This window comes from Actinomyces marseillensis (assembly GCF_900155605.1).
Taxonomy (GTDB): Bacteria; Actinomycetota; Actinomycetes; order Actinomycetales; family Actinomycetaceae; genus Pauljensenia; species Pauljensenia marseillensis.
The window spans coordinates 962,012-1,019,682 of the sequence record NZ_LT707420.1 but is presented as its reverse complement, the minus strand read 5'-3'; the positions used below and the strand labels follow the sequence as shown (position 1 = coordinate 1,019,682).

49 protein-coding genes and 1 pseudogene (2 of these 50 running past the window's edge) are annotated in these 57,671 nt (G+C 58.5%); 22 read left to right on the top strand and 28 right to left on the bottom strand.

Annotation, left to right across the window (positions count from 1 at the left end):
- Window positions 1-356 carry the 3' end of an InlB B-repeat-containing protein gene (locus tag BQ8011_RS09235; RefSeq protein WP_072455192.1) on the top strand. Its footprint begins 1,270 nt before the window's first position, so the window shows 356 of its 1,626 coding nt (coding positions 1,271-1,626); its start codon lies off the left edge, out of view; it ends in the stop codon at window positions 354-356.
- A gap of 147 nt (window positions 357-503) precedes the next feature.
- Here the strand turns inward: BQ8011_RS09235 and BQ8011_RS04425 are convergent, their stop codons facing one another.
- The gene (locus tag BQ8011_RS04425) at window positions 504-983 is read right to left on the bottom strand and encodes a PspC-like choline-binding domain-containing protein (protein ID WP_077209671.1); all 480 of its coding nucleotides are present in this window, start codon (window positions 981-983) and stop codon (window positions 504-506) included.
- 387 nt (window positions 984-1,370) lie between these two features.
- Between BQ8011_RS04425 and BQ8011_RS09230 the strand changes: the two genes are divergently transcribed.
- On the top strand, window positions 1,371-2,435 hold the full coding sequence (locus BQ8011_RS09230) for an InlB B-repeat-containing protein (protein ID WP_106406401.1): 1,065 nt from the start codon (window positions 1,371-1,373) through the stop codon (window positions 2,433-2,435).
- A gap of 147 nt (window positions 2,436-2,582) precedes the next feature.
- On the opposite strand, the gene BQ8011_RS04415 is transcribed toward BQ8011_RS09230, so the two are convergent.
- The 4 genes from BQ8011_RS04415 to BQ8011_RS04400 all read right to left on the bottom strand — a co-directional run bounded on the left by BQ8011_RS04415 (window position 2,583) and on the right by BQ8011_RS04400 (window position 8,810).
- Window positions 2,583-4,934: an exo-alpha-sialidase gene (locus tag BQ8011_RS04415; RefSeq protein ID WP_072455190.1), complete on the bottom strand. Its 2,352-nt coding sequence runs from the start codon at window positions 4,932-4,934 to the stop codon at window positions 2,583-2,585.
- Window positions 4,935-5,515: 581 nt separating this feature from the next.
- Window positions 5,516-6,541, bottom strand: coding sequence for a ketol-acid reductoisomerase (gene ilvC, locus BQ8011_RS04410; RefSeq protein ID WP_072455188.1), 1,026 nt, complete (start codon window positions 6,539-6,541; stop codon window positions 5,516-5,518).
- Between the two features lie 2 nt (window positions 6,542-6,543).
- Window positions 6,544-7,050, bottom strand: a complete 507-nt coding sequence (ilvN, locus tag BQ8011_RS04405) for an acetolactate synthase small subunit (RefSeq protein ID WP_034502551.1) — start codon at window positions 7,048-7,050, stop codon at window positions 6,544-6,546.
- Window positions 7,050-8,810, bottom strand: coding sequence for an acetolactate synthase large subunit (locus BQ8011_RS04400; protein ID WP_173656058.1), 1,761 nt, complete (start codon window positions 8,808-8,810; stop codon window positions 7,050-7,052). Before BQ8011_RS04400 ends, ilvN begins: the two co-directional genes overlap by 1 nt.
- Window positions 8,811-9,284: 474 nt before the next feature.
- Here BQ8011_RS04400 and BQ8011_RS04395 point away from each other — a divergent pair, with 474 nt between their 5' ends.
- Together BQ8011_RS04395 and BQ8011_RS04390 are read left to right on the top strand one after the other, a co-directional pair.
- Window positions 9,285-10,877, top strand: a complete 1,593-nt coding sequence (locus BQ8011_RS04395; RefSeq protein WP_072455186.1) for an aspartate:alanine exchanger family transporter — start codon at window positions 9,285-9,287, stop codon at window positions 10,875-10,877.
- Window positions 10,878-11,104: 227 nt separating this feature from the next.
- The gene (locus tag BQ8011_RS04390; RefSeq protein ID WP_157884986.1) at window positions 11,105-13,852 is read left to right on the top strand and encodes a SpaA isopeptide-forming pilin-related protein; all 2,748 of its coding nucleotides are present in this window, start codon (window positions 11,105-11,107) and stop codon (window positions 13,850-13,852) included.
- 154 nt (window positions 13,853-14,006) lie between these two features.
- On the opposite strand, the gene infB (BQ8011_RS04385) is transcribed toward BQ8011_RS04390, so the two are convergent.
- The 5 genes and pseudogenes from infB (BQ8011_RS04385) to BQ8011_RS04365 form a co-directional block, all read right to left on the bottom strand.
- Window positions 14,007-15,827 (bottom strand): translation initiation factor IF-2, encoded by a 1,821-nt coding sequence (gene infB / locus BQ8011_RS04385; protein WP_231945262.1) that lies wholly within the window; start codon window positions 15,825-15,827, stop codon window positions 14,007-14,009.
- Window positions 15,828-16,095: 268 nt separating this feature from the next.
- A pseudogene (gene infB, locus BQ8011_RS04380) lies at window positions 16,096-18,771 on the bottom strand (translation initiation factor IF-2); the annotation flags it as partial.
- A gap of 109 nt (window positions 18,772-18,880) precedes the next feature.
- A complete protein-coding gene (locus BQ8011_RS04375) occupies window positions 18,881-19,207 on the bottom strand; it encodes a YlxR family protein (RefSeq protein WP_083429990.1) in 327 nt (108 codons plus the stop codon).
- Complete coding sequence (gene nusA / locus BQ8011_RS04370) at window positions 19,197-20,249, bottom strand: transcription termination factor NusA (RefSeq protein ID WP_034502543.1); 1,053 nt, start codon at window positions 20,247-20,249, stop codon at window positions 19,197-19,199. The genes BQ8011_RS04375 and nusA overlap by 11 nt, the downstream gene beginning before the upstream one ends.
- Before the next feature lie 8 nt (window positions 20,250-20,257).
- Window positions 20,258-20,728: a ribosome maturation factor RimP gene (locus tag BQ8011_RS04365; RefSeq protein WP_072457632.1), complete on the bottom strand. Its 471-nt coding sequence runs from the start codon at window positions 20,726-20,728 to the stop codon at window positions 20,258-20,260.
- Between the two features lie 70 nt (window positions 20,729-20,798).
- Here BQ8011_RS04365 and BQ8011_RS04360 point away from each other — a divergent pair, with 70 nt between their 5' ends.
- Together BQ8011_RS04360 and BQ8011_RS04355 are read left to right on the top strand one after the other, a co-directional pair.
- Window positions 20,799-21,806: a hypothetical protein gene (locus BQ8011_RS04360; protein WP_072457630.1), complete on the top strand. Its 1,008-nt coding sequence runs from the start codon at window positions 20,799-20,801 to the stop codon at window positions 21,804-21,806.
- On the top strand, window positions 21,803-22,285 hold the full coding sequence (locus BQ8011_RS04355) for a hypothetical protein (protein WP_072457628.1): 483 nt from the start codon (window positions 21,803-21,805) through the stop codon (window positions 22,283-22,285). The genes BQ8011_RS04360 and BQ8011_RS04355 overlap by 4 nt, the downstream gene beginning before the upstream one ends.
- An 8-nt stretch (window positions 22,286-22,293) precedes the next feature.
- Here the strand turns inward: BQ8011_RS04355 and dnaG are convergent, their stop codons facing one another.
- Together dnaG and BQ8011_RS04345 are read right to left on the bottom strand one after the other, a co-directional pair.
- The gene (dnaG, locus tag BQ8011_RS04350) at window positions 22,294-24,255 is read right to left on the bottom strand and encodes a DNA primase (protein ID WP_072457626.1); all 1,962 of its coding nucleotides are present in this window, start codon (window positions 24,253-24,255) and stop codon (window positions 22,294-22,296) included.
- Between the two features lie 73 nt (window positions 24,256-24,328).
- The gene (locus tag BQ8011_RS04345) at window positions 24,329-25,591 is read right to left on the bottom strand and encodes a deoxyguanosinetriphosphate triphosphohydrolase (protein WP_072457624.1); all 1,263 of its coding nucleotides are present in this window, start codon (window positions 25,589-25,591) and stop codon (window positions 24,329-24,331) included.
- A 77-nt stretch (window positions 25,592-25,668) separates the two neighbouring features.
- Between BQ8011_RS04345 and BQ8011_RS04340 the strand changes: the two genes are divergently transcribed.
- The 5 genes from BQ8011_RS04340 (at window position 25,669) to BQ8011_RS04320 (ending at window position 30,368) form a co-directional block, all read left to right on the top strand.
- Entirely contained in the window at window positions 25,669-26,754 is a 1,086-nt protein-coding gene (locus BQ8011_RS04340; RefSeq protein WP_231945375.1) for a hypothetical protein, read from the top strand.
- Between the two features lie 53 nt (window positions 26,755-26,807).
- The gene (locus tag BQ8011_RS04335) at window positions 26,808-27,383 is read left to right on the top strand and encodes a type II toxin-antitoxin system PemK/MazF family toxin (RefSeq protein ID WP_072457620.1); all 576 of its coding nucleotides are present in this window, start codon (window positions 26,808-26,810) and stop codon (window positions 27,381-27,383) included.
- A 32-nt stretch (window positions 27,384-27,415) separates the two neighbouring features.
- Window positions 27,416-29,332: a helicase HerA-like domain-containing protein gene (locus tag BQ8011_RS04330; protein WP_072457618.1), complete on the top strand. Its 1,917-nt coding sequence runs from the start codon at window positions 27,416-27,418 to the stop codon at window positions 29,330-29,332.
- A 176-nt stretch (window positions 29,333-29,508) separates the two neighbouring features.
- On the top strand, window positions 29,509-29,964 hold the full coding sequence (locus BQ8011_RS04325; protein WP_034502528.1) for a Dps family protein: 456 nt from the start codon (window positions 29,509-29,511) through the stop codon (window positions 29,962-29,964).
- 140 nt (window positions 29,965-30,104) lie between these two features.
- Window positions 30,105-30,368: a hypothetical protein gene (locus tag BQ8011_RS04320; RefSeq protein ID WP_072457616.1), complete on the top strand. Its 264-nt coding sequence runs from the start codon at window positions 30,105-30,107 to the stop codon at window positions 30,366-30,368.
- A gap of 12 nt (window positions 30,369-30,380) precedes the next feature.
- Here BQ8011_RS04320 and aroD read toward each other — a convergent pair whose 3' ends face one another.
- Genes aroD through BQ8011_RS04305 form a run of 3 tightly spaced genes read right to left on the bottom strand, consistent with a single transcriptional unit; the run spans window position 30,381 to window position 33,980 of the window.
- Window positions 30,381-31,238 (bottom strand): type I 3-dehydroquinate dehydratase, encoded by an 858-nt coding sequence (gene aroD, locus BQ8011_RS04315; protein ID WP_072457614.1) that lies wholly within the window; start codon window positions 31,236-31,238, stop codon window positions 30,381-30,383.
- Window positions 31,239-31,262: 24 nt separating this feature from the next.
- Complete coding sequence (dusB, locus tag BQ8011_RS04310) at window positions 31,263-32,585, bottom strand: tRNA dihydrouridine synthase DusB (protein WP_407639760.1); 1,323 nt, start codon at window positions 32,583-32,585, stop codon at window positions 31,263-31,265.
- Window positions 32,586-33,980 carry a glycine--tRNA ligase gene (locus tag BQ8011_RS04305; protein WP_072457610.1) on the bottom strand — a complete coding sequence of 465 codons (1,395 nt, stop codon included), beginning with the start codon at window positions 33,978-33,980 and terminating at the stop codon, window positions 32,586-32,588.
- A 168-nt stretch (window positions 33,981-34,148) separates the two neighbouring features.
- On the opposite strand from BQ8011_RS04305, the gene BQ8011_RS04300 reads away from it, so the two are divergent.
- From BQ8011_RS04300 to BQ8011_RS04290, 3 genes are read left to right on the top strand one after another with little or no spacing between them, the layout of a single operon-like run.
- Window positions 34,149-35,069 carry a hypothetical protein gene (locus tag BQ8011_RS04300; RefSeq protein WP_072457609.1) on the top strand — a complete coding sequence of 307 codons (921 nt, stop codon included), beginning with the start codon at window positions 34,149-34,151 and terminating at the stop codon, window positions 35,067-35,069.
- A complete protein-coding gene (locus BQ8011_RS04295; protein ID WP_072457607.1) occupies window positions 35,066-35,854 on the top strand; it encodes a hypothetical protein in 789 nt (262 codons plus the stop codon). The genes BQ8011_RS04300 and BQ8011_RS04295 overlap by 4 nt, the downstream gene beginning before the upstream one ends.
- A gap of 19 nt (window positions 35,855-35,873) precedes the next feature.
- On the top strand, window positions 35,874-36,833 hold the full coding sequence (locus BQ8011_RS04290) for a hypothetical protein (protein ID WP_157885009.1): 960 nt from the start codon (window positions 35,874-35,876) through the stop codon (window positions 36,831-36,833).
- Between the two features lie 95 nt (window positions 36,834-36,928).
- Here the strand turns inward: BQ8011_RS04290 and BQ8011_RS04285 are convergent, their stop codons facing one another.
- The 6 genes from BQ8011_RS04285 to BQ8011_RS04260 form a co-directional block, all read right to left on the bottom strand.
- On the bottom strand, window positions 36,929-37,645 hold the full coding sequence (locus tag BQ8011_RS04285) for a hypothetical protein (RefSeq protein WP_072457603.1): 717 nt from the start codon (window positions 37,643-37,645) through the stop codon (window positions 36,929-36,931).
- Window positions 37,642-38,535 (bottom strand): ATP-binding cassette domain-containing protein, encoded by an 894-nt coding sequence (locus tag BQ8011_RS04280; RefSeq protein ID WP_072457601.1) that lies wholly within the window; start codon window positions 38,533-38,535, stop codon window positions 37,642-37,644. Before BQ8011_RS04280 ends, BQ8011_RS04285 begins: the two co-directional genes overlap by 4 nt.
- Window positions 38,532-38,921: a GntR family transcriptional regulator gene (locus tag BQ8011_RS04275; RefSeq protein WP_072457599.1), complete on the bottom strand. Its 390-nt coding sequence runs from the start codon at window positions 38,919-38,921 to the stop codon at window positions 38,532-38,534. The genes BQ8011_RS04280 and BQ8011_RS04275 overlap by 4 nt, the downstream gene beginning before the upstream one ends.
- Before the next feature lie 190 nt (window positions 38,922-39,111).
- Window positions 39,112-40,008 (bottom strand): sugar ABC transporter permease, encoded by an 897-nt coding sequence (locus BQ8011_RS04270; protein WP_072457597.1) that lies wholly within the window; start codon window positions 40,006-40,008, stop codon window positions 39,112-39,114.
- Entirely contained in the window at window positions 40,008-41,594 is a 1,587-nt protein-coding gene (locus tag BQ8011_RS04265; RefSeq protein ID WP_034502509.1) for an ABC transporter permease subunit, read from the bottom strand. The genes BQ8011_RS04270 and BQ8011_RS04265 overlap by 1 nt, the downstream gene beginning before the upstream one ends.
- Window positions 41,595-41,703: 109 nt before the next feature.
- Complete coding sequence (locus BQ8011_RS04260) at window positions 41,704-42,930, bottom strand: sugar ABC transporter substrate-binding protein (RefSeq protein ID WP_072457595.1); 1,227 nt, start codon at window positions 42,928-42,930, stop codon at window positions 41,704-41,706.
- 169 nt (window positions 42,931-43,099) lie between these two features.
- Between BQ8011_RS04260 and BQ8011_RS04255 the strand changes: the two genes are divergently transcribed.
- The 6 genes from BQ8011_RS04255 (at window position 43,100) to BQ8011_RS04230 (ending at window position 47,939) form a co-directional block, all read left to right on the top strand.
- Window positions 43,100-44,116, top strand: coding sequence for a LacI family DNA-binding transcriptional regulator (locus BQ8011_RS04255; RefSeq protein WP_072457868.1), 1,017 nt, complete (start codon window positions 43,100-43,102; stop codon window positions 44,114-44,116).
- A 33-nt stretch (window positions 44,117-44,149) separates the two neighbouring features.
- Window positions 44,150-45,136, top strand: a complete 987-nt coding sequence (locus tag BQ8011_RS04250; protein WP_106406419.1) for a metal ABC transporter substrate-binding protein — start codon at window positions 44,150-44,152, stop codon at window positions 45,134-45,136.
- Window positions 45,137-45,227: 91 nt separating this feature from the next.
- Window positions 45,228-45,995, top strand: a complete 768-nt coding sequence (locus tag BQ8011_RS04245) for a metal ABC transporter ATP-binding protein (protein WP_072457591.1) — start codon at window positions 45,228-45,230, stop codon at window positions 45,993-45,995.
- Window positions 45,992-46,924 carry a metal ABC transporter permease gene (locus BQ8011_RS04240; RefSeq protein ID WP_072457589.1) on the top strand — a complete coding sequence of 311 codons (933 nt, stop codon included), beginning with the start codon at window positions 45,992-45,994 and terminating at the stop codon, window positions 46,922-46,924. Before BQ8011_RS04245 ends, BQ8011_RS04240 begins: the two co-directional genes overlap by 4 nt.
- 44 nt (window positions 46,925-46,968) lie before the next feature.
- Window positions 46,969-47,364, top strand: coding sequence for a Fur family transcriptional regulator (locus BQ8011_RS04235; RefSeq protein ID WP_072457587.1), 396 nt, complete (start codon window positions 46,969-46,971; stop codon window positions 47,362-47,364).
- Window positions 47,361-47,939 carry a DedA family protein gene (locus BQ8011_RS04230; RefSeq protein ID WP_231945373.1) on the top strand — a complete coding sequence of 193 codons (579 nt, stop codon included), beginning with the start codon at window positions 47,361-47,363 and terminating at the stop codon, window positions 47,937-47,939. The genes BQ8011_RS04235 and BQ8011_RS04230 overlap by 4 nt, the downstream gene beginning before the upstream one ends.
- 179 nt (window positions 47,940-48,118) lie before the next feature.
- Here the strand turns inward: BQ8011_RS04230 and BQ8011_RS04225 are convergent, their stop codons facing one another.
- The 3 genes from BQ8011_RS04225 to BQ8011_RS04215 form a co-directional block, all read right to left on the bottom strand.
- Window positions 48,119-48,958, bottom strand: coding sequence for an isoprenyl transferase (locus BQ8011_RS04225; protein ID WP_072457585.1), 840 nt, complete (start codon window positions 48,956-48,958; stop codon window positions 48,119-48,121).
- Window positions 48,955-49,695: a DNA repair protein RecO gene (gene recO / locus BQ8011_RS04220; RefSeq protein WP_072457867.1), complete on the bottom strand. Its 741-nt coding sequence runs from the start codon at window positions 49,693-49,695 to the stop codon at window positions 48,955-48,957. Before recO ends, BQ8011_RS04225 begins: the two co-directional genes overlap by 4 nt.
- A gap of 159 nt (window positions 49,696-49,854) precedes the next feature.
- Complete coding sequence (locus tag BQ8011_RS04215) at window positions 49,855-50,778, bottom strand: DUF5692 family protein (protein WP_072457583.1); 924 nt, start codon at window positions 50,776-50,778, stop codon at window positions 49,855-49,857.
- A gap of 162 nt (window positions 50,779-50,940) precedes the next feature.
- Between BQ8011_RS04215 and BQ8011_RS04210 the strand changes: the two genes are divergently transcribed.
- The gene (locus tag BQ8011_RS04210) at window positions 50,941-51,543 is read left to right on the top strand and encodes a TetR-like C-terminal domain-containing protein (RefSeq protein ID WP_072457581.1); all 603 of its coding nucleotides are present in this window, start codon (window positions 50,941-50,943) and stop codon (window positions 51,541-51,543) included.
- A gap of 47 nt (window positions 51,544-51,590) precedes the next feature.
- Window positions 51,591-52,559, top strand: coding sequence for a Dyp-type peroxidase (locus BQ8011_RS04205; RefSeq protein ID WP_072457866.1), 969 nt, complete (start codon window positions 51,591-51,593; stop codon window positions 52,557-52,559).
- 92 nt (window positions 52,560-52,651) lie between these two features.
- Here the strand turns inward: BQ8011_RS04205 and leuA are convergent, their stop codons facing one another.
- From leuA to BQ8011_RS04185, 4 genes are all read right to left on the bottom strand, one after another.
- On the bottom strand, window positions 52,652-54,412 hold the full coding sequence (leuA, locus tag BQ8011_RS04200; protein WP_072457579.1) for a 2-isopropylmalate synthase: 1,761 nt from the start codon (window positions 54,410-54,412) through the stop codon (window positions 52,652-52,654).
- 63 nt (window positions 54,413-54,475) lie between these two features.
- Window positions 54,476-55,768 (bottom strand): threonine/serine exporter family protein, encoded by a 1,293-nt coding sequence (locus BQ8011_RS04195; RefSeq protein ID WP_072457865.1) that lies wholly within the window; start codon window positions 55,766-55,768, stop codon window positions 54,476-54,478.
- A gap of 179 nt (window positions 55,769-55,947) precedes the next feature.
- The gene (gene era / locus BQ8011_RS04190) at window positions 55,948-57,126 is read right to left on the bottom strand and encodes a GTPase Era (protein ID WP_072457577.1); all 1,179 of its coding nucleotides are present in this window, start codon (window positions 57,124-57,126) and stop codon (window positions 55,948-55,950) included.
- Between the two features lie 2 nt (window positions 57,127-57,128).
- Window positions 57,129-57,671 carry the 3' portion of a hemolysin family protein gene (locus BQ8011_RS04185; RefSeq protein WP_072457575.1) on the bottom strand. 768 nt of this gene lie beyond the right edge of the window, so 543 of the gene's 1,311 nt are visible here — the last part of the coding sequence; the start codon falls outside the window, past its right edge; its stop codon occupies window positions 57,129-57,131.

Sequence of the window (57,671 nt, the reverse complement as noted above, 5' to 3'; positions counted from 1 at the left end):
TGCCTTCGGCAACCACTCCGGCCCCCGTGCCTTCAACCTCTACTCCCCCGGTTGCACCGACTGCTCCGGCAACGCCTGCAACTCCGGCAACGCCTTCTACGCCTCAGTCTCCGGCTCCGATCGGTCCCAACCAGCCTTCTGACCCCGGTCAGCCCGGCGGCAACCCAGCACAGCCTGGAACAGATGATCCGGCACAGCCTGGTCAGCCTGCATCTGAGCAAGGCACCCAGGGTGGAAACGCTCCGCGAGCACTGGCACACACCGGTTGGTCACCCGTCGCTCTTGCTGCCTCGGCAGCCTTCTTGAGCATGGGAATCACGATCCTCATGGCAGCGCGTCGCCGCGGCGAAAACTGAAGCGCTGCGGTGAAAGCACCAAGGGCCCGCTCAGCGGAATAAGCCTAAAGCTGCCAACACATTTCAATACAAATGGCCGGGGCCGGGGAGCATAATTGCGCTACCCGGCCCCAGCCTCGTAAATCAGCGGATAATCAGACGATCAGGTCAGATCCACGCTCCCGAACGAGCGAAGTAGTACCAAGTGCCGTCGATCTTCTGCCAGCCGGTACGCATTTGGCCATCGGTGCCGAAGTAGTACCAGGACAGGCCGATACGCTGCCATCCGGTCACCATATGGCCGTCAGTTCCAAAGCGATACCAGTGCCCATCGAGGTTCTTCCATCCGGTCACCATGCGGCCGTCAAGGCCAAAGTTGTACCAGTGGCCATCAATCTGGGCCCACCAGATCTTCATGACGCCCGTGCTCGGATCAAAGTAGTACCAGCTGCCGTTCTCTTGGAGCCAGCCGTTTGTGCGGGCGCCGTACGAGCTGTAGTGGCTCCACTTCCCGTCCTGCTGTTCCCAACCGGTGACCATGATGCCATCAGCGTTGAAGCGGTACGTTGCATCGCCAATGATGACGCTTTGCGAGGCCGCGAAGCTGCCGTCCTCGAGCTGCCACTTCCAGCCGGCACCGGTGTTCACCCAGTGCGCGNCTTCTCCCCCGACGGCGACGTTGACAACTCGCTCACCATCAACCACAACCCGACCGCGACAACCGCAACCGACGAAGCGGACCGCTTCGGTGAAATTGAGATCGCACAAGGCTCGACACTGACGGTTTCTGGCGAGTTTTCCAAGTACACGACCTCGCGCCCTCTGGGTGGCACCTTCAATGTCAACACAACGATCATCGCTGCATCGCCCTCGGGGATTGGCGGCGACTTTGATCCCGACCTGATCGGCGTCATCAACACCTCAACCGACCCGATCTCGCAGGCAAACAACGGCGGCAAGCTCTCCTACATTTTCAAGGCAACGAATCGCGCCGAGGTCGGTAAGACCTACATCGCGTACTTCCACCACACACTGATGGGAAACTCAGACTCCCCCATCAACACCGGCGGGAACACGAATCACCTGTTCTACACGGGTTTCCGTGTAAAGGTTGTTGCGCCGAAGAATTGCGCTCCCATCGTCTATGACGCAAACGGCGGCACCATTAAGGGCCAGGCAACCTACACTGACGCGGTGGCCTCGACCGGTACTTCAATTACGACGCGCACAAGCCTCCTGGCTGAAGAGCCCGTTCGCGATGGCTACACCTTCGTGAACTGGACGAATAGCACGACGCTGCTCGGCACAACCTACACCTATACCTACAAGGCGGGGGCAAATGTCTCCGTATGGACGACCGCTGCCACCACGAAGACCTGGGAGCAACTGCTCGAAACGAACACCTTCAAGGCAGTGTGGGCGCCGAAGTACTCTCTGCGCTACGACGCGAACGGCGGCTCGACGACGCCACCAAGTGTTGAGGGCAACTTCGAGGTTGATCGCAAGACCGGTGACGTTACACAGCCTTCGGTCACAAAGACCGCTGCTGACGCAATCACTCGCGACGGCTACACCTTCAAGGGCTGGAAAGACCAAGCAAGTGGCGAGGAATTCACTCCCGGTGACGCGGTCGAGCTGACCACCGCGAACCCGAACCGCGTGCTGGTTGCACAGTGGGAGCAAAACGTTGTTCCTACCCCCACCCCCACGACCCCGGCGCCTTCAGTAACCACACCGGCGCCAGTGCCTTCGGCAACCACTCCGGCCCCCGTGCCTTCAACCTCTACTCCCCCGGTTGCACCGACTGCTCCGGCAACGCCTGCAACTCCGGCAACGCCTTCTACGCCTCAGTCTCCGGCTCCGATCGGTCCCAACCAGCCTTCTGACCCCGGTCAGCCCGGCGGCAACCCAGCACAGCCTGGAACAGATGATCCGGCACAGCCTGGTCAGCCTGCATCTGAGCAAGGCACCCAGGGTGGAAACGCTCCGCGAGCACTGGCACACACCGGTTGGTCACCCGTCGCTCTTGCTGCCTCGGCAGCCTTCTTGAGCATGGGAATCACGATCCTCATGGCAGCGCGTCGCCGCGGCGAAAACTGAAGCGCTGCGGTGAAAGCACCAAGGGCCCGCTCAGCGGAATAAGCCTAAAGCTGCCAACACATTTCAATACAAATGGCCGGGGCCGGGGAGCATAATTGCGCTACCCGGCCCCAGCCTCGTAAATCAGCGGATAATCAGACGATCAGGTCAGATCCACGCTCCCGAACGAGCGAAGTAGTACCAAGTGCCGTCGATCTTCTGCCAGCCGGTACGCATTTGGCCATCGGTGCCGAAGTAGTACCAGGACAGGCCGATACGCTGCCATCCGGTCACCATATGGCCGTCAGTTCCAAAGCGATACCAGTGCCCATCGAGGTTCTTCCATCCGGTCACCATGCGGCCGTCAAGGCCAAAGTTGTACCAGTGGCCATCAATCTGGGCCCACCAGATCTTCATGACGCCCGTGCTCGGATCAAAGTAGTACCAGCTGCCGTTCTCTTGGAGCCAGCCGTTTGTGCGGGCGCCGTACGAGCTGTAGTGGCTCCACTTCCCGTCCTGCTGTTCCCAACCGGTGACCATGATGCCATCAGCGTTGAAGCGGTACGTTGCATCGCCAATGATGACGCTTTGCGAGGCCGCGAAGCTGCCGTCCTCGAGCTGCCACTTCCAGCCGGCACCGGTGTTCACCCAGTGCGCGGGTGTCGCAGAAGGCGTGGGATCCGGGGCCGGGGTCGGCTCGGGATCAGGGGTGGGCTGCGGAGCGGGCGTTGGATCGGCTGAAGGCGTGGGCGCCGGAGTCGGGTCCACCGAAGGGGAGGGCGCCGGGCTCGGATCCACCGTCGGAGCCGGCGTGGGCTGCGGATCGACCGAAGGCGTCGGCTGCGGAGTAGGCGCGACGTCCTCGCCCGGGTCCGTCAAACCCAGGTACGCAGCGTCAACGCGCATGAAATCAATGTTCTTGTACCCACCGGTCTCATACAGCAGGCCCCAGGTTCCATCATTCAGCGCGTGCAGGGTCGAGTAGGCCATGTCGCCGCTCTCGAAGACCTTGCCCTCGTTCCAAGTGAAGCCATCGTCGTAGGACACACGAATCGTTCCATTCGCGCGGGCACTCGACGAATCCGCATTCGAGAAGAGCAGGACGCGTGCGCGCGCCGAACCCTGAGGCGCATTCGGGTATGCGCGAATGATCGAGGCATTGTTGCGAGGATCCGTCAGGTCCCAGTTGTGACGGAAAGGACCCCAAGTCTGGCCGCCATCGTAGGAAATCGCCTCGAGGCGCTGGCCCGCGGTGCCCTGCGTCCGAGAGTTGAGCAGCAGGCGCCCGTCAGAGAGCTCAACGACCTTGTTCTCATCCGCACTACCTTCACTGGGAGCGCCCGGCTTCCACGTTACGCCGTGGTCGTCGGAGTAGACAGAAACCGCCATGAGCGAGGTGCTACCCGCATTTGCGACCGCATACTGCTGAATTAAGCGACCAGCGTGTGCGCCGTAGCGAAGCTGAATGCCCTCACCGGAAGACGCGAAACGCGTAAACCACTGACCTTCATAACCAGCCGTCACTTGATCGGTGATGGTGCGAGGGTTCACCCACGTCTGACCGTTGTCGTGCGACTCCACAACATGTGCGTGGAGGATGTTTCGCGCGTTGGGATCAGTACCCAACTGCGACTGGAAGAGGCCCGCGTCAAAAGACTTCACCGAGAAGAGGAAGATCGTCCCGGTGGTGCGATCAACAACGAAAGAAGGATCCGAGAATCCGACCTTATTCGCGCCGGGGGTTCCGGCAAGAGCGGTTTGGATCGGGGTCCACGACTTACCGCCGTCCTTCGAGATGCGGTAGACGATCGAGTTCGCCTGGGGCGCATCCTGGCAGGTTTCGGGACGGCCGTCCCATGCGGCGATGATCCAGCCGTTGGTGGCTGTGGTCAGGGCGGGGATGCGATGGCACTTGAATCCATTCAGACCAGGCGAGGCCAGGCGCGCAACCTCGCCGATCGCGTAGTCCTTGGGGGTTTCCACCGGGTCCGGCTCTGCTGCACGCGAACCGGGAAGCACGGTGACGGCCTCGGCAGTGGCGGTAATTCCGCCGGCGATGACGTCGTTTCCGTTGCGATCACGGGTTGCTGCCCACGTCGAGGTGGGGGTGAAAGAGCCGGCGGCCAGGTCGGCCTCGGTGATCGTGTAGGTCGCGGACTTGCACTGCTTGGTGGTGTGCGCGGCGAGGTTGTGCCAGCGGCAGTTCGGCGCGCCGGTGGTCAGGACGCCCGCGAGGTTCGATTCCTTCGGGAATACGGTCAGAGCACTGTCAGTCTCGTTCGTGTAGGTGAAGGTGAATGTGAGGACGTCCCCCACGTATACCTTGTCCCCGAGGGTGTCTGTGCGCGTTGCGGTAACGGTGATCGGCGCTGGGGTTGTTTCGCTTGCCGAGGCCGCGGCGGCGTCACCGGGTTGGGTGTCACTTTCGGGGGTTGCCAGTGCCGGCAAAGAGAACGACGCACACAGGAGTGCAGCGCCTGAGACGGCTGCTAGGGCCCGCCCATATCGACGGAGGGTCATCTTTGGTCCTTCTGGATGAATGATATGGATGCGAGACTGAAAAGCGACACGTGAGTCAAGTCTCAGTCATCACGTAAGTCATCTTACAAATTCGCGGGACCTTCAGACAGTTTCATCAGGATACTATTCGCTGCCTTTCAGCATATTTACACCGATTTTGTTGACGTGTGTGCGATTAGAGGTGGCACTATCGGCCTGCAACCGGCTTTGACACAGGAAAGCTTCAATTGGCACAGCCTATCCACGGCCTCGTCCACAGACTCTCCCACAGCCTCTCCCCCCTCCACATGAAGTCAACAAAAGACACAGGCTATCCAGGGGCTCTCCCCCACCCCCACACGAAGTCGGCAAAAGACACAGGCTATAAGGCATGACATTCACCGACTTCGTGTGTCTTTTCGGGAAGGAAGGGCGAGGCCGGACGAGCGCGAGACGGAGACAGACTGGCGGCCCCGCGCGCGAACAAAAAACGCTGTGGGCCGGTGCATACGCACCGGCCCACAGCCGTTTGGTCAAAACACCAGTCTTGACCCGAACTCAGCTCAGCTTAAGCAGCCGACCGAACCACACATGAGGTCAGCTCAGCGAGCTGCGCTACCTTCGGTGTAGTCCTCATCAGCCTGGGTCCAGCCGAAAGCCTTACGCAGCTTCTGGCCGGTGGCCTCGATCGGGTGAGACTCTTCCTCAGCGCGCAGTGCCTTGAACTCGAGAGCACCATTGTCCTGGTCCTCGATGAAGCGGCGTGCGAAGGTGCCATCCTGAATATCAGTCAGGATGTCGCGCATAGCCTGCTTGGAGGATTCACCGATAACGCGCGGGCCAGAGATGTAGTCGCCGTACTCAGCGGTGTCAGAGCAGGACCAACGCTGCTTGGTGATGCCACCCTCGTTGATCAGGTCAACGATCTGCTTCATCTCGTGGCAAACCTCGAAGTAGGCGATCTCGGGCTGGTAGCCAGCGGCAACCAGGGTCTCGAAACCGGCCTGGATCAGGTGAGAGACGCCGCCACACAGAACGGCCTGCTCGCCGAAGAGGTCAGTTTCAGTCTCTTCGGTGAAGGTCGTCTTGATGACACCGGCGCGGGTGCCACCAATTGCCTTTGCGTAGGACAGAACCAGGTCCCAAGCCTGACCGGAAGCGTCAACCTCAACGGCAACAACGTCCGGGGTACCCTTGCCCTGGGTATAGGTCTCGCGGACCTTGTGGCCCGGGCCCTTGGGGGCGACCATGATGACATCGTGACCGGTGGGGACCTCGATGTAGCCGTAGCGAATATTGAAGCCGTGCGCGAAGAGGAGGGCCGCGCCTTCCTTCAGGTTCGGGGCGATCTGCTCGGCGTAAACGAAACGCTGCACCTGGTCGGGCAGGAGGACGGAGACAACGTCGCCCTCAGCCACGGCCTCGGGAACATCCTTCACCTCGAGGCCGGCTGCCTCAGCCTTGGCCCACGAGGAGGAACCGGGACGCAGGCCAACGACCACGTCAACGCCGGAATCCTTCAGGTTCAGTGCATGCGCATGTCCCTGCGAACCGTAACCAATAACGGCCACCTTCTTGGACTGGATCAGCGACAGGTCTGCGCCGTCGTCGTAGATGATCTCTGCCATTCTTATTTCTCCTTTAGTTGATCCGTAATCGATTGCTCACCGCGACCGATCGCGACAGCACCCGATTGGACGAGTTCGATGACGCCGTAGGGTTCCATGGCCCGCAGCAGCGCCTCCAGCTTGGGTAGTGAACCGATCGATTCAATGACGACCGACTCAGGTTGAACGTCGACAACGTGCGCGCGGAACAAGTCCACGACCTGCAAAACGCCAGTGCGACGAGATTCGTCAGCGCGAACCTTCATCATGAGCAAACGACGTTCGACGGATTCCTCGGGGTGGAGCTCAACAATCTTGAGCACATTGATGAGCTTATTGAGTTGACGCTTCACCTGCTCGATGGGAGCAGAATCGGCCTCGACAATAATCGTCATGCGTGAGATGCCGGGTTGCTCGGTCTCCCCCACTGCGAGGGACTTAATGTTGAACGAGCGGCGTGCAAACAAGCCGGACACTCGAGTCAAAACACCGGGCTTGTTTTCTACCAGGACAGCCAGCGTATGCATCATCAGTCTTCCACCTCCCAGTCGGGCGCGATATCGCGGGCGTAACGAATATCGTCATTGGGTACTCCGGCTGCGACCATCGGCCACACCATCGCGTCTTTCGAAACCCTGAAGTCCAAGAGGACCGGGCGATCATTAATCGACATCGCCCACTTAATTGCGTCCTCAACGTCCTCGGCGCGACGTACAGTGCGCGCCTCCAAGCCATAGGCCTTAGCGAGCATCTCAAAGTTGGGGATCTGCTCACCCTCAGTCGGGTTCAGCGTCGTATTCGAGTAACGCTCCCCGTAGAACAGTGTCTGCCACTGACGCACCATTCCCAGCACCGAGTTGTTGATCAGCGCGACCTTGATCGGGATGCGGTTGATCGAGCATGTTGCCAGTTCCTGGTTCGTCATCTGGAAGGAGCCATCGCCGTCAACGGCCCACACGACCTTGTCCGGCGCACCCACTTGCGCGCCCATGGCTGCGGGGATGCAGTAGCCCATGGTTCCCAGACCACACGAGGAAATGAAGTGCGAGGGTTCTTCGAATTCGATGAACTGAGCGGCCCACATTTGGTGCTGTCCCACGCCAGTGACGTAGATGGCCTCGGTGCCAGCGATCGAGGACAGCTTCGAGATCACCTCTTGAGGAGCCATGAAACCGTCAGTGGGTTCGACCCATCCAAGCGGGTAGGTCTCGCGCAGGCGGTTCAGGTAACGCCACCACCCCGAAAGGTCAGGCTTGCCGAGGCGTTCGTAGGCCTCGGGAAGAGCGGCGTTCAGTGCAGCCAATGCGGGCTTGAGGTCCGCGACCACTGCAACGTCGGCGTAGCGGTTCTTTGACATCTCGGCGGCGTCGATATCGACGTGGACGATGCGGGCGCGAGGTGCGAAAGAATCCAACTTTCCGGTCACGCGGTCATCGAAGCGAGCGCCCAGCGCGACAACGAGATCCGCACGCTGGAGAGCTCCCACCGCGGGAACAGTGCCGTGCATGCCGGGCATCTTCAAGTTGTGCTGGTCCGAATCGGGGAAGGCACCGCGTGCGGGAAGAGTCGTCACAACAGCCGCGTCGGACAGTGCGACCAATTCGCGCAGTTCCTTTTCGGCGCGCGCTCGGACGAGGCCGCCGCCGACGTAGAACACGGGAGCCTGCGCGCGTGCGATCTCCTCTGCGGCACGCTCGATCTGGCGCGGAATGGGCTCAAAAGCGGGCTGATAGCCGGGAAGATCCATGGGCACGGGCCAGATGTATTCGAATTCTTCGACCTGTGCGGATCGGGTGATATCCACGAGGACGGGACCCGGTCGGCCAGTTTTGGCGATATGGAAGGCTTCGGTGAGGCGAGCGGGGATTTCACGCGGGTCCGTCACCAAGAAGGAGTGCTTGGCCAGGGGCATCGAGGCGCCCACGACGTCGGCTTCCTGGAAAGCATCGGTGCCGATCAGGGAGGCGCCAACCTGGCCTGAGATGACGACGATTGGGACGGAATCGATGTTTGCGTCCGCAATCGCGGTCAGAGTGTTTGTTGCCCCTGGACCCGAGGTTACGATCGCTACGCCAACCTTGCCGCTGGCCAGGGCGTATCCTTGCGCCGCATGGCCTGCACCCTGTTCGTGGCGCACGAGGATGTGGTGGAGCGAGGAGCTCATCAAAGGATCGTAGGTGGGCAGGATCGCACCACCGGGCATGCCGAAAACGTCAGTCACGCCCAATGCTTCAAGAGTGGTCACAATGGCTTGCGCGCCGGTCATCACCCGACGTATTTCGTCAGTCATTATCAGCCTTCCAGTCGGTCTACGCTTCCGCTTCAAAGGACATGAGTCCTTTGGGGAATCATGGGGTGTCATGCATGAAAAAATCCCCTTCACAGGTGCGGTCGCGGCGCAAACTCAGGTGTTTGCAAACGCGTAGCGCATATGCGCGGGGATTGAGGCGTGCGTTCCATCCGACAATTCACACGGCAGGAATCGCACGCCTGGGTACGATGACCGAGACGAGAATTCCCGAAATGCGAAGCTTCATCACGCTTCTACCGTAAAGCCTCTTGCGGTCATGGGCTTTTTAATCTCACACTCCGGAATATGTGGGACCTTGGCCTCAAAATCGAAAATTTGTCAGACAGCAATTGAGTCCCTTTCGACACAATCTGCATAATTCTGCGCTTCATCCATTTGGCCCCTCTCCCGAGTAAGACGATACTGAGAAGCGGATACAGAAAATCCTGATCACCAGACAATGGAGCCATCACAGTGGAGATCTTATTTACGAAGCTCGCTGATCAGCCTGTCCTATTCTTGTTCCTCCTGATCGGTATCGGAATGGCCTTCGGCCACGTGAAGATCAAGGGAATCGGACTGGGTGCAGCAGCTGTCCTTTTCCTTGCAATCATCCTGTCCGCATGGGCTGAAACCTACGGAATTCACCTACGCGTCACCCGAGAGCTGGGCACACTTGGCCTTGCGCTCTTCGCCTTCGCTATCGGTATGAATTCGGGCGCCTCGTTCTTCCATAACCTGAAGAGCGCGGTCGGCCCGATTCTCACGATGGTCGCCCTCTACGGAATCGCGGCAGCCTCCGGTGAAATCATTGGCCGTATGTGGGGAATGGACCCCGCTCTCATCGCCGGCACCTTCGCCGGAGCCGTCACCAACACTCCCGCTCTTGCCGCCGCAGGCGAGGCCTCGGGGAAGTTGGACTTGGCGACCGTCGGTTACTCAATTGCTTATCTCTTCGGTGTTATCGGTATGCTCATCGCCTCGGCCGCGGCCCTGTCCTACGGGAAGCGCGACAAGGATGCCCCCTCTCCCCTGGCGAACCGCACGATCCGCGTCGAGCGTGACGATCACCCCTGCTTGGGCGATATTTATACGACTCTGGGTTCAAAGATCACCTTCTCGCGCCTGCGTCGAGGCGAAACCGGCCCCATCATGCGCCCGTCGATGACCGACACCGTGGATAAGGGCGACTTGGTGACCGTCGTCGGCCCTCGTGAGTTGGTCGCCCGCGTTGCAACCGAGTTGGGGCACCCCTCCTCACACTCTCTCATCGAGGACCGCGCCTACTTGGATTTCCGTCGCGTGACAATATCGAACCCGAAGCTCGCCGGCCACACTGTGGAAGAGCTGGACCTTGCGAGCAAGTTCTCCGCGACCATTTCCCGCGTTCGCCGAGGCGACGTCGACATGATCGCCGAACCTGGCCTTGTTCTTCAGCAGGGTGACCGCGTCCGCGTGGTTGCACCGACCTCGAAGATGCGGGAGATTACAAAGTTCTTCGGCGACTCCGCACGAGGCCTGTCTGACCTTAATCCGATCAGCTTGGGCGTGGGCATGGCGCTGGGAATTTTGATTGGCGAGATTCCGATCTTCACCCCGACTGGAGCCTACTTCTCCATTGGTTCAGCAGCTGGCACCTTGATCGTCGGCCTGATCTTTGGCCGCATGGGCCGCATCGGTCCTATCGTCACCGCGATGCCCTTCACGGCTGGACAAGTTCTGGCAGAGTTCGGCCTTCTGGTCTTCCTCGCACAAGCGGGTGCTAACGCAGGTGGACAGATCGAAAAGGCCTTCACCTCTGGAACCTGGCTGCAGATCCTCTTGCTGGGCATCATCATGACCTCGATCATGGCTATTGGCCTCTACGTCATCATGCGCTGGTTGTTCAAGATGGGGGGAACGAAGCTCTCGGGTCTTCTGGCTGGCGCTCAGACACAGCCTGCAGTCCTGGCTTTCGCAAACTCTCGTACGAATATGGATCCGCGCGTTTCCTTGGGGTACGCGCTGGTCTACCCCGTTGCCATGATCGGCAAGATCCTCGTCGCTCAGATCATGGGTGGCATGTAATCACTCTGAGTGCTCAAAGCTCGTGGGCCCCGCACCAACAGGTGCGGGGCCCATATGCATTCATCTTCATATTGCATGAAAGTGCACTGAATCGTTTCCGAGAAACGATCTTTAAATTCACATATATATCCTGACCTGCAATTATGGATTTATACTTGAATCGTTGCTGGTATTTAGCCATTTTGAGGCATAGTATGAGGCCATACCGTGTGAACAAAGGGCAGGTCATGAGCGCCACTTTCCCATTAAAATCTCAGCTACTGCGCGCATTCGCCTCTGTCGGTGCACTCAGCGTGATCATCGGTGGATTCTTTATCCCAACTCACCAAGCTCTCGCGGACGACGAAAGCCCCCGCATCAGCCTCGGAACAGTCGAAGGGCGCGTCGGCAAGGCTGTCTTTAACGATTTCGACGATGACCACACCTCGATGAAGCTCAAGAAAGAGTGGGTCTACACGGTCAACGATCCGGGCAGCAGGTATCACGGACGCACAATCCGCATCGGTTCAGTAATGACCGCCTGGTACGGTGTCATCCCGGGAGTATCCGACTACAACGCATCGGATTCACGGCAGGTTTCTGTTCCTTGGTCGGCTGGCTATACGCCCAAATGGATCGATACCAGCACGGCAGCTGCCGGCTACTGGTCATATGTCACGCGCGGAGTCCCAGAGGACACCACGCAGACGCGCTACAAGTGGTACCAGCCCGATGGACCTACCAATATTGAAGTTAAAGACACTTCTGCGATTGGTTTCCGTCCCAACGATCCGGGGCAGGTCACGGCCGGAACACCGTTCCTGCTTGGAACCGTTCGTCACAATAACTTCCCCATCCGTTGGGGAGGCAAGTGGGTTCACTCCTCGATTGATCTGCGGCTCGGCGGGAAAGAATTCTCCTTCCCCTTTGACCAGATGGAAACAACTAACGATGCTTTCCCCACTGCCCGTCCCCGCCAAGGCGGTGCCTACACCTACGCCGGAGCAGCATTCGGGACCGATAAGAAGCAATGTTGGAAGAACTATCGCGATCCCGTCACCGGGCAATACATCAATTCATACCCGGCAAAACGCCGCGATGACTCGAGGGATCCAAACCAAATTCCCTACGACTGCTATTGGTATAAGGGCGAAGGCAACGGCAACTTCGATATTTACGCAAGGCCCTCTGAAGTCTCAGAGTTCAACTACCCGATCGTAACCGATTCAGCGAATCAGACTCCAGAATCGGATGACACTCTTTTCATCCGTAAAACGGTTTCAGACGCAACCATCGAACGCGACGGAATGCGTTACCATCTTGTTCTTCATGGCTTCACGCAGACAGCAGACGGCCAGTGTCCGGCAGTGCCCTCGGGCGACTTCAAAGATACATTCCGGTCAAAAGAAGGCAAGTCATCCTTCGGCTGTCTCTACGGCGAGTTTCAGCAGGAACGCTACGTCCGTTTTGTCAAGCAAGCCGATGCTCCGCAGGCACTACGTGACCAAGCACAGCCCATCCCCTCAGCAAGTCTCCTTTCACAGGGAGGCGATCTTTCGGCCCAAGTTTCAGCAAAGCAGACTCCATCGGTTACAACTCTGAACGGAACCGCTGTTGCACCCGCGTACCTCAAAGCCGGCGAAATCGAGCAAGATGGCGCCCTTGCACCAACGGGTTGGGGCGCTACAGGGCAGTCCACAAATGGTCGTTATCACGCATTCCTCACGGGTTCCTCAGACGTCAAAGTTCATGAGGTAACGCCCCCACAGGGTTGGAAGCTACGCGAAACGGCTTGCACCGATGGCACAGGAAAAACTCTCGCCATCGATAAACTCCCCGCGTCGACTATCAATGGCACGGCCACTGCCGGCGGCCTAGACCTTAGCGGAATCAAACCTGCGGCTACAGCGCAAGCTGTTCCCATCACCTGCACACTGATCAACGAATATCGCACCGGAAAGATCCGCGTTCAAAAGGACCTAGCCGACGCTGATAACGGCGGAACAAGCGGGAACACCACTTTTGACATTTCCTATTCGATCACCGCAACGAATGACGGAAATGAGTCGATGTCGACCGGAAAGCTTGTCGATGTTCCAGGATTCGCCCCCGGTCTAACTATTGATCAGGTTCGCATTGCCTCAACCAAAGCAGACCTTGATAACGCGGCCACGGTAACGTCCACAAACGGCGCCTACCAACTCACTGCCGGCGTAGAACTCGCAGCAGGGCAATCTCAAACCTGGTGGATCCGCTTCCGCGTTACTAGGAAGACCACTGTCCCCGATTATTCTGAAGCACTCCTCGAGTGTTCAAAGGATTCCGTCGGTCGTCCCGTAACCGGTCACGGCCTCTTCAATGAGGTGAATGCCGAAAACGGTCACGATTACGACGGGTATGACAACAATATTGCGTGTGGATCTGTTCCCTCTCGCTCTGTCACTCTCGTCAAGCTGGGTACTCAGGCCCAGGGAACAGCGTCTGCGTTCACCGGAGCAAATGGCTCGCCTCTCTACCCGCTAGCCGGGGCACAGTTCGCGCTCTACGACGAGAATCCAACTCCAACCAGTACACCGGTCGCGACTTTCACTCCAGACGCCACAGGAACTACTTTTACCGCTTCAGGGCTTTCAACCGGGCGCACGTACTGGGTAGTTGAAACCAAAGCGCCCGCGGGACACGCACTACTCCCTCGTCCCTTCACTTTCACCTTGGAAAGTCTCTCCTCCGGGAGTGGGACGAATGTTGTGCTTGGGAATGAAACCCACGATCCCTCGCTGTGGGGAGCTACAGCTATTGCCGCTGCTGCCTCAGATTCAGCCCAGGCAATCGGCGGACATGCAACTATCGCTGTCACCGATGTTCAGGTGGGCACTCTTCCCAAGTCAGGATCTGCATCCCTCATCATGACCTTGAGTGGTGGACTCGCCTTGTGCTTGCTAAGCGGAGGAATGCTCATTGCAGCTAAAGGACGCTACGAGAGACTAGAGGCGTAATCAGGGATGGAGGCTGCGCAGACACAGCAGGCGGTGGGTGGCCCCGTCGTTTTCTAAGAGCGTCGACTTTCACCTCATAACCGCATCCCAGAAACAGCTCGTGGGCCCCGCACCAACAGGTGCGGGGCCCACGAGCTTTCACTCAACTCAGACCTCAGTCACGCGGCTTTTCACGCATTTCCCAGGTCTCGATGATGTCGCCTTCTTGGATATCCTTGTAGCCCAAGGTGATACCGCATTCGTAGCCCTCGCGGACTTCGGTGACGTCGTCCTTCTCGCGGCGAAGCGATGCGATTTCCAGGTTCTCTGCGACAACGACGCCATCGCGAACCAGGCGAGCCTTGGTTCCACGCTTGATGGTGCCCGAGCGGACAATCGAACCCGCAATGTTGCCGAACTTGCCGGAACGGAAGACCTGACGAATCTCCGCGCTGCCCAATGCGACCTCTTCGTAGATCGGCTTGAGCATGCCCTTCATCGCGGCCTCGACATCGTCGATCGCCGAGTAGATGACGTTGTAGTACTTGATCTCGACGCCCTCGGCATCGGCAAGTTCCTGAACACGCTCTGCCGGGCGGACGTTGAAGCCAATGATGACTGCGTTGTCCACGGTCGCCAGGTTGACGTCGTTCTGGGTAATCGCACCGACACCGCGGTGGATGATACGCAGAGCAACTTCTTCGCCCACGTCGATACGCAGCAGCGAATCTTCCAAGGCTTCAACAGCACCTGAAACGTCACCCTTGATGACCAGGTTGAGGGTATCAACCTCGCCTTCCTTGAGGACCTTATCGAAGTCTTCAAGGGAGACACGCTTACGGCGCTTGGCCAGCATGGCCTGACGCTCCGCAGCCTCACGCTTATCAGCGATCTGGCGGGCAGTACGGTCATCGGTGGCAACCAAGAAGGAGTCACCAGCGCGAGGAACCGAGGTTAGACCCAGCACTGCAACCGGCGTCGAAGGTCCGGCCTCGGACACGTCATTACCGCTGTCGTCGAACATCGCACGAACACGGCCGTGCGAGGAACCGACAACCAGGGAGTCGCCGACGCGCAGAGTACCGCGCTGAACCAGCATGGTTGCCACAGCACCGCGTCCCTTGTCCAGGTTCGCTTCAATGGCCACACCGCGTGCGTCCGTATCCGGGTTCGCTTCCAGGGTCAGTGCCGCATCAGCGGTCAGCAGCACGGCCTCGAGAAGCTCATGGATGCCCTTGCGCTGCTTGGCCGAGATGTCGACGAACATGACGTCGCCGCCGTATTCTTCGGCAACGAGGCCGTACTCGGTGAGCTGTGCACGGATCTTCTCCGGGTTCGCCTCTTCCTTATCGACCTTGTTAACGGCAACAACGATCGGCACGCCAGCGGCCTGCGCGTGGTTAATTGCTTCAACGGTCTGAGGCATGACACCGTCATCGGCTGCGACCACGAGGATCGCGATGTCGGTAACCTGCGCACCACGGGCACGCATAGCGGTGAAGGCCTCGTGACCGGGGGTGTCGATGAAGGTGATCGGGCGGCGCGTACCGTCCTCTGCGGTGACCTTCACCTGGTAGGCACCGATGTGCTGAGTAATGCCACCGTGCTCAGAATCGACGACGTCGGTGTGACGGATCGCGTCGAGCAGCTTGGTCTTACCGTGGTCGACGTGGCCCATGACCGTGACGACCGGGGGACGCGGTTGCATGTTCTCTGCGTCGTCGAGTTCCTCGGCTTCGAGGTCGATGTCGAAGGACTCGAGCAGTTCGCGATCTTCGTCTTCAGGAGAGACAACCTTGACGTCGTAGCCGAGCTCTGCGCCCAGTGCTTCGAAGGTGTCTTGATCCAGCGACTGCGTGGCGGTTGCCATCTCTCCCAAGTGGAAGAGGACGGTAACCAGCGCTGCGGGATTAACGTTGATCTTCTCAGCGAAGTCCGCCAAAGAGGCACCCTGGCGGATACGGATCTGCTGCCCATCGCCGCGAGGAATCGACACGCCGCCAATGACGGGTGCGTTCTGCTGTTCAAACTCTTGACGCTTCGCGCGCTTCGACTTACGTCCGCGCGAGCTCTTGCCGCCACCGCGACCGAACGCGCCCGGCGTTGCGCCGCGGCCGCCACCGCGACCACCGCGAGGCGGAGCGAAACCGCCACCGGCATTTGCTCCGGGAGCGCCCTGACCGCCGCCGTTACCGCCACCGGGACGGGTACCGCGGCCTCGGCCACCACGAGGACGATCAGAAGAAGGTGCGGGACCATCCGAGCGAGCGAAATTNCGAACCCGCAATGTTGCCGAACTTGCCGGAACGGAAGACCTGACGAATCTCCGCGCTGCCCAATGCGACCTCTTCGTAGATCGGCTTGAGCATGCCCTTCATCGCGGCCTCGACATCGTCGATCGCCGAGTAGATGACGTTGTAGTACTTGATCTCGACGCCCTCGGCATCGGCAAGTTCCTGAACACGCTCTGCCGGGCGGACGTTGAAGCCAATGATGACTGCGTTGTCCACGGTCGCCAGGTTGACGTCGTTCTGGGTAATCGCACCGACACCGCGGTGGATGATACGCAGAGCAACTTCTTCGCCCACGTCGATACGCAGCAGCGAATCTTCCAAGGCTTCAACAGCACCTGAAACGTCACCCTTGATGACCAGGTTGAGGGTATCAACCTCGCCTTCCTTGAGGACCTTATCGAAGTCTTCAAGGGAGACACGCTTACGGCGCTTGGCCAGCATGGCCTGACGCTCCGCAGCCTCACGCTTATCAGCGATCTGGCGGGCAGTACGGTCATCGGTGGCAACCAAGAAGGAGTCACCAGCGCGAGGAACCGAGGTTAGACCCAGCACTGCAACCGGCGTCGAAGGTCCGGCCTCGGACACGTCATTACCGCTGTCGTCGAACATCGCACGAACACGGCCGTGCGAGGAACCGACAACCAGGGAGTCGCCGACGCGCAGAGTACCGCGCTGAACCAGCATGGTTGCCACAGCACCGCGTCCCTTGTCCAGGTTCGCTTCAATGGCCACACCGCGTGCGTCCGTATCCGGGTTCGCTTCCAGGGTCAGTGCCGCATCAGCGGTCAGCAGCACGGCCTCGAGAAGCTCATGGATGCCCTTGCGCTGCTTGGCCGAGATGTCGACGAACATGACGTCGCCGCCGTATTCTTCGGCAACGAGGCCGTACTCGGTGAGCTGTGCACGGATCTTCTCCGGGTTCGCCTCTTCCTTATCGACCTTGTTAACGGCAACAACGATCGGCACGCCAGCGGCCTGCGCGTGGTTAATTGCTTCAACGGTCTGAGGCATGACACCGTCATCGGCTGCGACCACGAGGATCGCGATGTCGGTAACCTGCGCACCACGGGCACGCATAGCGGTGAAGGCCTCGTGACCGGGGGTGTCGATGAAGGTGATCGGGCGGCGCGTACCGTCCTCTGCGGTGACCTTCACCTGGTAGGCACCGATGTGCTGAGTAATGCCACCGTGCTCAGAATCGACGACGTCGGTGTGACGGATCGCGTCGAGCAGCTTGGTCTTACCGTGGTCGACGTGGCCCATGACCGTGACGACCGGGGGACGCGGTTGCATGTTCTCTGCGTCGTCGAGTTCCTCGGCTTCGAGGTCGATGTCGAAGGACTCGAGCAGTTCGCGATCTTCGTCTTCAGGAGAGACAACCTTGACGTCGTAGCCGAGCTCTGCGCCCAGTGCTTCGAAGGTGTCTTGATCCAGCGACTGCGTGGCGGTTGCCATCTCTCCCAAGTGGAAGAGGACGGTAACCAGCGCTGCGGGATTAACGTTGATCTTCTCAGCGAAGTCCGCCAAAGAGGCACCCTGGCGGATACGGATCTGCTGCCCATCGCCGCGAGGAATCGACACGCCGCCAATGACGGGTGCGTTCTGCTGTTCAAACTCTTGACGCTTCGCGCGCTTCGACTTACGTCCGCGCGAGCTCTTGCCGCCACCGCGACCGAACGCGCCCGGCGTTGCGCCGCGGCCGCCACCGCGACCACCGCGAGGCGGAGCGAAACCGCCACCGGCATTTGCTCCGGGAGCGCCCTGACCGCCGCCGTTACCGCCACCGGGACGGGTACCGCGGCCTCGGCCACCACGAGGACGATCAGAAGAAGGTGCGGGACCATCCGAGCGAGCGAAATTCGCCTGTCCGGGCATCATTCCCGGGTTCGGACGCGGACCGCCACCTGTTGGTGCGCCACCTCGCTGCGGACGAGGGCCACCGGAACGCCCGCCCTGTGCGCCTGCAGGACGCGGGGGACGTTCGCCACCCTGAGCGCCGCCGCGAGCGGGACGTGCTCCCCCGCGGCCACCCTGGCTACCACCGGGACGAGGCATGCCCTGGCTGGATGCGTAGGGGTTGTTTCCGGGGCGCGGACCGCCGGGACGAGGTGCACCGGGGCGAGGCGCACCCGGCTTAGGTGCTGCGCCGCCTGCGGGACGGGGTGCACGAGGCGCGCCCGGCTTGGGAGCTGCGCCCGGCTTGGGGGCAGCGGCGTGAGTATCACTTGCAGGGCGAGCACCCGGCTTGGGCGCGCGAGTTTCCTTCGCGCTTTCGGCTGCTTCGCCCTTCGGGGCCTCAGCCTTAGGTGCGCGAGGCGCAGGCTTGCGCGAGGCGGGCTTGGGGGCCTCGGGAGTGGGGGTTTCGTCCTTCACTGAAGCCTGAGCGGACTCTGCCGGCTTCTCAGCGCTGACCTGCGCGCGAGGCTTGGGGGCAGAGGGCTTCTTGGACGTGCTCTTGGCGGCATCGCCCGATGCGGCTGATCCGGAGAGCTTTTCGAAATGTTCACGCGCGTCACGCGCGACAGGGGGTTCAAGTGCGGAGGACGAAGCCTTGACGTATTCGCCCTTGTCTCGTAGGTAGGCCAGCAATTCCTTGCTGGGGATTCCGAGCTCTTTCGCGAGCTCGTGGACACGCAGTTTTGCCACTTTTCTCCTTGTTCGGGAACGTCCCCGAAACGGAGACGTATCACTGATATTGCAGGCAGCTCATCGCTGGGTACTCATCGGGTGCCCATGGGCTTTCAACCCGCTTTCGCTACTCGTTGTCCGGCGCCCTGTGCGCCGCTGACAGAATGGCCTCCCCCAAGGCCTTCCACTGCTGGTCGGTCATGTCGACCGTCCTGCGCAGTGAACGCCCTATCGCCCGCCTAGTGCGGGCAAGGTCTAGGCAGCGAGTTTCGGGATGAAACCACGCTCCCCGACCGGGAAGTTGACGACGGTCATCAACGTGGAGATGTCCGTCGGTAGAGGCAACGACACGGATTAACTCCGAGCGTTGCGCGCGTATTCCACAACCCACACAGGTGCGAAGCATAGAGGTGGATTGAGACACGCCTTCAAGCTTAGCTGGTTCAGTCCTCATCCAAGTCATCGGATTGTGAGCGACTGATCACGTCATCCGGAGTGGACGAACGCGACGCCAGTGCTTCTTCACCGTTTTCGGTGTCCGAGTGAATGTCGATGTGGAAGTCCGTCAGACGCGCAGCGAGGCGTGCGTTCTGGCCTTCTTTACCGATTGCCAGCGAGAGCTGGAAGTCAGGGACAATCGCGGTGGCAGTGCGCTGTTCAACAGAGTGAACAACCACGCGGGACACGCGAGCCGGAGACAAAGAGTTAGCGACGAAACGCGCCGGGTCTTCTGACCAGTCGACGATGTCGATCTTTTCTCCACCCAGTTCGTTCATGACTGCACGCACACGCGAACCCATGGGGCCAATGCAAGCACCCTTGGCGTTGACGCCCTCGCGGGTTGCCAAAACAGCGATCTTCGAGCGGTGTCCAGCTTCGCGGGCGATTGCCTTAATGCGGACCAGTCCCTCTTGAATTTCGGGAACCTCGCGCTCAAAAAGACCCTTGACGAGGCCGGGGTGAGTGCGCGACAAGGTGATGCGAGCACCACGATCAGTGCGCTCGACGGAAACAATGAGCGCACGCAGGCGGGTGCCGTGGGAGTAATCCTCGCCGGGAACCTTTTCAGAATCGGGAAGAACGGCCTCGAAATCATCAGCCAACTTCACGATCGTCATACGCGAGTCACGGGACTGCTGAACGACACCGGTAACAATCTGGCCGGTCTTGCCAGCAAAGTCACCCAGGACGCGCTGATCATCGGCGTCACGCAGGCGCTGCATAATGACCGAACGCGCGGTGGACTGGGCGATGCGGCCAAAGTTCTTCGGGGTGTCGTCAAATTCACCGATGGGGTTGCCATCATCATCTTCTTCGGTGGCCATCACGGTGACACGGCCGGTGCGCTTATCAATTTCGATGCGAGCCTTTGAAATCGCACCGGGGATGTTGTGGTAGGCCTTGAGCAGCGCTTCTTCGATGGCGTCAACCAGGGTATCGAGCGATACCCCCTTCTCGTGTTCGACCATCCGCAGGGCGGTCATATCGATTTCCATAGCGTCTCTCATTCCCACGAGCCGAAGTCGACGCGCGAACGCGCCTTCTTGATCTCGTCATATGCAATTGTGTGGCTTTCAGCGCCGGTATCTACAGTAGCGCTTTTCTCGTCTGCCTGGCTGACTCGTCCCACGACCTTGTCACCGTTGCGCAATTTCACGCTGACAAGTCCGCCGATCTGACGCATCCAGTGTTCAGGCTTCTTCAGCTCTCGTTCAAGGCCGGGAGTGGATACTTCCAGCATGTAGGCGTCCGAGATCGGGTCGGCTGAATCCATGGCTTTGGAGATTGCCCGTGAGATTTCGGCAAGAGCATCGGAAGACAGACGCTCCCCGCCAAGGGGTTCTTCAACGGTGATGCGACACACCAAGTCGCCGTTTTGTTTGAGGATCGTTACCGCGTCAAGCTGCGCCCCCGCTTGGGTGACGATACCTTCGACCAGCGCACGGACCTGTTCTTCAATCTGTGTGGGTGCCACCTTCACTCCTTCACGCGACACGGTATTCTAGGCAATCGTACTCGTCTTTTGACCATGGGATGATGTTGTTGTGAAACACCCGAAACTCTTCACTGCGTGTATTGCTGTCCTCAGCATGTCCTTGGGGGCATGCGGAATCCACCTGGAATCTTCCGCTACGCACTTGCCCGCATTGACCGGTTTCGCCCTTTCCCGCGATGCTTCGGCAAGGACCGAGGCCGCCGCGGCCCAGCGCGCGCATTCCCTCGCGGCCCTTGCAAGCGAGTGTTCCTCCTGTGCGTCTTCTCTCGAGGCCCTTGCGCAGAGTTCGCAGCAGCGCTTGGATTTCCTCGGTGGAGTGTGGGATCCGTGGAAGGACCAAGAGAATTCCGCCGGTCTTCCCCAGCCTGAAGAGGTTGCCGAGGCCCCTTACACGATCGAAGAATTCATTTCGTGGCTCGTGATCTCGGCTCGCCGGGACCTGCGTGCAGCCAGCAACCCCACGACTTCCTCTCCTGAGCAATCGCGCCAACTGACCGCAGTCGCGCTGGGACGCTACGCCTCGGCAGTGCAATTGGCTCAGGCCTACGCGATCGACATAGATGCGGGCGATCAGGGCGTTGATGCTCTCGCCCAGCGATTCACCCAGGCCACAGGCGCCACCCCCAATTGGCTCGTCCGCCAGGGAGCTTCCTCTGACCTCACTCTCCCCCAGCCCTCGCAAACAACTTCCGCTTTTTCTTCTTCCGACGAGGCCGCCGCGTCCACCGCGAGCTGGGACTGCATCGCACAGACTCTGCCGAAGTCTGCGGTCCACACCGCCGACTTCTACGAGGCCGAGACCATTGAGAACGCTCTCCTTGATCGCGCCTCGCGCTCTCTGGAACGCGGGAGCAAGGATTCGCGCCAATTGCGTTGTTCTCTTACGAACACCTCGCCTTCTGATCTTGCCCAGGCCAGCCTTCGCGCCGATGTCAACCTGCTCCAGTCAGACTCACAAGATGTTCGTCTTTTCGGCGTTCAAGCGGCCCTTGACGATCTTCGCCTGTGGGCTGGTGCTCCGACCGTTACTTTCCCGGCGGTGGTGACACTTCAATGAGCTCGGGACTTGCCGATTATCGTGATCTGCTCCCCCGCGGGGACGCGGATGCGCTCCACATCGAGCTCGATGACGGGGCAATCCTCATTTCGGGGCGCTATGCCTTGATCATGATCCGCGAAGATGAAGTCATTGATTCGGCAATGTGGTACGAGGTTCAGAGCGCTCGCTGGGAGGGCGAGAAACAAGAGTTGAGCGTGAACTGGGTTGATCCGGCACGTTCCCCTCTAGTTGTTCATTCTTCGCATTCTCCCATGCGTCCTTTTATGGAAGACATCAGCGAGAAGGTCAATCGCACTCAGGTTCTGGTTCGCAGCGTGAAAGCTCCAAACGGTGCGGTGATTACCGCGCAGATTCGCAAGCGTGAGGATGGAGAGTTGTTTTCTGTTCTTGCAGCACGCGGAAGGCTGGATGACGAGGCGATGGAGCTTGCGCATTCCCTTGAAAAACAGCTGCGTGAAAGCGTCGGTTTGGAGTAGTCCAGGAGTTACTGTGCGCGCTCGGTGAAGCGCTGACGTACTTCTTCTAGACGCATCAGCTCTCGGAAAGCCTGAGTGTATTGGGGATCGTCTTCGCTCAGGCGTTGAAGGTTCGCATTCGCATCCGCCAGTCGCCTTGTCACATCGAGGCGGACCATCGCGCCCATCGCTCCCCTGCAGTACGCGCGGAGCTGGTCCTCGCGGTCTTGAGGGAGTGGAGCAACCGCTAATTCCACCAACACGGCTGCCACTTCGGGAATCATGAGCGCACGGACATCGTCGACGAAGGCCCGCGTTGCCGCCTGGACAGCCTTGGCGCCAGTCCCAAAGTGTTCTTCTGCTTGGCGAAGGACTTTCACGAAAGCATCCAAGCCGCCTGCGGCTCGGATCGCGTCGTGAACTGCGCGGTAGGAAGGAACAGAAAACGCCTCTCCCCCGAGTTCTTCGAAGCCCGATCCCACCACGTACATGGGGTATTGAATGAGTGCTTCGAGGGCTTGCCGCTCGATGCGAGAAACCGGGTCCTCGGGGCCTCGCCTCACAGGGGCAGGCTGCGGAGTTTCCGCGGGCGCTCCCCTTCCCGCATACGAGGCCGGGCGCGAGTGCGCGCTTGAACGAACCGCACGCGAGACCTCGGAAATATCCATACCGATCCACCCCGCAAGCGAACGCGTGTACTCGCGTTGGAGCGCGTGGTCGCGGATACGAGCAACGACGGGAGCCGCCGCACGCAGAGCTTTCACGCGCCCTTCTGCGGTGCGCAAATCGAGTTGACGCAGGACCGAACGGATGACGAACTCAAAAAGTGGCGTCCGAGAGTTCACTAACTCCACAACGGCGCGTTCTCCTTGGGCCATGCGGAGTTCACAGGGGTCCATGCCATTGGGTTCAACCGCGACGAAGGTCTGGGCTGCGAAGTTCTGGTCCATTTCGAAGGCGCGAAGGGCGGCTTTTTGTCCTGCCGCGTCGCCATCGAAGGTGAAGATCACTTCTCCACCGTGGGTTTTCCCATTGCTGAGGACAACTCCAGCGGCACTGTCCGCGCTGTCTCCTAAAAGCCGGCGGACAATTTTTACGTGGTCTTCACCAAAAGCGGTACCGCAACTTGCGACCGCGTAGCCGACACCGGCGGCGTGGGCAGCCATGACGTCCGTGTAGCCTTCGACGATAACGACCTTACGGTTTCGTGTAATTTCTTTCTTCGCAAGATCGAGGCCGTAGAGGACTTGGGACTTGTGATAGATCGGGGTTTCCGGGGTGTTGAGGTACTTCGGAGAATCTTTGTCGTCGTCGTTCAACCGCCTGGCGCCAAAGCCAATCGTCGCTCCCGTAATGTCGCGAATTGGCCACATGAGCCTGCCGCGGAAACGATCGTAGAGGCCACGGTTTCCGCGAGTTGCAAGGCCTGCAATCTCGATTTCTTGATCGGTAAATCCCTTGGAGCGCAAGTGCCGGGTGAGCGCATCCCATGAACTGGGCGAATAGCCGATTCCGAAGTGACGACAGGTCGCCTCATCGAAGCCTCTCCTGCCAAGGAAACGACGTCCTTCGTGAGCTTCTGGGGAAGAGAGCTGCGCCTGGTAGAACTCTTCGGCGACGCGGTGTGCGTCAAGGAGGCGCTGGCGGCGACCGGGTTCCTCGCGGCGAAGGGTCCCGCTTCCTGCGGCCTCGTAACGCAAAGTAATTCCGGCCTTGAGGGCAAGGGCTTCCACGGCCTCGGTGAAGGAAAGAGAATCGACTTTTTGGACGAAACTGATGACGTCCCCACCTTCACCGCAGCCAAAGCAGTGCCAAAAACCTTGGGAGGGGCGGACGTGGAACGAGGGCGTACGCTCGTCGTGGAAAGGGCACAATCCTTTCAAAGAATCGACACCTGCTGGACGCAGGGCAACTCGCTCGCCGACGATTTCTTCAATGCGCGAAGCATCACGTACGGCGGCGATGTCTTCTTTGAGAATCAGGCCGGCCATGAGTTCAGTTTAGCGAGTGGACACTTTTCTAGCAGAAAGATGTGGATGGCATCGGCCACCCCGATCCGCTTTCTCACAACTGTGAGGAGAGCATGCCGCACATGCGCGCGTGCCAGCGCGATGCGGAGATATCGGTCAACGAGGAGACTTGGTCGATGACGACACGTAGGCGCTGTCCCTCGTCCGTGGTTGAGCGCCATTGAGCGGCAAAAGGCGGCTCGAGATATTCGGGACCGGCGTTGACAAGAGCATCAACCAGGTCGTTGAGGAGCGTGCGCTGCTGGTAGTAAACGGGTTCGCTTTCGCGCGGACTCATGACGTAGTGGACCGCCATGCCCTTGAGGACTTGGATTTCCGCGCGAGTATTGGCCGGGACGACGAGCTCGGCGAGGTAGCGCCCCAGGGGCTGGTCTCCTGCGACCTCACGGGTCGCCGAAACCGTTGCGTTGGAGAAGCGCCCGATCAACTCGCTGGTCAAGTCCTTCAGGGCAGCCAAATCAGCGTAGGAGCCACTGAAAGACGCCATCCATTCGGGCATGGTCACTAAACGCTCGAAAGCGCGGTAGAGATCGTCTTCGCAAATCGATGTGCCATACCACTTCATGGTGGATTCAATGACCCCTTGGGTATGGGAATCGCTGCGTAGGCGTTCAAGGTCCATTTTCCCCGTTGCAACAGCATCTTCCATGTCATGAACCGAGTATGCGATGTCGTCAGAAAGGTCCATGATTTGGGCTTCGAGGCAGCGCTTGCCCGCTGGGATTCCTTGACGCATCCAATCAAAAGTCGGGCGGTCGTCCTCGTAGACGGAGAATTTACGTTGAGACTTCACCGGGTCTGGGCCTTCACCCCGCGCCCACGGGTATTTGCAGATCGCATCCAAAGTGGCACGCGTCAGGTTCAGGCCCGCCGGGCCATCTTGGCCAATAACTTTAGGTTCCAGACGCGCGACGATTCGCAAGGTTTGCGCGTTTCCTTCAAAGCCGCCGATCTCGCGAGCCAACTCGTTGAGTGCGAGCTCCCCATTGTGCCCAAAGGGCGGGTGGCCCAAATCGTGGGAAAGACAGGCTGCGTCCACCACATCGGGGTCCGCTCCCAGTTCTTTGCCTAATTCGCGCCCGACTTGGGCGACTTCGAGAGAGTGAGTGAGGCGGGTTCGGACAAAATCATCCGATGTGGGCCCCAGAACCTGTGTTTTCTCCCCAAGACGCCGCAAAGCCGACGAATGGAGTACTCGCGCACGGTCGCGTTCGAAATCTGTCCGAGATCTGGATTTCGCTGTCTCTGGGACGAAACGCTCACAATCGCTGGGCACGTAGGCAGGGGAAGTGTTCACATGATAAGCCTAACTGTTTGTTGAAGGCTTTCATTGCATAAGATGGTGTTGTGCATTCAACGAACGGGACTCAGGTGGTGACTACCCTCGTCCATGCTGCCCGGAAAGGCACTCATCCGTGGTGGTATTCGTCGGTCATTTGCCGCATTCCCCGGCGCGTTGACCATGATCTTGCTCAGCAGCTCAGCGAAGAGGCAATCCGCTTTGCTCGCGTGGGCGTTGATGCCCTCGTGCTTTCTCCGATCCCCCAGATGATTTGGGGCGTCAATCCAGAACTTATTTCGCTGGTCAAGCGTTTTCACAGGGTCGGTGTCAAGATCATCGTCCATCTTCCCGGTTCAGCTGATTGGAATACCTACGATTTCAACGGTCCTTACTCCGCCGATGAGACGGTGACGACTCTGCTTGGCCGCGTTAGAGCATGCGTAGATGCAGGCGTCGACGGGATCGACTTTGGGACTCTGCCGTTCATTCACTATGGGCCGGATTCAGTTGAACGCCGAGAGTTCATGCATCTCTTGCGCGTGGTCATGGCCGAGGTAGCTAACACTGATACCTTGCCTATTCTGACTTCAAGTTTGCCCCACATGGACGACTCGGATTTGCAAGAGATTCTTCAAGAATCCTGGTTCCATCACCTGCGTAATGACACTCTTCTTGACATCGAGTGGAAGAACCCGCAGCTGTGCGATGCTATCGCGAATACTTTCGCCAACCGCGACCCTGTGGGGCACGTGGCCGCTTGGCCCGCGCTTCCCTACGATGACAGTGAGATTCATCGTGCACGCACTCTTTTCGCCCTAGCCCTTCCGGGAGCTACTTATTTCGATTCACCGTCAAAAGACACCATTTCCAGTTCCTTTGTGTTGATGGTCCAGCAAGCTTTGCGTACGCGCGAAGAGCACGGAATGGGAACGGGCTCTCTTGCCCATGTACGAGGCCTCCCCTGGGCTGGTCCGGATTGCTTGGTTCACATGAGCGCTCAGGTTTTGGTTGTTTTCAACACATCAGATACCACCGTTGTTGTTCCTTCCGAACACCGTCCCTTGGTGTCAACGGGTGTTCTGCCAACTTCCGTTGCGTCTGATACTCCACTAGCCCCTGGTCAGTGCGCTTGGTTTGAAACCGCACGCATTCACCCGCGCACGTTTGCCACGGAATAAGCATTGGACTGCCCGTACACTTAAATCACTGTTCCATCACACCTGGAGACTACGTGGACTTCATTAAGCGACTTCTCGCGATTTTCATCCAGGCCGCAGGCCAGAGCGCCCAAGACGAAATGTGCTCATCGAAGCGCCGCAAGCGCTCATCTTCTTCCCGCAGCGCAGGAACTCAGGCTCATTCACCCAAGGCTCGCACGGCCGCGGGAAAAGAAAACAAGGTCTGGGACGTGTGCACGCTCGGCTTGCCACCTTTCCAATACGCTCCCAATCCCGATGGCGACGCGGATCCGGGCGAAGTCGTGTGGACCTGGGTCTCCTACGAGGATGACCCCAGCCAAGGCAAGGATCGTCCCGTTGTTGTCCTTGCGCGAGTATCTCAGGGCCTTGTCGTCGCACAGCTCACTTCTAAGGATCACCGCAAGGACGCCGAGCAAGAGGCACATTGGGGACGCTATTGGTTCCCCATCGGCACCGGCGCGTGGGATTCTCAGGGACGTCCCAGTCAGGTGCGCTTGGACCGCCTTCTCATCGTCGCCCCTGCAGATGTTCGCCGCGAAGGTGCAACCGTCGATCACTCAACCTATAACGCCGTGTGCGATGCCTTGCGCGCACACTGGAATGCCTAAGTTTTTTCCCCATAACACTGCGAGGACGAACCATGACTGATTCCGCTGAAATTGCTCGCTTGAAGGCCGAGGCCGCACAGGCCGCCGCCGAAGCTGCTGCCGCTAAGGCACAGGCTGCGCAGGCTGCACTTGACGCTGCTCTTGCCACGCAGGCTAGTCAGGGCAACCAGAGCGAGGCCGCGCCCCAGCAGGCGGCCCCCGCTGAAACTCCTGCAGCACCTGCGGAAAGTACACCCGCCACCCCCGCCGTGGCCTCGGCAAGCGAAGGGGAACTGCAGGGATACGCGGAGCAGGTCCGCGCAGGGTATTCCTTCACCGCGCCTTCGATGCGACTGGGAGCTTTCTTGGATGGCGATACCCCGGTTCCCGGCGCGCCCGTGGGGATTCCGCTGGGCTTGATGAACCGTCACTGCCTGGTTGCGGGTGCAACAGGTACGGGTAAGACGCGTACCCTCCAGCTCATGGCAGAGCGCCTCTCCGAGGCCGGTGTACCCGTTTTTGTCACCGATATCAAGGGAGACCTGACGGGTCTAGCACAGGCGGGTAGCTCTTCCGAAAAACTCCTTGCTCGTTGCGCAAGCATCGGACAGAACTGGGAAGGAAAGGCCTTCCCCACGGAACTGCTCACTCTGGGCGGACGCGGCGAAGGCGTTCCGATCCGTACAACTATCACCGAATTTGGCCCCCTTCTGCTTTCGCGCGTGCTGGGGTTGAATGACACGCAGTCCTCAGCGCTGCAGTTGATCTTCCACTGGGCGGATAGCCAGCAGCTCGCGCTGATTGACCTGAAGGACCTGCGCGCCGTCATCGACTACCTGACGAATAACGACGAAGGCAAGGAAGAACTCAAGGGAATCGGCGGGGTCTCCCCGGCGACCGCTGGCGTGATTTTGCGTGAACTGGCTGCTTTGGAGGCCTCGGGCGGCGATGTTTTCTTCGGTGAACCCGCCTTTGATATTTCCGACCTTATGCGCATGTCCACAGACGGTCGCGGCGTGATTTCCTCCCTTGAGCTGCCCGACTTGGGCAGCCAAGGCGCGTTGTTCTCGACCTTCCTCATGTGGCTCTTGGCTGAGCTTTTCCAGACGCTGCCCGAGGTGGGCAATCCGGATAAGCCCAAGTTGGTCTTCTTCTTCGACGAGGCCCACCTGCTCTTCACCGACGCTTCCAAGCAGTTCCTCCAGGCGGTTGTGCAAACGGTTCGTCTGATCCGTTCCAAGGGCGTGGGCATTGTGTTTGTCACCCAGTCCCCCACCGATGTTCCCGATGAGGTCTTGGCTCAGCTTGGCTCGCGCGTTCAGCACGCACTGCGTGCACACACACCGAATGATGCAGCGAACCTCAAGAAGGCAGTGTCTACTTTCCCCACCTCGCCCCTGGATTTAGCTGAAGTGCTGACTTCTCTGGGTACCGGTCAGGCCGTCGTGACGGTTTTGGATGAGAAAGGCCGCCCGACCCCGGTCGCGCCCACCATGCTGGATGCGCCCGCCGCGGTCATGGGACCGGCCGAGGCCTCGGTCGTATCCTCGATCGTGAGCTCGTCCCCCTTGCTCGCGCACTACCGCGATGCCGTCGACAATGAGTCGGCGTTTGAGCTAATGGAAGCGCGACTTGCCGCAGCAGCTCAGGCCGCCGAGCAGGCAGCCGCTGAAGCCCAGCGTGCGCTTGACGAGGCCAAGGCTCGTAAAGAAGCTGAAAAACAGGCGGCGAAGGAAGAAGCTGCGCGCCAGAAGGAACTCGAGCGCCTGCAGCGCGAGGTTGAAAAGGCTGAAGAGCGCCGTCAGCGCGAGTTGGAAAAGGAAGCCTTGCGTCGTCAGCGCGAGGCTGAGAAGGCCGAAGAGCGCCGCCAGCGGGCAACGCAACGCGTGATCGAGTCCACGGTGAAGACCGTGGGAACGACCGCTGCTCGTTCACTCACTCGTTCGATTCTGGGGACGCTTTTCAAGTAAATTCAGAGATTTCGGGCATTTCTCGACACTTTATCGACGACCTGTCACAACCTCTGTCGGATATTTCACCTTACGACGCGAAAGGGAATGAAATCGGCAAAAATGGAGTTGTCAGAAGTGATGGCAATGGTGCGTCCCTCATGGGCGCATCTATAGATAGGTTTTAGGAGAACAATATGACTCAAGCACACCCCGTTGTTGCAGCAGCTCTTCAGCAGGCTCTCGTTGATTTGACCGATCTGTCACTTCAGGGCAAGCAGGCTCACTGGAACATCGAAGGCCCCGGCTTCCGTTCGCTCCACCTACACCTGGACGAGATCATCGACGAGGTTCGCCTTGCTGCTGATGATGTCGCCGAGCGCATGGCAGCAATTGAAGTTGCCCCTGATGGCCGCGCAGCGACCGTCGCAGCAACCTCGCTGGTTGACCCGATGGAGCCCGGCTTCCTGCCCACCGATAAGACCGCTCGTCAGTACGAGGAGCGCCTGCTGGGCGTTGCCGAGCGCATCAAGGCAACCCTGGATCCGGTGGACGAGCACGATCACCTGTCCAACGACCTGCTGACCGGCATTGCAACCGGCCTGGAGAAGCAGGCCTGGATGCTGCGCGCAGCAACCAAGGATCTCAACTAATTAATTGAGTCTGGCTTCAACTGGGGGGCGCCTCTTCGGAGGCGCCCCCCACTTTTGTCTCTTGAGGGCTATTCCCCTTGAGACACGAAAAAACTAAACTATCGAGTACCGTGATTCCCCGAGCTCAATGGAGGCTCGTCATGTCCACAATTCCTGCCACGAAATCAAAGACAACAACCCACATAGGGACTGCGATTTCCTTCGTCATTGCGGCCTCGCTCGTCATCTTTTCGATGATCACCGGCAAAGCGACCGTCATCTGGGTGTGTATCTTGGGCGTTCCGACACTTGTGTGGGCAATTTATCGGCGCTCATGGCTTGCCGCAGCGCTTGGGCTCATTGAAGTCTTCTGGATCTTCATCGTCCTTGCGCTGGGAGACCTAATCTACGGAAGCGCAATCTAGCCACAGGCAACCTCAGCTCCGCCCGAGCCTCTCCGCCAATTCCCGCGCACCCCATTGACCGGGCGCACTCTCACGTCCGCTCACGGCAACGAAAGAGGCAACTCCCCCATCTTCAGGCTGAGTCGCACGCGTCTGGCGGCCAAACTCACCCATCGCTAAGACGATTGACGGGGCCGACACGTACTCGGCCGCCCACCTCTGGACCAATTCAACATTGAGCGCGTCACGCTCCGAATTGGCTAAAACCGCAAGCTTTGCAACGTCTGCACCCAAAGCTGCCATGGTTTCCAGAAGCTCTCGCATGATCTCCGATTCGGGAGTCACCTCGAAGTCATGGAAGGACATGATGACCTTCGCACCCGCAGCGTGTGCCTTCTCGGTCAATGCAGGCGCAGCCGGCGTCATTTCCACATCTACCGCATCCATTCCGCACTCGGCCAGTAGCTCAACGATCTGGCCATAAACCGGCGTTGAAACTTCAGCATTCCCGCCCTGAGCAACTGTGCGAACAGTAGCCAAAACAGGCACATCCGAAGCCCCCAAGATCTCTGTCGCAGACCTTGAAATTTCTTCGCGGGCCTGGTCACTCAGTTCTTCACCTGAAAGCCCCGTTAGAACGTCTAAGTAGTCCACGCGCCACTCGAACATATCGTGCGGCTCAGATGCGGCGGCCTCGATCTGTTCAAGGACTCCACTCGCATCCCCCGCCATCAGAGGAACAATGAAAACTACCGGCTGCCCACCGCCCAGAAGCACTCGGCCTCGTGGAGAAATAGCACTCACGGGGTCAAGCAATCCCGCGCCCACACCTGAAGGCGCTGCGCCGTAGGCCTCGCCCAAATCACTGCGTCCAATAACAACAGGTTCCATGACGTCCCCTCCGGCAAACAATCCTTAGTAGCCAACTTCTGCATGATGAATCGACGCCCGCTCGGCGTCGGTCAAGTATCGGTGTTCCAACCACCCATCGGGCAGGTGCGGGGTCTTCTCTCCCCCAGCGCGCCCACGAGGCCCACGCGCGGCCTCGGGAAAATCTTGATCAAGATCCAAATCGGTCAGGCGATCGCTCAGTTCATCAAGCGTGGAGACCATCCCGAGCGCGTGGCGCTGCGGCCCACCCACCTTGAAACCACGCAGGTACCAGCCGATGTGCTTACGCATTTCGCGCATCGCGCGGTCCTCGTCGCCTTCTTCTTCCACGCACCAACGAGCATGGGTTTCGATGATAGCGGCAACCTCGCGAAGTGAAGGTGAAGGGAAGGCAGACCGCCCGTGGTAGGCGGCAACGATATCGCGGAAAATCCACGGTCGCCCCTGCGCGCCTCGGCCGACGGAAATGCCATCGCACCCGGTCTGACGCATCATCGCGATCGCATCCGCGGCCTCGAAAACGTCACCATTACCGAAGACCGGAATATCCAGGGCTTCCTTGACGCGCGCAATGTAGTCCCAATGCGCTTGGCCCGCGTAGTGCTGGGTTTGGGTGCGCGCGTGGATCGTCACGGCTGCCGCACCAAGTTCTTGAGCGATCTGCGCGGCCTCGAGGCCGGTCTCGTGCTCGCTATCAATTCCCATGCGGATCTTTACCGTCACCGGAATCTCACGGCCACATGCATCCCCGCTCACGCGCGCCTGCGTAACAACCGCGCGTAGCAGGTCGGTATAGAGGTCCCGTTTCCACGGAAGCGCCGCTCCCCCGCCCTTTCGCGTCACTTTGGGGACGGGACAGCCGAAGTTGAGGTCGATATGGTCGGCATACTCGCCTTCGATCATGATCTGGGTTGCGCGCGCCATGACCTGCGGGTTCACGCCGTAGAGCTGCACGGAGTGCACGCGTTCGGCAGGGTCTGGGCGAATCATCGCCATCGTGCGCGCACTTCCCTCAACGAGCGCTCGCGAGGTCACCATCTCCATGACATAGAGTCCCGCGGGCGCATCGACGTGGCGCGTCAGTTCCTCTCCCGCGACACTTTCTTTCCCGATTTCCGAGGCCGTGGTCGGGCGAGCGTTTTCAGTAGTGCCGGGAAGAGCAGCCGGGCTGGGCGTGCCAGTCAGGGGCGAAGGCCCACCCAATGCCTCTTCACCAAACATGCGACACAACCGGCGGAAAGGCGCATCCGTCACTCCTGCCATCGGCGCCAAGACGACGGGAGTAAACAGCCGCAGTGGCCCAACCTGCAAGCAAGCTGGGCCACTAGCGTGAGACTGCGAGGTCACTCAGCAAACTCCCAAGCGCTCAATCAGGTAGGACTTGACCCGGTCGAGCGGGATACGTACCTGCTCCATCGAGTCACGCTCACGAATGGTGACGGCGTGATCCTCAACGGAATCGAAGTCGTAGGTGATGCAGTAGGGGGTGCCGATCTCGTCCTGGCGACGGTAACGACGGCCAACGGCGCCGGCATCGTCGTACTCGATGTTCCACAGGTCGCGCAGTTCTTCTGCAAGCGCCTGCGCCGGGCCGGTCAATTCTTCCTTACGCGACAGAGGCAGGACAGCAACCTTGACGGGAGCCAGACGCGGGTCGAGCTTGAGGACAACGCGCTTGTCAACGCCACCCTTTGCGTTGGGAGCTTCATCCTCGTGGTAGGCCTCAATGAGGAAGGCCATGAGGGAACGGGTCAGACCGGCGGAAGGCTCAATGACGTAGGGGGTCCAGCGTTCGCCGGTCGCCTGGTCGAAGTAGTCGAGCTTGGCGCCACTGGCCTCAGCGTGAACACCGAGGTCGTAGTCGGTACGGTTGGCGATACCTTCGAGTTCACCCCATTCGGAGTTCTGGAAACCAAAGCGGTATTCCAGGTCAACGGTGCGCTTGGAGTAGTGCGAAAGCTTTTCCTTCGGGTGCTCGTATTCACGCAGGTTTTCAGGATCAATACCCAGGCCGACGTACCACGCCTTGCGATAGTCGATCCAGTACTGGTGCCATTCTTCATCAGTTCCCGGCTCACAGAAGAACTCAAGTTCCATCTGCTCAAATTCGCGGGTACGGAAGATGAAGTTACCGGGGGTAATTTCGTTGCGGAAAGACTTACCGATCTGGCCGATACCGAAGGGCGGCTTCTTACGTGCCGCGGTCATGACATTGGCGAAGTTGACGAAGATTCCCTGTGCGGTTTCGGGGCGCAGGTAGTGCAGGCCGGCCTCGTCATCAACGGGACCAAGGAAGGTCTTGAGCAGGCCAGAGAATGCCTTGGGTTCGGTCCACTGACCACGAACACCACAGTTGGGGCAAACTACGTCTTCCAGCGACAGGGAGGATTCGTCAACGCCCTTCTTATCAGCCAGTTCTTCAATGAGCTGATCTTCGCGTTGACGCTTGTGGCAGTTCTGGCACTCGATGAGCGGGTCGGTGAAGGCCTTGACGTGTCCGGATGCAACCCACACCTCGCGGGGCAGGATTACCGAGGAGTCCAGCCCGACGACGTCTGCGCGGCGGCGAACCATGTAGTTCCACCACTGACGTTTGATGTTCTCTTTGAGTTCCACGCCCAGCGGGCCGTAGTCCCAGGCGGAGCGAGTACCGCCGTAAATCTCACCGCAGGGGAAAACAAAGCCGCGGCGCTTGGCAAGAGAAATAACTGAATCAAGACGAGAGGTGGATGGCTGTGCCACGAAAACTCCTTTATTAGGGCTCACCGCACCTGGCTGGCGCAGTGGTCTGTGCATATTTTAGCCGGTGAATGCTTGGGGGGCTTGAAGAGTGCCACTCGAGCCAATAATTGCTGAAAAGTCAGCAGATTGCTTTGCATTATTCCCTTGTCATAGCATCAAGGCGTGCGCATGGTGATTTCGACCTTGGCCTACACGATCCCGCGCGGGATGGTCATCGTGTGGGTCCTCGTTTTTGCCCTGCGTCTTGTGTTCATGCTTTTTGTCGCATTCAGTAACTCGCGTTTAGCTCAGCGAGCTTGGCCATTTACGAACGTCCACACATTAGATCCGGCGAATTTTCTACGCCTGTGCGCGTGGGCTCTGTGTGCGTTGCTTGCTGGAATGACAGTTTTTGCCCGGCAGCACGGCTTTTCCATGCACATTGTGCTTTTTCTTGGCTGGAGTACATGCGCCTCTATTCTTCTGATCCCCCTGTGCCTTCTGCCTCGAAACTTTCCGACGTGGCTGGATCCCAGATGGCACGACAGCGTCCGCAAGGGGCTTGTCGATGAAGTAGGGAATCTCCTTCCCCGCGGCGGCACGGTTCGTACCACTACAGAACTCACATTGGGCGGCGGCCAGAAAAGAGAGTTCTCGACTCGTATTGTCCTTCCCCTAGGCTGGCAGCGCGTTGAGGAAATGCCTTCTTATCTCACGCCCACTCCTTTGGCCCCTGTTGTTCTGGTTGCCCAAGGCCCTATGGATTATGAGAATCTGCGGCCATCAACGCTATCAATCTGCGCAACTCCGGCCAGCAGCGAGCAACGTCTACCGCTGGGAACTTTGAGCGAGGCAATTGCCAGGCAGATTCCGGGGTGGTTCACGCTCGACGAGATGACGCAGAGCAAGCCGAAAGCGTCCCTCATGTGCACGGGTACGTACACTGATGAAGGCGTTTCCTTGACGGCTATTCAATGGTCATGGGTTGAAAAACTCGACTCGTCGACTTTTGTCAGGATCACTGCCACAGCAACAATAACGACTCGCATGTTTCCCGAGCATTTCAAGGATATGGGCAAGATGGTGACGAAGATCAGCGTGGCATCATGAGCACTTATTTCTCCGCTCCCCTGAGCCTTCTGACAGCCTCGGTTCCCGCGTTCATTGCCCTCGCGGGTCCTGCAGAGTCCGCGCGGGAAAGTTTGTCGGCGGAAGCCCAGATGGGCCTCGACAAGGTTTTCGAGGCCGATGGTACTTTGAGCGGGCAAGCGCAGATGCTCCTCGCACCGATCCGTGAGGACAGTACTCCCCTCACGCAATTTGCGGTGTCACCGCGTTACCCTTCTTCCGGAGTTCGCAGGCAGTGTGCCTTCATTGCTCCGGGACAGTCGACCATTCTCAGTAGTTTGAAAGAACCTGAAACAACCCAGGTTTATCTTGCAGAAACGCACGATGTACCGCAGATCGTCGCGGAGTTTTCAAGCTTTCCTTCCCTCAAGAATCGATTCGATGGCCCCAAACGCGTGCCCATCGAGTTCATCGATGCGGCAAATTCCGGTGATGCCATGGGGGCGCACGAAATTCTTCTAGAGGATCTGCAGAAATCGAAGAAGAGGTCGTCTTTTACTCGCCTAGTCAGGGAAAAGAACTGGGAATATGCCGTGTGGACAAGCTGGACGCGAAGCCCTCAGGGCTATCATGTGCACCGCAGCTACACTGTTCTCTCCGTTCCCTGGGCGGCATACGTGGTGAGTGCGCGCACGCTTCCCGGGAGCTATCTGACGCAGCCCTCCAATGCGCCAGATTTTGCTCAAACTTCAGGCACGGTAGGAGACTTGGAGAAGTGCACGCGAACAGAGCTGTGGGCAAAGCTCACGCCTTTTGTCGTGCCCTAGGAAGTGTGGAGAGCAAATCATGAGATATCAGTTGTTGTATGCCATCGCGTGGACAGTTCTCCCCGCCGTGTTCTTGTTTTCCTGGTGGCTGGAAACATACAGCGATTCGCGCCTTGCTGAGATCATGCGCGGTTTTTTCGCCACTCGTTTCGCTCCCGCTAGGAAAATTGCCCGTCGCTTGATCTGGACCGTTGCGGCGCTTTGCGGCGGTATTTCGTTCTTGCTCCTGACTCTTTGGGGAGTGGGGCCTATTTCAGAGGTCCTATTCTGTGCGTGTTTAGCCCTGCTATTGATCGGCGCTGGTTTTATGTTCCCTTTTCCCTTTTCGCTTCCACAGTGGATGGACGCGGATTGGCAATGGTATAAGCGCCACGATTTGGTTGACGGAAACGGGAATATCACCAGTAAATACGGAAGAACTGCTCGGGAGGCACTGCGTTTTGCCTTAACTGAAGGGCGCGCTGTTATTGTGAGCGCACGCCTTCCTCTGTCTATGCAGTGGCGTGAGCTCCCTCGAGACACTCCGTCTCAGCTGCTTCCGCCTTCCCCAGCAACGCCCTTGTCTCCTCGATTGATCGTCGCCCAGGGTCCCTCAGATCCCCAGTCCGGTTTCCCCTCGTCCTTCACGGTTACTGCCTCCCTTGGAGATACCGATGCGCTCCCCTCAGTCGGCGAGCTTTCTGCAGCTTTGAGCGCGAAACTCCCAGGCTGGAGCACTCTGACAGAAGAAGACGTAGAACCTGGTCGTTATTCTCCCGCGGGAGAGTTTTCAGCGATCTTCGCTCAAGCTATTCGTTGCAAAGGCGTTTACTCCGATGCCGTGAATTCATACACGGTTATTCAATGGCTGTGGAGAATACCCATGACTGCGGATTCTTTCGTGGTGATCACAGCAACCGCAACCACGACCTCTTCTCTCTTTGCAACTGTCGCGGAAGACATTTCAAAGATGTTCACAAAGCTCAAGGTCGAACTCTAGTTTTCTCTCTCGAGGCCGCGCCCGCGGGCACTGGCACTAAGAGTGTGGGGAGCAACCTGAGTTGCTCCCCACACGTGCAATGTTTGGTTTCCGATTCAGCCGAGGCGGCGCAGGCGGCCCGTGGAGGTCAGGCGCCACCCGGCGGCGGCGACTGCGAGAGTGAGGAGGCCGAGGAACCAGAAGCCCGGGTGCATCGGGGGCAGGTAACCGGACTTGTGGACGAGGGTGAGGACCAACCAGGTGACCGGAGCGGCGATGCCGGCCACTCCCAGGATGACCGCCACAATAATGCCGAGGGCGACCGTCCACGGGCTTCGTCCGTGGCGCGAGGCCGCACCAATCAGGCGCCCAGCCCCGTCGCAGGCGATCCAAGCGATCACGACGATGAGCCACGAGTCCACTCCGAGGGGATACCCGAGGCTCCCCAGGAAGAAGATGTGCGTCTGGGTCAGGGCAAGCACCCACCAGATCACGCTGGCGATCGCGATAACGACACCGCTGTGCACGTAGGTCGAGAGTGCCAGGGTGCTGCGCGATGCCCCACTGAGAGACGCTGCCCGCAGCTGCGTCGTCGTGGTGATGATCGCCGCGACGAAGATGTAGATGCCCGTCATGAACGCGGCATTGAGGGCACTCTGATCGACGTGCCCTGATAAGTCATCGGAGGTCGCGTACATGATGGCGCCTACCGTGGAGTTAATGAGAAATTGGCCAACGACAATCGCGGCGTAGACTCCAAAATTGAATCGCCAGTCGACCATCCCGAGTCGCCAGATCGAGGGCTGAGAGGAACAGATAGGTGCAGTGCTCATTGGTCATTCTCCTGAATGAGGTAGGCGAAGGCGTCCTGGAAGGAACAGGGCGAAGAGGTCAGGGAGTGGGATGCGAGCTCGGTGTCGCCGACGGCGCTGCCACGCAGGTCCACGACGATCTCTCGCGTGGAGCCGAGCTCACGGCTCGCGATGACGGCGAGGTCCGGGTGGGCGGCAAGGAAGCGCTCGACGTCGGAGGCGTGGCCGGTCAGCGCACAGACTCGGCAGGTGAAGTCGTCGACGCTCTCATGAGCAAGGAGCAGGCCTTTCTTCAAAACGATGACGTCTTCGGCGACCTTTTCGAGTTCGGAGACCATGTGCGAGGAAACGAGGAAGCGGCGCTGCGGGCGCTTTCCTTCCATGACCTCCCCCGCCAGGGTGAGGATTTCCTCGTAGAAGGCGTAGCGCGTGGGTACGTCCAGGGGTGCCTGGATCTCGTCGAGGAGGGTGATGGGCGCGCCCGATGCCAGGGCAATCGCGCCGGTGAAGACAGCGGCCTGTCCAGCGGAGAGTTTGCTGAGGGACTTGCGGCGGACCTTGAGGTCGAAGCGCGTGACGTAGCGCTCGAAGAGTTTCTCGTCCCAGGTGGGACGCAGACGGGCGTATTGGATCAGGATAGTTGCGGGGACATCGTCGAGGTCTCGGCTGGACGAGGCCATGATCGAGCCAGCGAGCAGGTCGTCGGCGCTGGCCTGACTACCGTCGATGGCAACGCTCCCCGAGGTGCGGACCATCAGGCCGCCGAGGATCTGCATGAGTGTCGTCTTGCCCGATCCGTTGGGGCCGACGAGGGCGGTGACGCTAGCGTCTCCGAGGGTAAGGGAGACATCATGTAGCGCCGAAGTTATCTCTCTGGGATAGGTGTGGCTTATGGAGTCGAGGGTGATCATGAGTTCTCCTTGGCTGTTGTGTCGGCACCGTAGGCGCGGACGTGGTCGATGATGGCGTCGATGCTAAGGCCTAGTGCCAGGCCGGCTTCGACGGCGGGGTTCAGGGTCTCCTCCACGTAGGACGCGAGCCCGTCAGCCACGAGCGCGCGCTGCGCGCCTTCGGCGACGAACATACCGATGCCGCGCCGCTTTTCGACGAGGCCCTCGTCGACAAGGATCGCGAAGGCCTTACCGACGGTTGCCGGGTTGATCCGATAGGTCGCGGAGTACTCAGTGGTGGAAGTGAGCTGATCCCCGGCACGCAGGGCACCCCGTAGGATCTGCGCGCGGACGTCATCGGCGATCTGCACGTAGATGGGAATCCCTGAGACGAATGTAGGCGCCATGGGCAACCTCCCCGGTTCAGTGGTTCATTACATGACTAATGAACCACTGAACCTACCCCTCTGTCAAGTCCTCGATCAAAATCTCTTACGATGCACCGCCCATTCCCCCACTTTTGCGCACAAAAAGAGCCCCGGCCTCGTCCCCACAATGAGGAACGAGGCCGGAGCTAGGTCAGCGAGAAGCGGGTGCTTAGCCCTTCACCGCACCGGAGGTCAAACCGGAAACGATGTACTTCTGCAGGTACTGGAAGAGCAAGATCACCGGAATTGCTGCAATGATCGAGCCTGCCGCGAAGACACCCCACGGGGCATTACGTTCGTCAGCTGCCCAGTTGTACATGCCCACGGCCAGCGTGTACTGATCGGGGGTTTGCATAACAACCTTGGCAATAACGAAATCACCGAAGCTGGAGATGAAGCTCAGCAGACTAACAACTGCCAGAACAGGAAGAACCAAGGGCATGATGATTGTCCAGAAAGTCTGAGCATGCGAAGCGCCATCGATCTCTGCGGCCTCATCAAGTTCGCGAGGAACGGAGTTGAAGAAACCGAAGAGCAGGAAGGTGTTCGAACCCAACGCGCCACCGAGGTAGACACAGATCAGGCCAAGCTTCGAGTTCAAGCCCAAAACCGGGAAGATATCCTTAATTCCCAGCAAGAGCAGGAAGAGAGCCACAAAAGCCAGCATCTGCGGGAACATCTGAACCAGAAGCAGGAAGGTCAGCGTCCCACGACGGCCCCGGAAGCGGAAACGACTGAAGGCGTAGGCAGCGGCCGCGCCCATAAGGACAGTTCCAATGGCGGTCACCGTCGAGACGACCAAAGAATTGAGAATCCACTTCCAGTACATGCTGTACTGGTCACTCCCCAACGCCTTGAAGTGATCAAGGGTCAGTCCATCAGAGAAGCTGATACCGGAGGTCAGTGTCGCATTCGGAATAAAGGACACCGAAAGCACGTAGAGCAGCGGGATGAGGCAGTAAATAATCACTGCGATACCCACAATGTGCCTCCAGCCGACTTCCTTCCACCAACGTGAGCCGCGGAGCGTTGTCAACTGTGCATTTTCTTTGCTTTGTGCGCTCATCACAGTTCCTCCAATGCCTTTGTCTGACGGAATCCAAGCCAGGCGATCACACCAACAACAGCGAAGATGAAGATCGACATTGCCGAGGCCAAACCATAGTTGTACTGGCCGCCCGCGAAGGCGATCTTGTAGACCATCGAAATCAAGATGTCAGTCTGACCCAAGGCGTAGGGCACACCCTCAAAGTCCGGCCCACCCTTCGTCAGCATGTAAATCAACGAGAAGTTGTTGAAGTTAAACGCGAAAGACGCAATCAGCAGCGGGGTTGTGGATTGCAAAACCAGAGGCAGCTTGATCGACCAGATGGTTCGCAATCCAGACGCACCATCCATCTTTGCCGCTTCTTCAACATCTCCCGGGAGCGACTGAAGCGCACCCAAGCAGACGAGGAACATATAGGGGAAGCCGAGCCAGAGGTTCACACCGAGGATCGCGACCTTCGCCATAAGTCCATTGGTCAACCACGGAACCTGCGCCCCACCAAGCAACACGTTGTTAATGAAGCCGAATTCCTCGTTGAGCATGCCCTTCCACACCAGGGTCGCCAAGAAGCCAGGGAATGCGTAGGGAAGGATCATCAAGGACTGGTAGATCTTTCGGCCTCGGATTCGCTTGTCGGAGAAAATCAGCGCCAAGATAAGCCCAAAAGCGAATGTCGACAGGACAGATCCGATGGCAAAGACGAAAGACCACACGAGCGCATTCAGGAATGGCTTGACAATTCCAGAACCCGAAAACATCTGTGAGTAGTTGGAAGTACCCACAAAGACACGCCAACCGGTGGATAGCTGGTTACCCTGGCTATCTTCGAAAACACCCTTTTGGTTATTCGCCTTGTAGACGACACCGTTTTGCGTGTTCGTCAGTGTATCGGCAGCTTCGTCGTAGGTGAAGGTGGACTTGGCGAGGTAGCCGGAGGTTCCGTCCGTCGTGACATAGTAGCCATCGTCAAGGTTGGAACTCACGGGAACCGTCAGCTGAGAAACTTCCGTCTGGCGGCTGGCCAGATCACCAAGGTCAAGGATCTTGTAGCCCGAGACATCGGTAATTCCCATTGCCGTCACAGTTCCCTGGACGCTCTGGAGAGGCTTGGTTGCCGTACCAAGCTTCAGTTCACCGGTCGCGGGGTCTGCGACAACGAGGCCCAGTTCGCTTCCATCTTCAACGACAGCGGTCTGGACAGTTGGAGCTCCTTCAACACGCTGGCGGTTCGAGGCCAAAATAGCTTCGATTGCATCCGTCTTCGTCGAGTTGTGACCATCTCCGTAGTTGGTCAATGAAACATACCCGGTGTAGCCCATGACGAAGAGCTGGTAGATCAAGAGGAAGATCATGCCGGGGAGAAGATATTTAGCAGGGAGCGCTCTCTTCGAGAAATACACCCAGTTAATGACGATGAGCAGGAACGCCATCACACCGATGATGATCCAAGAATCGACGGCCCATGCCGCCATGATTCCGTAGATGCCCAGCGCATCAATGAGCATCATGATGATGAGTTTCGCAATAAAACCGGGCCGCATGACATCACGGGCATGCGAAGTACGGTCCTTCTGAACGGTACTCGAGGAAGAAGCTGCAGGCATTGTGGTCCTTCGTTACCTATAACAGCGATTAGGGAACCGTGAGCAAAAATGCTCAGGGATGGGTTTTGCGGGCACCCGGTTTGGGCGCCCGCAAAACCGGGAGACCTCACTACTTGTTCATTGTGGTCTTGATGTTGTTAACCATGGTCTCCCACGAGGAGGCGGGATCGGCACCATTTACAATGGCGACCTCAGTCTTGCCCCAGTAATCCCACACGGCTTTCATTTCGGGGATTGCCGGCATGGGCAGGCCCTTTCCGGCGATGGAAGCGAACTGCTTGAGGTTTTCGTCGGTGAGCGAGTCAGCAACTTCGATCATTGCCGGAACGCGTCCACCCAGCTGCTGCAGCTTGGACTGTGCTTCCTTGGTCTCCAGGTACTGGAAGAACTTGCTGACCAGAACCTGGTTCTGGGTCTTGGAGCTCTGGTAGAACGTCTGAACACCAACGAAGGGCTTGGCTTCCTTGCCGCCTGCGGAAGGAATCGGGAGGACGGAGACGTCGAGTCCGGCTTCCTTAGCAGCGGTGACATTCCAGGGGCCGGTCACCATGTAGGCTGCCTTACCCTTGAGGAAAGCATCCTTGGCAATGTCGGAGGTGATGTTCGGGTTGAGGGTCTTTGCTGCACCCTGCTCCTTGAGCCACTGGGTGAACTCGGATGCGCCGGCTCCACCCAGGGTCAGATCAGAGGTGTAGGAGCCGTCAGCGGACTGCTTGAAGACCTCGTTGCCGAAGGAGCTCTCGAAAGCGTAGAGGTGGTAGGGGTCACCGTCGGTGCCCATCTGAACAACGAAGGGGTACTCCGAACCGGCCTTCTTACCGGAGGCAACCATTTCATCAAAGGTCTTCGGGGAGTCGGAAGTGAGCTTGTTGTTACGAACCAGTGCAACAGACTCAACGGCGTAGGGAACGCCGTAGGTCTTGCCGTCGTAGGTCACGCCCTGGATTGCCGCCTCGGAAAACTTTGACTTTGCATCGCCCAAGTCAACGGGGGAAATAACGCCGTTCTTCACCAGCTGGCCGAGCCCGTCGTGAGCCGTAACCATGATGTCGGGGCCGTTTCCGGTCGGAACCTGGCTGATGAACTCTTGACCCATGTCGGTCTGAGACTTCTGAACAACCTGAACGTCCACCTTGGTGGCTGCAGTGAAGTCCTTGGCCAGCTCCTGGATCTGCGAGTAACGGGTGTCATCGGCCCACACCGTCAGCGAACCGACGGAAGAAGAAGCGCTTGCGGATGCCGACTGGCTGCTCGAAGAGCTCGAGCTTCCATTCGAGCACGCTGCAAGCGTTGCTGTAACTGCCAAAACTCCGCATACTGCTATGCCTCGTCGCATGTCAACTCCTGATCAATTGAGTATTGCTCGTACACAGTTGTACTTTGCACTTAAGACCACTCTAATCACAGAAAATCGTTTTCAGCAAGCGGTTTCAGGATTGTTAGAAAAATGATATCTTTGAGGCACATCCCATCTATCATGCATGCCCATTCTGAAAGGCCCTTCGATGTCGAAGAACCGCACCCGCATGGCCGACATTGCCTCACATGCCGGTGTTTCCATCGCTACCGTTTCGCGCGTATTTAACGGAGTCGGACAGGTTTCGGACGACACTCGATACCGAGTTCTCACAGCGATCGACGAACTTGGCTACGAACGCCCCAGCATGCTTGCCGATGACAACCGCCTCATCATCGGAGTGATCGTCCCAGAACTGACAAATCCCATTTTTGCCACCTTCGCCCACACCCTCCACACAGAGGTCGACAGGGCAGGCGGTCAAGCTTTTATTGCTTCGCAAACCCCCGGCACCACCAGCGAGGAGGAGCACACTCAAGCTTTCCTTGCACGCAGCGTTTCAGGACTCATCTTCGTCTCCGGCCGCCACGCAGATCTGCAAGCAGACCTGAGCCGCTACTCAAATCTTTCCCAAATCCATCTCCCCTTCGTCACCATTAATGGCGCTCGAAGTGAGGTTCAAGCACCAGACTTTTCAACCGAAGATGCTCTAGGAATTCGTGCATCCATCCAACACCTCAAAGAACTAGGCCACCGCAAGATTGCAATGCTCGGCGGACGCCATCACGTCGTCCCAGCACTGCGCAAAGGCGAGGCATTCCGCCAGGTCATGTCCGAAGAACTTGGGATTCCCGACCCCACGGTTGTGGAAACTTTCTACACTTACGAGGCCGCGGCCTCGGCAACCCATTCCCTGATCGATACGGGAATAACAGCAATCATTGCCGGGTCTGATCTCCAGGCAATGGGGGCTATCCGAACCATCCAATCCAGGGGGATGAGCGTTCCCGGCGACATTTCGGTCATCGGCTTTGACGACTCCTTCCTCATGCCCCACCTCTCCCCCGCTCTCACAACGGTCCGACAGCCAGTTGAAGCTATTTCACATTCGGCAGTGTCTTCACTCTTCGATGCAATTCACTCGCAAAAACCGCAGCAACATCAGGATTTTGCGTTTACTCCCGACCTCGTCGTGCGCGGGTCCACAGGGCGAGTTCGCTTTTGACAATCGTTATCAATACGCTTGATAATGATTATCATGAGTTTTTCGCGTTCACATACCGTATTTGCCGTTACTGCCGTCGCAGCGCTTGCTTTGAGCGCATGTTCTTCTTCGGCCTCGTCACCATCCTCAGGCTCTTCAAGCTCCCAAGCTTCCGCTTCCCCCATGAAGGTCATGGCTAGCTTCTACCCCCTCCAGTACCTGACCGAGAAGATCGGCGGAGACCTGGTCAGTGTTGAATCCCTGACCCCTCCAGGAGCAGAACCCCACGACCTCGAATTGTCGAACCAAAAGGTCCAGCAGCTTTCCCAAGCCGGAGCGGTCGTCTACCTTAAGGGCTTCCAATCTGCCGTTGATAAAGCCGTTGAGTTGAACGCCCCCAAGACCGTCATCGACGTCTCAACCAGCGTTGACCTGGTTGACGCCGAAAAGCACGAAAGTGAATTGGACGTCGCCGACGACGGCGAGAAGACAGAAGAAGCTCACGAACATGAGCACGAGCACGGCTCAACCGACCCTCACTTCTGGCTCGATCCCACCCGCATGGCCAGCGCAGCGACTCAAATCGGCGACGCTCTTGCCCAAGCAGACCCCACCAATGCAGAGACCTACAAGAAGAACGCTACTTCCATGAAGTCTCAGATGGAAGCCCTGAGCAAGAAGCTTGTCGACGGCACCGCAAAGTGTCAGCACAAGGAATTCGTGACCTCTCACGAGGCCTTCGGATACCTTGCGGACCGCACCGGCCTGACCCAGCTGGGCCTGTCCGGCCTCGATCCCGATTCAACCCCCTCCCCCGCACGACTCAAGCAGATTTCCGATGCGGTCAAGGCCAAGGGAATCACGACCATCTTCACCGAAGAACTCCTCAGCCCCAAGGTTGCTGAAACACTAGCAAAGGATCTGGGAATCACCACTGCAGTTCTCGATCCGATCGAATCACAGGCCGATGATTCGAAGGACTACGAAGCAGTGATGAACGAGAACCTTGAAGCACTGCAAAAGGCTCTGAGCTGCGAGTAAGCACCGCGCTAGATTTGAACTGATATCTCCGCGTTGGGGCGGCATGATTCCACAGTGAACCATGCCGCCCCAACGACTACACTCGACACTAATGGGAACGACATTCAATATCTCTCCTGACCCGGTGATTGCTCTGGACCATGTCCACGTCGCTTGGGAACACGACCTCATTCTTCATGGCATCACCGCATCGATCCCCCAAGGGCAATGCGTGGCAGTAACGGGCCCAAATGGCGCTGGAAAATCCACACTCATGAAAGCGATCCTTGGTACAGCTCCCATTTCTTCGGGAGATATCACGCTTTTTGGCAATTCCACCCAAAAGCGCTCGTCAATCCCCTGGCAGCGTATCGGCTACGTTCCCCAACGAGCGTCCTCCGGCGGCGCGATTTCCTCATCATGCATTGAGGTAGTCCTCTCCGGGCTCCTCGGCACTCGCAAGTGGTGGCACTCGCGCGGCGACCGCGCCAAAGCGTTGGAAGCACTACGCGCCGTCGGCCTCGCACATCGCGCGAAGGACCCACTCCACATTCTTTCCGGCGGGCAACAGCAGCGCGTACTCATTGCACGCGCGCTCGTCCGCAAGCCTGAGCTCCTCATCATGGACGAACCCATGGCCGGAATTGACGCATCCTCGCGCGCCAGGCTGGCTGAAATCTGCCAGGCTGCAAAGGACGAGGGAGTCACGATCCTGCTGGTTCTCCACGAGCTGGGCGAACTTGCCCCAGTCCTCGATCGCGAACTCCACATCCGATCCGGGCACTTTACCTACGACGGCCCTGCTCGAAGCGACGCACGCGATCCACACGCCGACCACTGCACTACGGTCGACCACCGAGAAACGGAGGTGGGCCGATGATCTTTGATATGCTCGCATCCCCTTTGATGCAACGATCCCTTCTTGCTGCGCTCTTGGTCGGTTTATGCGCGCCAATCGTCGGGACCTACCTGGTGCACCGTCGCCTCGCGATGCTCGGTGACGGGATCGGCCACATCTCCTTGACGGGTGTGGCACTGGGATGGCTCGCCGGAACCGCTGCAAATGTCACGCCGCATGATCAATGGGCAATCCCCGGGGCCCTAGTTGTGTCCTTACTTGGCGCAATTACCATCGAGCTTGTCCGCCAGTCCGGGCGAACTTCCTCAGACGTCGCCCTTGCCATGCTCTTTTACGGCGGCATCGCCGGAGGCGTACTGCTCATCGGGCTGGCCAATGGCACATCCTCCCAGCTGAATGCCTATCTTTTCGGCTCAATTTCAACTGTTTCAAGTAGTGACGTGTGGTCGATTTGCCTCCTGGCGATTGTCATTGTCGTGATCGGTATCGGCTTGCTTCCCGCGCTCTACGCGGTCACTAATGACGAGGAATTCGCTCGCTCGACCGGGCTACCCGTGCGTGCACTCACCATGCTCATCGCGATTTTGTCAGCCCTTACAGTTGTCGTCGCGATGCGAATCGTTGGGTCGCTCCTCGTCTCGGCTCTCATGATCGTTCCCGTAGCCATCGCGCAATTGGGTGCACATTCCTTCCGCCGAACCATGGCGTATGCGATGCTCCTGGGGGCAGTGCTATGTCTGGGCGGTTTAACCCTGACTTACTACGTCGACCTTTCCCCCGGCGCAACAATTGTTGTCGGCGCGATTGCTCTCTATGCTGTTGGATACGGAATCCGAGGCCTAAGCGATCATTTCCGCCGCAAGCAGAGGCTGCGCGCACTATCCGCCCCTGCCGTCCATCCCGAGGCCTCGCGCACGGACCACGCACACGCCACCACCGCACGCGGCTAGGGATACAAAGAAGGAAGACAGGCCTCGTCAATGAAAGGATCGCCATGGAGCGAATGACCAAGCAACGCCAGGCGGTTTTCGACAACCTCAGCGAGCACCGCGACTTCCGCAGCGCGCAGAAGGTCTTCGAGGACCTCACCTCGCGCGGGCACAAGATCGGCTTGGCGACGGTTTATCGCAACCTCCAGGCATTGGCTGAAGACCATCAAATTGACGTCCTGCGCTCCAGCGAGGGCGAGGCCCTGTATCGCAAGTGCGACACTCACACGCATCACCACCACCTGGTGTGCCGCAATTGTGGGCGAGCCGAGGATTTGGGTGTTGAAGAACTTGAAAAGTGGGTTTCTACGGTTGCGCAGACGCACGGTTACACCCAGATTGAGCACTCGATTGAACTCTTTGGCCTGTGCGCCGACTGCACGCGAAAGGCAAACAATTGACACCCTCATGGGCATCCTCGGGACTGCCGCTCTTTATCTTCCTGTTTTTCGTCGTTTTTCATCGCGCACAGCTGACCTATTGGCTGGGTCGCGCGGCAGCTAAAGGCGCATTGGCCTCTGCGGGAAAGAACGGCCTGCGAGGAAAGATCGCTGCTTGGTTTGAGGGGCCCGTCCCGAAGTACGGTGCTCGGCTGCTCGAGCAGTGGGGAATCGTCATCATTCCCCTCTGTTTCCTCACTGTCGGCGTTCAGACTGCTGTCAATGCCGGCGCGGGCGTCGTGCGAATGTCGTGGAAAAAGTACACGCTCGCGATGATTCCGGGCTGTATCGCTTGGTCGATCATGTACGGTCTGGGCATGCTTGCCGTGTGGATGGCGGTTGTGCGCGCGGCAGCTGGTTCAGTGTGGGGTTGGCTTGGCCTGCTTGCGGTTGCTGCGGTTGTCTCGACGCTTGTTCTCGTCAAGCGACGCCGCGGGCATGAAAGCGAACAGAGCCTCGAGCACGGGTATGAGCACCTGCACGAACACCTTCACGAACATCTTCAAACCGAATTGACACACGAAGTCGCGGAATAGCACACGACATCCGTGCCTTCCTCCGTCTCCTCCTCCAAAAGACACAGGAAGTCGCAAAAAGACACACGCCATAGCCTGTGACATTCACCGACTTCATGTGGAGCTAGCGTGGAGGGGGCAGGAACGAGGCGCTACAAAGCGCCACCTCGGCTATTCGCCAGCCCCCCAGCCACAAGGCCCTAAGCGCCAGCCCCGCCAGCCACAAGGTCCTGAGCGCCACCGAAGCGCCGCTCACGCCCGGCATATTCAAGAAGGCAGTCCCACAGAGCCTCACGATCAAAAGTCGGCCACGGCCTCGAGCTAAACATGAACTCTGCATAGGCCATCTGCCACAGCATATAGTTCGAGAGCCTCTGCTCCCCCGAGGTTCGAATCATCAAGTCAACGTCGGGCACATCAGGCAGATACAGGTGACGCGCAAAAGTCCGCTCGTTCACCCCGCGCGGCGACAAACGCCCCGCGGCAACATCTTGCGCGATCGAGCGCGCAGCATCTGCTATTTCTGCGCGGCCCCCGTAATTCACGCACATCACCAAATCCAAAGTGGTGTTCTGACGCGTCTTTTCCTCCGCGCGCTCCAAAGCGTGAATGACCGATTTCCACAGCTTCGGCTCGCGACCGCTCCAACGCACGTGCACTCCCCACTGGTTCAGCAACTCCGTGCGCCTAGCCAAGACATCACTGGCGTAGCTCATGATGAAGCGGACCTCTGCGGGCGAGCGCTTCCAGTTTTCCGTCGAGAAGGTGTAGACGGAAAGATAACGCACTCCCGCATCGATGGCCCCGGCGATCGTGTCGAGAAGCGCATACTCGCCGGCTCGGTGTCCCTCGGTGCGCGGAAGCCCCCGATCATTGGCCCAGCGCCCGTTCCCGTCCATGATGATGGCGACGTGGCGGGGTACTTCCCCGGCCGCAAATTCGGGTGCTTGCCGAGGCCACTGCCCCGGTCCTGCGACCGGCTGACGTGGGTCCTTGGGTGCGCGATCCATGGGCGTCAGTTGCGCAAATTCAGGGCTCATCCGTGTGCGCTCCTTTCCAGGAGTTGCAATGATTTTAAGCGTCGCTCGATATGCCATTGAGTGTAGCTAGAAACAAGTCCCATCATTTCCGAGCGCGCCCACGTCGGCGAGTTATCAGCGTCATGCCAATCACCGCTCAGAAGAGATCCCATGAGTTCCATTGAGTCAGGGGCCGGAAGCGAAGCACCGGGAGGACGGCAGTTCTCGCACACGGCGCCACCTTCGGTGATCGAGAAGGCAGCGTGCGGCCCTTCGGCTCCACACACTGCGCAGTCGAAACAGGAGGGGGCCCAGCCTGCAATCGCCAGGGCGCGAAGCATGTACGAGGCCAAGATCAGGGCTGGGTCGTGCCGGCGATGAGACAGCGCGTGGAGAGCTCCGACCAGTAGCAGGTATTGCTGGTGGGTTCCATCGTCTCCATCGCTTGAAAGTTTATCTGCGGTTTCGACGATGACCGAGGCCCGTGAGTAGAGTTCGTAGTCAGAAGCGAGCATTTCCCCGTGGGAGGCAATCGTTTCAACCTGAAGGATCGTGTCAAGGCTACGACCGCGATGAAGCTGGATGTCAACGACAGAGAAGGGCTCGAGTCGTGCTCCGAACTTTGATGTCGTTCGACGCACGCCTTTGGCAACAGCGCGAACCTGGCCGTGTTCAGAGGTCAGAAGCCAGATAATTCGATCGGCCTCGCCGAGTTTTTGCGTACGCAAAACCACGGCCTCGTCCCTGTAACTCCTGATCACCTTCCTATTTTCACATTCTCCGCCAGCCCAGGCTCGACGCGACACAAAATTGCGCTTGGGGCCGAAGCGGCCCCAAGCGCAATATGCCTGCGTGACTTCAGATCCTGCCTCCTCCGCATTGATTCGGAGTATGTGAAGGATCTAAATCACGAACACTCAGATATTTGCCTCGCGAACGCTCTTGTATGCCTCGAGATCGGTGTAGAGTTCATCGCGCAGCGGATTCTTACGCCCACGGACAATCACGTAGATCTGGTAGAGCGCAACGGCCACGTTAGCCGCGAGTGCGATCGCAGAAACGGTCATGAGGGCCGCGTCATTGTGAGAGGCATTGACTGCGAACTTCGATGAGGTGACGAATGAGGGCACTGCCATGGTGAACATCATCCACAGTGCCAGGGTGTGCGCGCGGTGCTGGAGCCATGCGCCTCGTTTAATGAAGAAGGCGGGGATGGTGCAGGAAATCAGCAGAGCCGCACCCGCATAGAAGGAGTGGTCTCCCACGCAGTTGTACACATACGCGAAGTTCCACAGATCGTAAGCGATAATCCAGAACCACAGCATGTCGGGCCAGATCATGTCCTTTTCTTTATCACGAGAGATAAAGATTCCAAACCAGCCACAGATCGTCAGCAGGTTGAGCAAACCAGCGATACCGTTCATATAGTTCCAGGGACCGGAGACCATGAAGACTCCATCGACCATCTCACGCACGCCCATGGCACCGACTTGGAAGTCACGGATGCAGGCCTCGGTGATGTTAATGGCCAAGATCGCCGGCGGGAAAGCAAGCGCCCAACGATTCGTCTGCAACTTGGGAATGTAGCGGATTGTCATGAAGCCCAGGCATCCCGCGAGGGCGGAATAGACCTTGACCCAGTGGAACCAGGTTCCTGTCGAGGAATCAGGACCCGCTGTTGAGGGCCAGACAAAGATGGTCAAAACGATGGGAAGAACAATGAAGATTGCGATCCCCGCCCACTTCCAGCGTCGGGTGATCTCATTGCCAATGATCAAAGCGGCAAGTACCCCGAACCAGGCAAGCCAGGAGTACCAGGGAATTGACTCGAAGAGGAACATGTCTCCAACTCCTTTGTGAAACAAGGTGATGCGCTCACTCTAAGAGGCACTTCTCGCGCGAGTCATTGGACACCGAATCGAAAGTGTCTAATACTCGAAGGAGCACGGCATCCCACGTGTCCCCATTCAGCCATCACACAGGACTATTGACCTAGGACATTCATGTCGACCAACGCAGAGCTAACCCGCGAGAGGCTCGGCAACGCCCTCAAAGAGGAGCTCATAACCACACCGCTCACCAAAGTGACGGTTCGCCGCCTCACGGAAATAGCAGGGGTCACGCGCCAGGCTTTTTATTACCACTTCCCCGATGTCATGTCCCTGGCCACCTGGGTCTTCGAGCGCGAGATCGTCACGCACATCATGGCTCATGCAACCTACCGGGAGTGGTCCGATGGATTCTGCGAGCTCTTGGTCTACATGAGCGAGCACCGCGAGCAGACCTATGCGGTCGTTTCTTCCCTCAGTCGCAGTGAAATCGAGGAATTTTTCTACCGCGCTTTCCGGGAAATGATGCGGGCAATCATCAACGAATTGGAAGGAACAACTCCCCTTGACCCAGCCCGGCGTGATTTCATCATCGATCACTTCACCTTGAGCGTCGTCGCGCATCTATTCCACTGGCTCAATCGGGACATGCAAGCAGATCCCTACATTCTGACCGAGAATATTGAGGTCATCATGCGTGGCTCGGTTGCAACGGCGCTTGCTCGTTACTCGACTAATGCTCCTCCCCCACTCATTCGCCGCGAGGGCAAACGCTAGTTCCACGACCTATGATCAACATGAAGGTACCCACGATGGAGGTCATCATGTCCACTCATCCCCAAGACGTTTACAAGGACGCGGGAGAATGCGTTCTCTTCGTTTACTTGCGTTTTAATCGTCAGGATCAGGCCGCAGAGTTGGATGCCTTCCGCGATTTTGCTGACACCTCCCAGGCGATCAATCGGTCGATGAATATCCGCGCACAGGGCGACGATCTGCGAGTCTCCATCGGCGTGAGCCGCAATGGCTGGGATTATCTTTTCCCGGGTGCAGCCCGCCCGCAGGAACTTGAGGAGTTCAAGGGCCTCGTCAACGCAGAAACCCCTTCCATCGCTATGCCCGAAGGAATCGGCGCGGACGCTGACCTTTTCCTTCACATTCGCGCCAAGCGCGAGGCCGTTGTCTACGAAGTCGCCGAACAGTACCGTTTGGCTTTCAAGGCTTTTGCAAGGGTTGTGGATGAGACCCACGGTTTCCGTTACCTCGAGGGACGCGCAATCATCGGTTTCATTGATGGGACCGAGAACCCGACCGGGATCGATGCACCGATGTGGGCCGAAGTCGGCAGTGAAGACCCGCAGTTCGCAGGCGGTTCGTACGCCTTCGCGCAGAAGTGGATCCACGACATGGATGCGTGGCGTTCCCTTGGAACACACGAGCAAGAGCGGGCGATTGGTCGCGAGCAGTTCACCGATCTCGAGCTTGATGACGAGGCCAAAGCTCCCAATGCACACAACGTCACTTCAAAGTTCATCATCGATGGAGAAGAGAACAAGATCATTCGAATGAATGTTCCCTTCTCTGACCCGGCATCCGGGATCACTGGAACCTACTTCATCGGTTATGCGGGCCGCTGGAGCGTCACCAAAGGAATGCTCACCAACATGGTGTCGAAGAAGGACTACCTTCTCACCTTCTCGAAGGTACTTTTCGGCCAGGTTTTCTTTGTGCCTTCCCTGGACCTCCTTGGTGACATCGCCGATGGAGCTTTCCCCGCTGACGAGGCCAAGTAGCCTTTTCGCCTGAATCCTCCTTCGCGCACGCGATGAGAAGAGACGTTTGGGGGGCGGACATCACCTGATGCCCGCCCCCAAAAAACAGCTATTTACTGGTTGCGCAACGCGCGGTTTACCGCCGAAATCACAGCCTTATAGGATGCTCGGGTAATCGAAGAATCGATACCAACACCCCACACGATCTGTCCGTCGACAGCGGCTTCCACGTACGAAGCTGCCTTCGCGTCGCGACCCTGGCTCATGGCGTGCTCGGAGTAGTCCAGAACGCGCACGTCCAAATCGAATTGGTGCAGGGCTGACACGAAAGCATCAATCGGACCGGTTCCGTTTGCGTCGATCGCGGTCAGCACACCGTTATCTGTAAGTTCTGCGTGCAATTCAACGTGTTCATCGTCGACAGTTCCCACCTGGGACTTGCGCAATTCGAAGCGGCCCCACGACTGTAGGCCGGGAGCAGCGCTGGTGGGCAAGTATTCGTCCGCGAAGATCTTCCACAGTGCGTCGGCGTTGATTTCGCCGCCGTAGGTGTCGGTGTGCCGCTGAACGATTCTCGAGAATTCGACTTGCAGTCGGCGAGGCAATTCCAAGTTGTGTGCCCGCGACATGAGGTAAGCGACCCCGCCCTTACCGGACTGAGAATTCACACGCACCACGGCCTCGTAAGAGCGCCCGACGTCGTGCGGGTCGATGGGAAGGTAGGGCAGCTCCCACACCACAGCGTTCTCGTCGCCTCCGGCGGCGTCCACCTTGATCTTGCGTGCCGCGAAGCCCTTCTTGATTGCGTCTTGGTGAGATCCCGAGAAACTTGTGTAGACGAGGTCGCCAACGTATGGCGCACGAGGCGAAGCCTCCATCTGGGTGCAGTGCTCGACCGTGCGGCGGATCTCGTCGACGTCCGAGAAGTCGATGCCCGGATCAATTCCCTGGCTGAAAAGATTCAGGCCCAAGGTCAGCAGGTCAACGTTACCGGTGCGCTCACCTTGCCCCAGAAGACAGCCTTCGATGCGGTCTGCGCCGGCGAGGAGTGCAAGTTCAGCACTGGCGACACCGGTTCCACGATCATTGTGCGGGTGAACAGACAGCGCAATGTGCTCGCGTCGGGAAAGGTTACGCGACATGTACTCGATCTGGTCGGCGAAGACATTGGGGGTCGCGCGTTCAACGGTCGAAGGCAGGTTGAGGATGATCTCGCGGCCTTCTTGTGGCTGCCAGATGTCCATAACGGCTTCGCACACTTCCAGTGCGAAATCACGCTCGGTATCAATAAAAACTTCGGGTGAATATTCGAAGCCAAAGATGGTCTCGTCACCCAGTTGGCGTTCAGCCTGCGCAATGACCTCGCGCGCACCAAAGCGGGCAAGCTCAACGGTTTGCGCACGGTCAGCCTTGAAGACCACCTCACGGAAAACGGGAGCCGTTGCGTTGTAGAGGTGCACTGTTGCGCGCGGGAAACCAACGATGGACTCAACCGTTCGCTCGATGAGCTCGGGGCGCGATTGCGTAAGCACCGAGATCGTCACCTCCTCGGGAAGAGCATCATCTTCAAGCAGCGAACGAACGAAATCAAAGTCCGTTTGCGATGCCGAGGGGAAGCCGATCTCGATTTCCTTGTAGCCCAAGCGAACAAGAAGATCGAACATCTTGCGCTTTCGCGCGGAATCCATGGGCTCAATCAGCGCTTGGTTTCCGTCACGCAGATCCGTGGACATCCACCTGGGCGCATGGGTAATGCGTTTGGAGGGCCACTGGCGATCGGGAAGATCCACCGGGTTGGTGTCAAGGAAGGCGCGGTACTTGACCGTGGGCATTCCAGAACCGACAGGACGAGGAACCTTGGATGTTGTCTTCACATCTTCAGTCTATGAAGGCTCGTGGCACCGGGCACGACGAGTGCACATGGTGGACACGCTTCTTTAGGCCTCGTTCGTTGGCTCTTCTAGGCGAGGAACTCCGGTCGGCGATTCCATGAGCCACGCACGGTCGGTCAGCATTCGCGAAATCGCCAGGCCAATACCGATCGCAACAATTGTGAAGAGAACGGTAGACAGCTGCTCGAGAGCTTCCATCGTCTGGCCATTGTTCAAGTACGTGAGCGAACGATACAGCGGAACACCGGGGATCATGATGACCACGGCAGGAACGGACAAGGTCACGCGCGAATAGCGCGTCTTCGCCGCAACAGCAGCCGCCAAAAGTCCTGCACATAGGGCAGCAAGTCCCACTGCCGCGGGCACCGGCATTCCCAGTTCAACAGCCAAAGCGATACGGCCGGTGTTGATGACCGCGCCGATCAGAGCCGCAGCAGCGCAAACCTTCGGCGGAGAATTAAAGAGCATCGCGAAGCCAAAGGCTGCAACAAAACTGGTGAAGAAACGCAGCGGGAAGTGGATATAAGCAGGAAGTGAAACAACGTATTCGGGGGTGACTGACCAGTTGAAGACCTTGGAGATACTCCATACGGCAACACCAGCGGAGACAACCAGCATGGCAACGTAGACGATGCGCTGAATACCACCGGCAAAATCGTGACGCACCAAGTCAATAATCCCGGTAACCAGCGGGAAGCCTGGAACCAAGAAGAGGAGCGCTGAAATAAATCCCGCTTGGTGAGTGGGCTCAATCCCCATGTACTTTTGCGCCAAGTAGACGCACAGGATGTACGCGCTTGCAGCGATGCCTCCACACACCATCCACACACCGAAGTGGTTCATGTGGCGCTTGAGCATTTGACGTCGGAGGAACTGTCCAATGAAAGCTGCGATTGCGACAACCGAGCACTCCACCCATCCCCCAGCATTGAGGAATGCGAAGGCCGCACAGGCAAGTCCCGAAGCAAGAGCATTCGCGAGCCATCCGTACAGGGGCTTGACGCGTTCAATCTCGTCAAGAGCCTTATCGACGTCTTCGACAAGCACTTGCGTGCCTTCAATTGTTGCCAGATAGTTTGTGATGCGATCAATTCGATCAGCATTGACACCCAAGAGACGCTGCTCAGCAAGTTCGGTACGGAAAGTACCATTCGCATAGGCTGTTGCAACGACCTCAGTGAAGGTCACCTGAGCGTGGTGCTTTTCGATGCCAACCGCCTCGGCGCAGGTGCGCATCGAGGCCTTGACGCGGTAGGAACCAGCACCAGCAGCAAGAAGCATCTGTCCCAAGCGCAAAACGACTCGGGATTGGTAGGCCAGACGGTCATGCGCAGCCATGCGATGCACGGTCAGTGATGCGTCGTCCGGGTCAAAGGACGAAAGCTCAAAAGCGTTAGAGTTTTGGGGATTTTCGCTCACGGGATAAGCATGCCATGAAATACCCGTTCAGACTCAGGACCCTGGTCAGGGCACAGATGTTGAATCCCCCACTTTCACATCAAAAGTGGGGGAAACACTCAGAAACCAAGGCGTTGAAGCATCTTCGGATCCGACTGCCAATCCTTAGCGGTTCGCACGTGCAAATCAAGGTAGACCCGGCGTCCCAAATACTCCTCAATATTGGCGCGAGCACGCGTCCCAATTTCCTTCAAACGCGCGCCCTTCTTACCGATAATGATGGCCTTTTGGGAATCGCGTTCGACGTACACATTGACGTGGATATCCAACAAGGGCGGACGGTCATCACCCTCGCGCTTAGGGCGTTCGATGATCTCTTCGACTTGCACGGCCAGCGAGTGAGGAAGTTCGTCGCGCACGCCTTCAAGTGCGGCCTCGCGAATAAATTCGGCGATCATCGTTTCGCGGGACTCATCCGAAATATTGTCCTGCGGGTACAGAGGCGGAGAAAGAGGAACCGTCTGCGCCAAAACCTCACGAAGGCGGTCGATCCCCTTGTTCTCGAAAGAGGAGACGGGAACGATTGCACTCCATTCCCCGAGCTTTTCAATCGCCATGAGGTGTTCCAAAACGCGTTCGCGAGGCACGCTATCGCACTTAGTCGCGACCGCAATGATCGGCCTGCGAACGGAACGCAATTCACGCGCAATGAACTGGTCGCCCGGTCCGATGCGCTGGTTTGCAGGCAGGCAGAAGATCACGCAATCGACTTCAGCCAAAGCCTCGCGGACCATGTCATTCAAGCGCTTTCCCAAGAGGGTTCGCGGACGGTGATATCCGGGAGTATCAACCAGGACCAGCTGGTAGTTGTCACCGTGAACAATGCCGCGAATATTGTGGCGAGTCGTCTCCGGACGTCCCGAGGTGATCGCAACCTTGTGTCCAACAAGCGCATTCGTCAGGGTTGATTTTCCGACGTTGGGACGCCCAACGATCGAGATGAAACCCGCACGGAAATCTTCGGGGAAGTCGGGAATGACAATATCGGCCGCCGCATTGGTTTCGGCACGCAGTTGACGCAGGGAATCAACGCTGTCGGCCACGTCCTGCGCGATCTCATCGTCGGCCTCGTCGAGATCTGAATCGCCGAAGTCTACGCCCTCATACTCCGCATCGAGCGCTCCGGCCGCATCCACACCCTGGTCATCATCTTCCTCGGGGAAGTCCAAGGAGTCGATGTCCACCCCTTCAAAGGCGTTGGGGCCGGCCATCAATTCGTCATCGCTGGGAAAATGCATTGCTACTCCTGGCTTTGGTTGGTGTCGTCGGAGGAAACTTCGGGGGCATATGAGCACACGATTGTGCCAACTTGGCGGCGGCGCCCACGTGCTTCTTCGGCAACCATGTGCACGCCGAGCATATCGCCAGTCGCTCCGGGGAGGGGAACACGCCCGATCGCTTTGGCCAGCAGGCCGCCCACAGAGTCGACGTCTTCATCGTGCAATTCCACTCCCCACAGCTCACCGAGTTCCCAAATCGAGAACCTAGAGGGGACGCGCCACACGCCGGGGGAAATCTCTTCGGGTTCGATTGTGTTGCGATCGTGTTCGTCGGTGAGTTCGCCGACGACTTCCTCGATGATGTCTTCAAGAGTGACGAGGCCGGAAATCCCACCGTATTCATCGACGACCAGTGCAAGGTGGAAGTGCTCGGCCTGCATCTGGCGAAGCAGGTCATCGGCGGGTTTCATTTCGATGGTGAACTCGGCAGGGCGCATCATTTGATCTGCGCGCAGTTCGTGGTCACCTTCGTAGGTCTGGAGCCGCTGAACGACATCTTTGAA

Coding starts and splice junctions, on each gene's coding strand:
- BQ8011_RS04280 (WP_072457601.1), bottom strand. CDS start 38,535: ATGATCACCCTCGACTCCATAAGCCACACCTATCCCAGAGAGATAACT.
- ilvC (WP_072455188.1), bottom strand. CDS start 6,541: ATGGCAGAGATCATCTACGACGACGGCGCAGACCTGTCGCTGATCCAG.
- BQ8011_RS04400 (WP_173656058.1), bottom strand. CDS start 8,810: ATGACTGACGAAATACGTCGGGTGATGACCGGCGCGCAAGCCATTGTG.
- dnaG (WP_072457626.1), bottom strand. CDS start 24,255: ATGGCCGGCCTGATTCTCAAAGAAGACATCGCCGCCGTACGTGATGCT.
- BQ8011_RS04415 (WP_072455190.1), bottom strand. CDS start 4,934: ATGACCCTCCGTCGATATGGGCGGGCCCTAGCAGCCGTCTCAGGCGCT.
- BQ8011_RS04245 (WP_072457591.1), top strand. CDS start 45,228: ATGGGAACGACATTCAATATCTCTCCTGACCCGGTGATTGCTCTGGAC.
- BQ8011_RS04285 (WP_072457603.1), bottom strand. CDS start 37,645: ATGAGCACTGCACCTATCTGTTCCTCTCAGCCCTCGATCTGGCGACTC.
- BQ8011_RS09230 (WP_106406401.1), top strand. CDS start 1,371: ATGGGAAACTCAGACTCCCCCATCAACACCGGCGGGAACACGAATCAC.
- BQ8011_RS04270 (WP_072457597.1), bottom strand. CDS start 40,008: ATGAGCGCACAAAGCAAAGAAAATGCACAGTTGACAACGCTCCGCGGC.
- BQ8011_RS04250 (WP_106406419.1), top strand. CDS start 44,150: ATGAGTTTTTCGCGTTCACATACCGTATTTGCCGTTACTGCCGTCGCA.
- BQ8011_RS04290 (WP_157885009.1), top strand. CDS start 35,874: ATGAGATATCAGTTGTTGTATGCCATCGCGTGGACAGTTCTCCCCGCC.
- BQ8011_RS04355 (WP_072457628.1), top strand. CDS start 21,803: ATGAGCTCGGGACTTGCCGATTATCGTGATCTGCTCCCCCGCGGGGAC.
- BQ8011_RS04390 (WP_157884986.1), top strand. CDS start 11,105: ATGAGCGCCACTTTCCCATTAAAATCTCAGCTACTGCGCGCATTCGCC.
- BQ8011_RS04275 (WP_072457599.1), bottom strand. CDS start 38,921: ATGGCGCCTACATTCGTCTCAGGGATTCCCATCTACGTGCAGATCGCC.
- BQ8011_RS04225 (WP_072457585.1), bottom strand. CDS start 48,958: ATGAGCCCTGAATTTGCGCAACTGACGCCCATGGATCGCGCACCCAAG.
- BQ8011_RS04325 (WP_034502528.1), top strand. CDS start 29,509: ATGACTCAAGCACACCCCGTTGTTGCAGCAGCTCTTCAGCAGGCTCTC.
- era (WP_072457577.1), bottom strand. CDS start 57,126: ATGCATTTTCCCAGCGATGACGAATTGATGGCCGGCCCCAACGCCTTT.
- BQ8011_RS04320 (WP_072457616.1), top strand. CDS start 30,105: ATGTCCACAATTCCTGCCACGAAATCAAAGACAACAACCCACATAGGG.
- BQ8011_RS04195 (WP_072457865.1), bottom strand. CDS start 55,768: ATGGCTGCGCATGACCGTCTGGCCTACCAATCCCGAGTCGTTTTGCGC.
- ilvN (WP_034502551.1), bottom strand. CDS start 7,050: ATGATGCATACGCTGGCTGTCCTGGTAGAAAACAAGCCCGGTGTTTTG.
- BQ8011_RS04375 (WP_083429990.1), bottom strand. CDS start 19,207: ATGAGGACTGAACCAGCTAAGCTTGAAGGCGTGTCTCAATCCACCTCT.
- BQ8011_RS04235 (WP_072457587.1), top strand. CDS start 46,969: ATGGAGCGAATGACCAAGCAACGCCAGGCGGTTTTCGACAACCTCAGC.
- BQ8011_RS04240 (WP_072457589.1), top strand. CDS start 45,992: ATGATCTTTGATATGCTCGCATCCCCTTTGATGCAACGATCCCTTCTT.
- BQ8011_RS04330 (WP_072457618.1), top strand. CDS start 27,416: ATGACTGATTCCGCTGAAATTGCTCGCTTGAAGGCCGAGGCCGCACAG.
- BQ8011_RS04205 (WP_072457866.1), top strand. CDS start 51,591: ATGTCCACTCATCCCCAAGACGTTTACAAGGACGCGGGAGAATGCGTT.
- nusA (WP_034502543.1), bottom strand. CDS start 20,249: ATGGAAATCGATATGACCGCCCTGCGGATGGTCGAACACGAGAAGGGG.
- aroD (WP_072457614.1), bottom strand. CDS start 31,238: ATGGAACCTGTTGTTATTGGACGCAGTGATTTGGGCGAGGCCTACGGC.
- BQ8011_RS04255 (WP_072457868.1), top strand. CDS start 43,100: ATGTCGAAGAACCGCACCCGCATGGCCGACATTGCCTCACATGCCGGT.
- BQ8011_RS04210 (WP_072457581.1), top strand. CDS start 50,941: ATGTCGACCAACGCAGAGCTAACCCGCGAGAGGCTCGGCAACGCCCTC.
- BQ8011_RS04260 (WP_072457595.1), bottom strand. CDS start 42,930: ATGCGACGAGGCATAGCAGTATGCGGAGTTTTGGCAGTTACAGCAACG.
- BQ8011_RS04215 (WP_072457583.1), bottom strand. CDS start 50,778: ATGTTCCTCTTCGAGTCAATTCCCTGGTACTCCTGGCTTGCCTGGTTC.
- BQ8011_RS04265 (WP_034502509.1), bottom strand. CDS start 41,594: ATGCCTGCAGCTTCTTCCTCGAGTACCGTTCAGAAGGACCGTACTTCG.
- BQ8011_RS04295 (WP_072457607.1), top strand. CDS start 35,066: ATGAGCACTTATTTCTCCGCTCCCCTGAGCCTTCTGACAGCCTCGGTT.
- BQ8011_RS04300 (WP_072457609.1), top strand. CDS start 34,149: ATGGTGATTTCGACCTTGGCCTACACGATCCCGCGCGGGATGGTCATC.